The 55,209-nt window shown below is 72.4% G+C and carries 53 protein-coding genes and 2 pseudogenes (1 of these 55 only partly in view); 30 read left to right on the top strand and 25 right to left on the bottom strand.

Annotated features, from left to right (window positions below; translation table 11 throughout):
* The 5 genes and pseudogenes from RBJ77_RS54180 to RBJ77_RS54160 all read right to left on the bottom strand — a co-directional run.
* Positions 1–607, bottom strand: partial view of an NADP-dependent oxidoreductase gene (locus tag RBJ77_RS54180; RefSeq protein ID WP_372351776.1) — the 5' portion only. It extends 335 nt beyond the left edge of the window; 607 of the gene's 942 nt are visible here — the first part of the coding sequence; it begins with the start codon at positions 605–607; the stop codon falls past the left edge of the window.
* Positions 608–713: 106 nt separating this feature from the next.
* Positions 714–932 (bottom strand): annotated as a pseudogene (locus tag RBJ77_RS54175) (alpha-galactosidase); the annotation flags it as partial.
* A gap of 39 nt (positions 933–971) precedes the next feature.
* Positions 972–2,165: a lysophospholipid acyltransferase family protein gene (locus tag RBJ77_RS54170; RefSeq protein ID WP_372351775.1), complete on the bottom strand. Its 1,194-nt coding sequence runs from the start codon at positions 2,163–2,165 to the stop codon at positions 972–974.
* Positions 2,162–3,034 (bottom strand): phosphatidate cytidylyltransferase, encoded by an 873-nt coding sequence (locus tag RBJ77_RS54165; protein WP_372351774.1) that lies wholly within the window; start codon positions 3,032–3,034, stop codon positions 2,162–2,164. Before RBJ77_RS54165 ends, RBJ77_RS54170 begins: the two co-directional genes overlap by 4 nt.
* The gene (locus RBJ77_RS54160; RefSeq protein WP_372351773.1) at positions 3,031–3,639 is read right to left on the bottom strand and encodes a CDP-alcohol phosphatidyltransferase family protein; all 609 of its coding nucleotides are present in this window, start codon (positions 3,637–3,639) and stop codon (positions 3,031–3,033) included. The genes RBJ77_RS54165 and RBJ77_RS54160 overlap by 4 nt, the downstream gene beginning before the upstream one ends.
* A gap of 76 nt (positions 3,640–3,715) precedes the next feature.
* On the opposite strand from RBJ77_RS54160, the gene RBJ77_RS54155 reads away from it, so the two are divergent.
* Positions 3,716–4,258, top strand: coding sequence for a GNAT family N-acetyltransferase (locus RBJ77_RS54155; protein WP_372351772.1), 543 nt, complete (start codon positions 3,716–3,718; stop codon positions 4,256–4,258).
* 10 nt (positions 4,259–4,268) lie between these two features.
* Here RBJ77_RS54155 and RBJ77_RS54150 read toward each other — a convergent pair whose 3' ends face one another.
* On the bottom strand, positions 4,269–5,285 hold the full coding sequence (locus RBJ77_RS54150; RefSeq protein ID WP_372351771.1) for a zinc-binding dehydrogenase: 1,017 nt from the start codon (positions 5,283–5,285) through the stop codon (positions 4,269–4,271).
* A 101-nt stretch (positions 5,286–5,386) separates the two neighbouring features.
* Here RBJ77_RS54150 and RBJ77_RS54145 point away from each other — a divergent pair, with 101 nt between their 5' ends.
* Together RBJ77_RS54145 and RBJ77_RS54140 are read left to right on the top strand one after the other, a co-directional pair.
* On the top strand, positions 5,387–6,259 hold the full coding sequence (locus RBJ77_RS54145; protein ID WP_372351770.1) for a LysR family transcriptional regulator: 873 nt from the start codon (positions 5,387–5,389) through the stop codon (positions 6,257–6,259).
* Between the two features lie 233 nt (positions 6,260–6,492).
* Positions 6,493–6,636, top strand: coding sequence for a hypothetical protein (locus RBJ77_RS54140; protein WP_255972887.1), 144 nt, complete (start codon positions 6,493–6,495; stop codon positions 6,634–6,636).
* Positions 6,637–6,652: 16 nt separating this feature from the next.
* Here the strand turns inward: RBJ77_RS54140 and RBJ77_RS54135 are convergent, their stop codons facing one another.
* A complete protein-coding gene (locus RBJ77_RS54135) occupies positions 6,653–8,173 on the bottom strand; it encodes a purple acid phosphatase family protein (RefSeq protein WP_372351769.1) in 1,521 nt (506 codons plus the stop codon).
* Between the two features lie 232 nt (positions 8,174–8,405).
* Between RBJ77_RS54135 and RBJ77_RS54130 the strand changes: the two genes are divergently transcribed.
* Together RBJ77_RS54130 and RBJ77_RS54125 are read left to right on the top strand one after the other, a co-directional pair.
* On the top strand, positions 8,406–9,455 hold the full coding sequence (locus RBJ77_RS54130) for a 3-isopropylmalate dehydrogenase (protein WP_255972889.1): 1,050 nt from the start codon (positions 8,406–8,408) through the stop codon (positions 9,453–9,455).
* Positions 9,456–9,717: 262 nt separating this feature from the next.
* Complete coding sequence (locus tag RBJ77_RS54125; protein ID WP_255972891.1) at positions 9,718–10,806, top strand: branched-chain amino acid aminotransferase; 1,089 nt, start codon at positions 9,718–9,720, stop codon at positions 10,804–10,806.
* Between the two features lie 66 nt (positions 10,807–10,872).
* On the opposite strand, the gene RBJ77_RS54120 is transcribed toward RBJ77_RS54125, so the two are convergent.
* Positions 10,873–11,964 carry a S1 family peptidase gene (locus RBJ77_RS54120; RefSeq protein ID WP_372351768.1) on the bottom strand — a complete coding sequence of 364 codons (1,092 nt, stop codon included), beginning with the start codon at positions 11,962–11,964 and terminating at the stop codon, positions 10,873–10,875.
* Positions 11,965–12,106: 142 nt separating this feature from the next.
* Positions 12,107–12,772, bottom strand: coding sequence for a TetR family transcriptional regulator (locus RBJ77_RS54115; RefSeq protein WP_372351767.1), 666 nt, complete (start codon positions 12,770–12,772; stop codon positions 12,107–12,109).
* Positions 12,773–12,929: 157 nt separating this feature from the next.
* Here RBJ77_RS54115 and RBJ77_RS54110 point away from each other — a divergent pair, with 157 nt between their 5' ends.
* The 6 genes from RBJ77_RS54110 (at position 12,930) to RBJ77_RS54085 (ending at position 19,459) form a co-directional block, all read left to right on the top strand.
* Positions 12,930–13,865 carry a zinc-binding dehydrogenase gene (locus tag RBJ77_RS54110; protein WP_372351766.1) on the top strand — a complete coding sequence of 312 codons (936 nt, stop codon included), beginning with the start codon at positions 12,930–12,932 and terminating at the stop codon, positions 13,863–13,865.
* Between the two features lie 169 nt (positions 13,866–14,034).
* On the top strand, positions 14,035–14,730 hold the full coding sequence (gene ureA, locus RBJ77_RS54105; protein WP_372351765.1) for an urease subunit gamma: 696 nt from the start codon (positions 14,035–14,037) through the stop codon (positions 14,728–14,730).
* Positions 14,727–16,439, top strand: a complete 1,713-nt coding sequence (locus tag RBJ77_RS54100; protein WP_372351764.1) for an urease subunit alpha — start codon at positions 14,727–14,729, stop codon at positions 16,437–16,439. Before ureA ends, RBJ77_RS54100 begins: the two co-directional genes overlap by 4 nt.
* A gap of 10 nt (positions 16,440–16,449) precedes the next feature.
* A complete protein-coding gene (locus RBJ77_RS54095; RefSeq protein ID WP_372351763.1) occupies positions 16,450–17,481 on the top strand; it encodes an agmatine/peptidylarginine deiminase in 1,032 nt (343 codons plus the stop codon).
* Between the two features lie 49 nt (positions 17,482–17,530).
* Complete coding sequence (locus tag RBJ77_RS54090; RefSeq protein ID WP_372351839.1) at positions 17,531–18,079, top strand: TetR/AcrR family transcriptional regulator; 549 nt, start codon at positions 17,531–17,533, stop codon at positions 18,077–18,079.
* A gap of 114 nt (positions 18,080–18,193) precedes the next feature.
* The gene (locus tag RBJ77_RS54085) at positions 18,194–19,459 is read left to right on the top strand and encodes a hypothetical protein (protein ID WP_372351762.1); all 1,266 of its coding nucleotides are present in this window, start codon (positions 18,194–18,196) and stop codon (positions 19,457–19,459) included.
* Here RBJ77_RS54085 and RBJ77_RS54080 read toward each other — a convergent pair.
* The 3 genes from RBJ77_RS54080 to RBJ77_RS54070 are packed head-to-tail and all read right to left on the bottom strand — an operon-like array spanning position 19,446 to position 21,693.
* Positions 19,446–20,303: a biotin-dependent carboxyltransferase family protein gene (locus RBJ77_RS54080; protein WP_372351761.1), complete on the bottom strand. Its 858-nt coding sequence runs from the start codon at positions 20,301–20,303 to the stop codon at positions 19,446–19,448. The genes RBJ77_RS54085 and RBJ77_RS54080 overlap by 14 nt on opposite strands.
* Positions 20,300–20,944 carry an allophanate hydrolase subunit 1 gene (locus RBJ77_RS54075; protein ID WP_372351760.1) on the bottom strand — a complete coding sequence of 215 codons (645 nt, stop codon included), beginning with the start codon at positions 20,942–20,944 and terminating at the stop codon, positions 20,300–20,302. The genes RBJ77_RS54080 and RBJ77_RS54075 overlap by 4 nt, the downstream gene beginning before the upstream one ends.
* On the bottom strand, positions 20,941–21,693 hold the full coding sequence (locus tag RBJ77_RS54070) for a LamB/YcsF family protein (protein WP_372351838.1): 753 nt from the start codon (positions 21,691–21,693) through the stop codon (positions 20,941–20,943). The genes RBJ77_RS54075 and RBJ77_RS54070 overlap by 4 nt, the downstream gene beginning before the upstream one ends.
* 180 nt (positions 21,694–21,873) lie before the next feature.
* Here RBJ77_RS54070 and RBJ77_RS54065 point away from each other — a divergent pair, with 180 nt between their 5' ends.
* From RBJ77_RS54065 to cimA, 6 genes are all read left to right on the top strand, one after another.
* The gene (locus RBJ77_RS54065; protein ID WP_255972913.1) at positions 21,874–22,617 is read left to right on the top strand and encodes a DUF969 domain-containing protein; all 744 of its coding nucleotides are present in this window, start codon (positions 21,874–21,876) and stop codon (positions 22,615–22,617) included.
* Positions 22,614–23,576, top strand: coding sequence for a DUF979 domain-containing protein (locus RBJ77_RS54060; protein WP_372351759.1), 963 nt, complete (start codon positions 22,614–22,616; stop codon positions 23,574–23,576). The genes RBJ77_RS54065 and RBJ77_RS54060 overlap by 4 nt, the downstream gene beginning before the upstream one ends.
* Positions 23,577–23,585: 9 nt before the next feature.
* Positions 23,586–24,242 carry a pyroglutamyl-peptidase I gene (pcp, locus tag RBJ77_RS54055; protein WP_372351758.1) on the top strand — a complete coding sequence of 219 codons (657 nt, stop codon included), beginning with the start codon at positions 23,586–23,588 and terminating at the stop codon, positions 24,240–24,242.
* 356 nt (positions 24,243–24,598) lie between these two features.
* Entirely contained in the window at positions 24,599–25,567 is a 969-nt protein-coding gene (locus tag RBJ77_RS54050) for a DUF2891 domain-containing protein (protein WP_372351757.1), read from the top strand.
* Between the two features lie 81 nt (positions 25,568–25,648).
* The gene (locus tag RBJ77_RS54045; protein WP_372351756.1) at positions 25,649–26,962 is read left to right on the top strand and encodes an MFS transporter; all 1,314 of its coding nucleotides are present in this window, start codon (positions 25,649–25,651) and stop codon (positions 26,960–26,962) included.
* Positions 26,963–27,254: 292 nt separating this feature from the next.
* Positions 27,255–28,883: a citramalate synthase gene (gene cimA / locus RBJ77_RS54040; protein ID WP_372351755.1), complete on the top strand. Its 1,629-nt coding sequence runs from the start codon at positions 27,255–27,257 to the stop codon at positions 28,881–28,883.
* Between the two features lie 91 nt (positions 28,884–28,974).
* On the opposite strand, the gene RBJ77_RS54035 is transcribed toward cimA, so the two are convergent.
* Positions 28,975–30,876: a ricin-type beta-trefoil lectin domain protein gene (locus RBJ77_RS54035; protein ID WP_372351754.1), complete on the bottom strand. Its 1,902-nt coding sequence runs from the start codon at positions 30,874–30,876 to the stop codon at positions 28,975–28,977.
* 150 nt (positions 30,877–31,026) lie between these two features.
* Between RBJ77_RS54035 and RBJ77_RS54030 the strand changes: the two genes are divergently transcribed.
* Both RBJ77_RS54030 and RBJ77_RS54025 read left to right on the top strand, forming a co-directional pair.
* The gene (locus RBJ77_RS54030; protein WP_372351753.1) at positions 31,027–32,379 is read left to right on the top strand and encodes a hypothetical protein; all 1,353 of its coding nucleotides are present in this window, start codon (positions 31,027–31,029) and stop codon (positions 32,377–32,379) included.
* A gap of 216 nt (positions 32,380–32,595) precedes the next feature.
* The gene (locus tag RBJ77_RS54025) at positions 32,596–33,189 is read left to right on the top strand and encodes a hypothetical protein (RefSeq protein WP_372351752.1); all 594 of its coding nucleotides are present in this window, start codon (positions 32,596–32,598) and stop codon (positions 33,187–33,189) included.
* Between the two features lie 12 nt (positions 33,190–33,201).
* Here the strand turns inward: RBJ77_RS54025 and RBJ77_RS54020 are convergent, their stop codons facing one another.
* The 5 genes from RBJ77_RS54020 to RBJ77_RS54000 all read right to left on the bottom strand — a co-directional run bounded on the left by RBJ77_RS54020 (position 33,202) and on the right by RBJ77_RS54000 (position 37,102).
* The gene (locus RBJ77_RS54020) at positions 33,202–33,771 is read right to left on the bottom strand and encodes a shikimate kinase (protein WP_372351751.1); all 570 of its coding nucleotides are present in this window, start codon (positions 33,769–33,771) and stop codon (positions 33,202–33,204) included.
* Positions 33,768–34,040, bottom strand: coding sequence for a DUF397 domain-containing protein (locus RBJ77_RS54015; RefSeq protein WP_372351750.1), 273 nt, complete (start codon positions 34,038–34,040; stop codon positions 33,768–33,770). Before RBJ77_RS54015 ends, RBJ77_RS54020 begins: the two co-directional genes overlap by 4 nt.
* A complete protein-coding gene (locus RBJ77_RS54010) occupies positions 34,037–34,843 on the bottom strand; it encodes a helix-turn-helix domain-containing protein (RefSeq protein WP_372351749.1) in 807 nt (268 codons plus the stop codon). The genes RBJ77_RS54015 and RBJ77_RS54010 overlap by 4 nt, the downstream gene beginning before the upstream one ends.
* Before the next feature lie 68 nt (positions 34,844–34,911).
* Positions 34,912–36,525 (bottom strand): cytochrome bc complex cytochrome b subunit, encoded by a 1,614-nt coding sequence (locus tag RBJ77_RS54005; protein ID WP_372351748.1) that lies wholly within the window; start codon positions 36,523–36,525, stop codon positions 34,912–34,914.
* A 115-nt stretch (positions 36,526–36,640) separates the two neighbouring features.
* Positions 36,641–37,102, bottom strand: a complete 462-nt coding sequence (locus tag RBJ77_RS54000) for a nuclear transport factor 2 family protein (protein WP_372351747.1) — start codon at positions 37,100–37,102, stop codon at positions 36,641–36,643.
* Positions 37,103–37,216: 114 nt separating this feature from the next.
* On the opposite strand from RBJ77_RS54000, the gene RBJ77_RS53995 reads away from it, so the two are divergent.
* Positions 37,217–37,780, top strand: coding sequence for a TetR/AcrR family transcriptional regulator (locus tag RBJ77_RS53995; RefSeq protein ID WP_372351746.1), 564 nt, complete (start codon positions 37,217–37,219; stop codon positions 37,778–37,780).
* Between the two features lie 17 nt (positions 37,781–37,797).
* Here RBJ77_RS53995 and RBJ77_RS53990 read toward each other — a convergent pair whose 3' ends face one another.
* Positions 37,798–39,156: a pentapeptide repeat-containing protein gene (locus RBJ77_RS53990; protein WP_372351745.1), complete on the bottom strand. Its 1,359-nt coding sequence runs from the start codon at positions 39,154–39,156 to the stop codon at positions 37,798–37,800.
* Between the two features lie 403 nt (positions 39,157–39,559).
* On the opposite strand from RBJ77_RS53990, the gene RBJ77_RS53985 reads away from it, so the two are divergent.
* The 5 genes from RBJ77_RS53985 to RBJ77_RS53965 are packed head-to-tail and all read left to right on the top strand — an operon-like array spanning position 39,560 to position 44,032.
* Positions 39,560–39,694 carry a keywimysin-related RiPP gene (locus RBJ77_RS53985; RefSeq protein ID WP_255972941.1) on the top strand — a complete coding sequence of 45 codons (135 nt, stop codon included), beginning with the start codon at positions 39,560–39,562 and terminating at the stop codon, positions 39,692–39,694.
* Positions 39,695–39,740: 46 nt separating this feature from the next.
* Positions 39,741–41,615 carry an asparagine synthase-related protein gene (locus RBJ77_RS53980; RefSeq protein WP_372351744.1) on the top strand — a complete coding sequence of 625 codons (1,875 nt, stop codon included), beginning with the start codon at positions 39,741–39,743 and terminating at the stop codon, positions 41,613–41,615.
* The gene (locus tag RBJ77_RS53975; RefSeq protein ID WP_255972945.1) at positions 41,612–41,863 is read left to right on the top strand and encodes a lasso peptide biosynthesis PqqD family chaperone; all 252 of its coding nucleotides are present in this window, start codon (positions 41,612–41,614) and stop codon (positions 41,861–41,863) included. Before RBJ77_RS53980 ends, RBJ77_RS53975 begins: the two co-directional genes overlap by 4 nt.
* Positions 41,860–42,312: a lasso peptide biosynthesis B2 protein gene (locus RBJ77_RS53970; protein WP_372351743.1), complete on the top strand. Its 453-nt coding sequence runs from the start codon at positions 41,860–41,862 to the stop codon at positions 42,310–42,312. The genes RBJ77_RS53975 and RBJ77_RS53970 overlap by 4 nt, the downstream gene beginning before the upstream one ends.
* The gene (locus tag RBJ77_RS53965; protein WP_372351742.1) at positions 42,302–44,032 is read left to right on the top strand and encodes an ABC transporter ATP-binding protein; all 1,731 of its coding nucleotides are present in this window, start codon (positions 42,302–42,304) and stop codon (positions 44,030–44,032) included. Before RBJ77_RS53970 ends, RBJ77_RS53965 begins: the two co-directional genes overlap by 11 nt.
* A 47-nt stretch (positions 44,033–44,079) precedes the next feature.
* Here the strand turns inward: RBJ77_RS53965 and RBJ77_RS53960 are convergent, their stop codons facing one another.
* Complete coding sequence (locus tag RBJ77_RS53960; protein ID WP_372351741.1) at positions 44,080–44,682, bottom strand: YceI family protein; 603 nt, start codon at positions 44,680–44,682, stop codon at positions 44,080–44,082.
* A gap of 255 nt (positions 44,683–44,937) precedes the next feature.
* On the opposite strand from RBJ77_RS53960, the gene RBJ77_RS53955 reads away from it, so the two are divergent.
* From RBJ77_RS53955 to RBJ77_RS53940, 4 genes are all read left to right on the top strand, one after another.
* Positions 44,938–45,447 carry a hypothetical protein gene (locus RBJ77_RS53955; RefSeq protein ID WP_372351740.1) on the top strand — a complete coding sequence of 170 codons (510 nt, stop codon included), beginning with the start codon at positions 44,938–44,940 and terminating at the stop codon, positions 45,445–45,447.
* 136 nt (positions 45,448–45,583) lie between these two features.
* Positions 45,584–49,411 carry an endo-alpha-N-acetylgalactosaminidase family protein gene (locus RBJ77_RS53950; RefSeq protein ID WP_372351739.1) on the top strand — a complete coding sequence of 1,276 codons (3,828 nt, stop codon included), beginning with the start codon at positions 45,584–45,586 and terminating at the stop codon, positions 49,409–49,411.
* 170 nt (positions 49,412–49,581) lie between these two features.
* On the top strand, positions 49,582–51,177 hold the full coding sequence (locus RBJ77_RS53945; RefSeq protein ID WP_372351738.1) for an acyl-CoA carboxylase subunit beta: 1,596 nt from the start codon (positions 49,582–49,584) through the stop codon (positions 51,175–51,177).
* 27 nt (positions 51,178–51,204) lie between these two features.
* Positions 51,205–51,393 (top strand): acyl-CoA carboxylase subunit epsilon, encoded by a 189-nt coding sequence (locus tag RBJ77_RS53940; protein ID WP_372351737.1) that lies wholly within the window; start codon positions 51,205–51,207, stop codon positions 51,391–51,393.
* A gap of 87 nt (positions 51,394–51,480) precedes the next feature.
* On the opposite strand, the gene RBJ77_RS53935 is transcribed toward RBJ77_RS53940, so the two are convergent.
* Genes RBJ77_RS53935 through RBJ77_RS53925 form a run of 3 tightly spaced genes read right to left on the bottom strand, consistent with a single transcriptional unit; the run spans position 51,481 to position 52,828 of the window.
* A complete protein-coding gene (locus RBJ77_RS53935; protein ID WP_372351736.1) occupies positions 51,481–51,744 on the bottom strand; it encodes a DUF397 domain-containing protein in 264 nt (87 codons plus the stop codon).
* Positions 51,741–51,974 (bottom strand): DUF397 domain-containing protein, encoded by a 234-nt coding sequence (locus tag RBJ77_RS53930; protein WP_372351735.1) that lies wholly within the window; start codon positions 51,972–51,974, stop codon positions 51,741–51,743. The genes RBJ77_RS53935 and RBJ77_RS53930 overlap by 4 nt, the downstream gene beginning before the upstream one ends.
* The gene (locus RBJ77_RS53925; RefSeq protein ID WP_372351734.1) at positions 51,971–52,828 is read right to left on the bottom strand and encodes a helix-turn-helix domain-containing protein; all 858 of its coding nucleotides are present in this window, start codon (positions 52,826–52,828) and stop codon (positions 51,971–51,973) included. Before RBJ77_RS53925 ends, RBJ77_RS53930 begins: the two co-directional genes overlap by 4 nt.
* A gap of 203 nt (positions 52,829–53,031) precedes the next feature.
* Between RBJ77_RS53925 and RBJ77_RS53920 the strand changes: the two genes are divergently transcribed.
* Positions 53,032–53,457 (top strand): ATP-binding protein, encoded by a 426-nt coding sequence (locus RBJ77_RS53920; RefSeq protein ID WP_372351733.1) that lies wholly within the window; start codon positions 53,032–53,034, stop codon positions 53,455–53,457.
* 535 nt (positions 53,458–53,992) lie between these two features.
* On the opposite strand, the gene RBJ77_RS53915 is transcribed toward RBJ77_RS53920, so the two are convergent.
* Positions 53,993–54,565: an RNA polymerase sigma factor gene (locus RBJ77_RS53915; protein WP_372351732.1), complete on the bottom strand. Its 573-nt coding sequence runs from the start codon at positions 54,563–54,565 to the stop codon at positions 53,993–53,995.
* A 431-nt stretch (positions 54,566–54,996) separates the two neighbouring features.
* Positions 54,997–55,209: pseudogene (locus tag RBJ77_RS53910) on the bottom strand (ATP-binding protein); the annotation flags it as partial.

The raw sequence follows: 55,209 nt of genomic DNA, 5'->3' as shown, positions 1-55,209 counted from the left end.
CGGTCCGGGCGAAGTCGGTGGTCGTGTAGTCGACGGGTTCGTCGACGCCCAGGCCGCGCAGGAAGTCGTGGTGGTCGGCGCGGGCGGTGCCGATGACGTGCGCGCCCTCGGCCTTGGCGATCTGTACGGCGATGTGGCCGACGCCGCCGGCCGCCGCGTGCACGAGGACCCGGCGCCCCGGACCGACCTGGGCGAGGTCGACGAGGGCCTGCCAGGAGGTGAGCGCGGCGGCGGGGGTCGCGGCGGCGTGCGCGTGGTCGACCGTCGACGGCTTCGGGGCCAGGTGCTCGACGCGGACGATGACGTACTCGGCGTAGCCGCCGCCCCGGATCATGGCGAACACCTCGTCGCCCGGCCGGAACTCGTCCACGTCCTGGCCCGCCTCCTCGACCACCCCGGAGACGTCCCAGCCGAGCGTGAACGGCGGGTCGCCGAAGATCGGTGCCGCGCCGCTGCGGGCCAGCAGGTCGACCGGGTTGACGCCCGCCGCGTGCACCCGCACGAGCACCTCGCCCCCGCGCGGCTCGGGGCGCTCCGCTTCCGCCACTTCGAGTACCTCGGGGCCGCCGAGACGGCGCTGGCTGATGACACGCATGGTGGCGCTCATGGCGGGACCTCCCCAGGGTCCGGCCGGGCCACCGCGGCCCGGCCGGTTCTGGGTCCATCGTGCGGGGAGTGCGCGGTACGTCAACTCCCTTGAACGTAAAGGGATTTCATCGGTCACAGGTGGTGCGTGCGGGGCTCCACCGGCAGGCCAGTGCCGCGAAGCCGCCGTCGGCCTGCACCGGGACGGAGAGCGTGGCGTCGCCGCGGACGACGTGCGGGGTGCGCACGAGCCCGGACGGGCCGTCGGTGACCGTCTCCACCAGCCAGCGGCCGGCGCCGAGCCGCAGCGGTACGCCGACGGTGCGGGCCGGGCCCGCGAAGGTGCCGCGTGCCTCGGGACGGTGCGGGCCGTCACGCCCACCCCGTCACGCCCACCCGGTCACGATCATCGTGAGCCCCACCGCGAACCCGCCGCAGAGCAGCACCAGATACGTCCCGTACCGGCGGCGCATCCGGTGGGCCAGGAACCCGAACGCGCCGAACGCGAGGCCGACCGCGAGCGTCCTGGCGCCCCGGGCGCGGGCCGCCGCGGCGAGGAAGTCGCCGGCCGGGACGTCCGCGCGGCCCGCCTCCTGTGCGTACACCTTGAACGGGATGCCGTTCCACGGCTGGTGGCGGACGGCCGCGGCGGACTCGACGGCCAGCTCGTGGCGCACCTCGGCGCGCATCCGGTCCGTGGTGAGCGGCGCGGGCAACTGGACGCCCGACGCGGCGAGCTGGAGGGCGAGCAGGCCGCCCGCCAGACTGCCCGCGAGGGCGGCGAGGGACAGCTTCAGGGCGCGGCGCGGCACCGCCACGCAGGCCACCGCGAGGAGCAGCTCCGGCATCAGCGGCCAGCTCAGCGCCTCGGCGAGCGCCCAGGCGAAGGCGAGCGGCAGGCCCCAGCGGGAGCCGACCAGCCGGGCGACCGGCTTGCGGACGGGGGAGTCGGCGAGCGGTTCCGCGACCGTGCGGTCGTGCAGCGCGGCCACCGCGGCCCTGGCCTCGTCGGGCGAGGCGTCCGCCGGCAGGGGCGCGCCGATCCGGACCCGGACCAGCGCGGGGCGCAGGCGGCCGTGCTTGGGGAGCAGCCGGTCCGTGCCCGCGATGCCGACCGGCACGACGGGGACGCCCGCGCGCTCGGCGAGCACCAGGGCGCCCCGGTGGAACGAGCCGAGCGCACCGTCCCGCCCGCGCGTCCCCTCCGGGAACAGCACGACCGCGCCGCCCGCGCGCAGCGCCGGGACGTGCGCCAGCAGGTCGTCCAGGCCGCCGCCGGTGCGCCGCACCGGGAACCCGGCGGCCAGCCGGCGGCAGATCCGCGCCCGGTACCGCGACGCGAACCAGTAGTCCGCCGCCGCGCCGATCGCCGGGGCGTGCCGGGCGTCGAGGACGGCGAGCAGGGCGGCGGTGTCGGCGTGCGAGGAGTGGTTGGCCACCACCACGCAACCGCCGCGCGGCAGCCGCCCCTTGGTCTCCACGCCGCCGGTGAGCGTGAGGACGGTGCGCCAGAGCGCGCGCCGCAGCCGCGCCCCCGGCCCCTTCGCGCGGACCGACCGCGTCCCGAGGTCCGCCGTCATGCCGTCACCCCCAGGGCCGCCACCAGCGGCAGCGCCACGAGCAGCGAGTCGATCCGGTCCAGAAGACCGCCGAACCCCGGCAGCCAGCTCCCCGCGTCCTTCACGCCCGCCTCCCGCTTCACCATCGACTCGACCAGATCCCCGAGCACCCCGCCGGCCAGCACCGCGGCCCACAGCGCGAGGGAGAACGCCCCGACGGCGGCCAGCGCCCCGGCGGTCGCCGCCGCCGCGCCCGCCGCACCGGCCCACGTCTTGTTCGGCGACAGCGCCGACAACGGCCGGGCGAGCGGACCGCGCCGCCCCAGCGCCGTGCCGCCGCACCACGCCCCCACGTCCCCGAACGCGACGGCGATCCCGACGGCGAGCGCCGTGTCCGCGTCGAGCAGCACCAGACAGCTCAGCGCCACCGGGATCCACACGAGCCCGAACAGGGTCCGCGCCGCCCTGGTGAAACCGCCCGTCGCGTCGCCCCGGACGACGGCCACCGCCACGGCCGCCACCAGCAGCACCCCGGCCACCCGCAGCGCGTCCGCCCCCGGCGCGGCCCACGCCAGGCCCGGCGCCGCGACCGCCGCGCAGACCAGCACCCCGTGCTCGCCGCGGCCGAGCCCCGCCATCCGCGCGTACTCGCCCACGGCGACGACCCCGAGACCGGCCGCCAGCGCGAACGCGCCGACCGGCCCCGCCAGACACGCCCCGAGGAAGAGCGGCGCGGCCACGGCCCAGCTCCGCCACCGTCTGCGCAGCTCGGCCCGCATCCGCACCCGCGCGGGCAGCGCCACCACCGCGACACCCCCGGCCCCGAGCACCCCGCCGACGACGGGCAGCGCCCGCGCCGCCACCTCACCGGCCACGAACACGGCGCTCACCGGTCCGCCCCCGCCCCGGCCCCGTCCCCGGCCTCGTTCAGTGCCCGCCACACCCATCGCAGCCGTACCGCCGCCGTGACCGCGGACCCCGCGGCGATCACCGCGAGGACCGGCACGTACCAGCCGGACGCCGCCGCGAGCACGGCCAGCGTGCAGCGTTCCGTCTTGCCGACCGGGCCGCCGTTGCGGCGCGGTGCGCCCGCCGCCGCGCCCGCGAGCGCGACCCAGGAGGGGAGCGTGGCCGCGAGCGCCGCCGTCGCCACCAGCCAGAGCGGGGCCACCGTCAGGAAACCGGCGAGCAGTGCCAGATCGGCCGCCCGGTCGCCGAGTTCGTTGAGGACCGCGCCCCGGCGCGTCGTGCGGCCCGTGTCCCGGGCCAGGGCGCCGTCCAGGTTGGCGAAGGCGAGCCGCGCCGCCACCAGGACCGCGACCGGCAGCGCGGCGAGCGGCGCGGGCAGGAAGGCCAGGGCCGCGCCCGCCGCGCCGCCGCACACCACGCCCGCCCACGTCAGCGTGTCGGGCGAGACACCGCGCGCCGCGCACCCGGCGCGGACACCGGCGAGCCGGTTCGCGTACCAGGGCTTGAGGGAGTAGAGGCCGTTCATGGCGTCGACTCTGCCGCCGCGCCGGGACGGCCGTATCGGGGCACGTACTCAAGTGCGCCCTGAGTACCGTGTCCCGGTGACCACGCTGCGCACCGCCCACACCGCCGACCTCACGGGTGACGGTGAACTGACCGCCGTCCGCGCCCTGTTGGACGCCGCCTTCGACGGGGACTTCTCCGACGCCGACTGGGCGCACACCCTCGGCGGCGTCCACGCCCTCGTGCACGACGACGCGGGCGAACTCCTCGCCCACGGCTCCGTCGCCCAGCGCCACGCCGTCCACGAGGGCCGCACCCTGCGCGTCGGGTACGTGGAGGCCGTCGCCGTCCGGCAGGACGCACGGCGTGCCGGGCTCGGCGGGCGGGTCATGGGCGCCCTGGAGCGGGTGATCGGGGCCGCCTACGACCTCGGCGCGCTCTCCGCGTCCGAGGACGGCGCGCGGCTGTACGCGGCCCGGGGGTGGCTGCGCCGGGACGGCCCGTTCGCCGCCTACGGCCCGGACGGCGTCGTCCAACTCCCGGACGAGGACCCGCCGTTCCTCTTCCCGGCCGCGGCCGCCCGCGCCCTCGACCCGTCCCACCGGCTGCTCGTCGACTGGCGGGACGGCGACATCCTCTGAAAGCCAGGCCCTAGGCGGTCGCCCGCACGACGATCTTCCCCAGGTTCTCGCCGCGCAGCATCCCCAGGAACGCCTCCACGATCCGCCCGAACCCGTCCACCACGGTCTCGTCGAGACCGATCCGGCCGCTCTGCAGGTGCGGCACCGCGAACGCGTACAGCTCCTCCTGCACGTCCTGGTGGTGGGCGACCAGGAACCCCTCGATGCGCAGGCTCTTCTCCACCACGTCCGCGTGGTTGAAGAGGACCGGCGGCGCGTCCGTGCCGGTGTCGTACTGGCCGACCGTGCCGATCCGCACCACCCGGCCCCGCTCGCGCAGCGCCCCGATCGCCGCGCCCAGCTGCTCCCCGCCGACGTTGTCGACGAAGACGTCGATGCCGGTCGGCGCCGCCTTCGCCAGCTGGTCGGCGACCGGGCCGCCCGTACGGTAGTCGAAGACCTCGTCGTAGCCGACGTGCTCGGTCAGGTACGCCGCCTTCGCGGCCGAGCCCGCGCTGCCCACGATCCGCCCGGCCCCGAGCAGCCGCGCGATCCGCCCGGTCGCCGTGCCCACGCCCCCGGCCGCCGCCGACACGAACAGGTCCTGCCCCGGCCGCAGTTCGGCGATCCGGGTGAGCCCCACGTACGCCGTCAGGCCCGTGCCGCCGAGGATGCCCAGATGCGCCGAGAGCGGCACCCCGTCGAACGACGGGACGTGCCGGACCTCCTCCGGGCGCACCACGGAGTGGGTGCGCCAGCCCTGCCGGTGGAAGACGATCTCGCCCTCGGTGACCGCGGGGGTCCGCGAGGCGGTGACCCGGCCGAGCGTGCGGCCCTCAAGCGGCGCGTCCAGGGCGAAGGAGCCGTAGGGCGACTCGTCCATCAGCTCGCGGTGGTACGGGTCGACGGACCAGTAGAGGTTCTCCACCAGGGCCGTACCGGGGGCCGGTTCGGGGACCGGTGACTCGACGAAGCGGAAGTGGTCGGCGGTGGCCGGCCCGTTGGGGCGGGCGGTCTGCTGCACGGTGACGGCGAGGTCGTTGCTCATGTCCGTGACCGTAGGAAGGAATGCGCGCGCCGGGCAGAGGGTTGCGCTCATACACCGGCCGCGGCCATGAGCGGTCCTCATGGAAGCAGGTGGGACCGTACGTGACTCCGTCGAACGACCTCGCGCCGCACGAGCTGCGGATCCTCGTGGCGGTGGCGGACGAGGGCGGCTTCTCCGCCGCCGCGGCCGCCCTCGGCGTGACCCAGTCCGCCGTATCGCACTCCGTGCGCGGCAGCGAGCGCAAGCTCGGCGCCGTCCTCTTCGCGCGGGGCCGCTCCGGCGCCCGGCCCACCGACGCCGGTACGAAGGTCGTCGGCCACGCCCGCCGTGTCCTGCGGCTGCTCGCGCTCATGGCGGCGGAGGCCCGCGCCGAACCCGGCGCCGTCCGGGGCCCGCTGCGCATCGCCGCGTTCCGCAGTGCCGCGCTGCACCTGCTGCCGCCCGCCCTGGAGGCGCTCGCCGCACGGCACCCCGGCATCGAGCCCGAGGTGCGCGTGGTGCGGGACGTCGGCGCGGGCACCGCGGGTGAGGTCACGGCCGGGCGCGCGGACCTCGCGATCGCCACCTTCGGCAGCGGCCCGCTGTCGGCCGGACTCGTCGGCGACGTGCTCGTCGAGGAGGAGTACTCCCTCGTGCACCCGGCCGGCCATCCGGCGCCGCGCACGCTCCCGCTCGTCGACTGGACCGAGAACTGCGGCTCGTACACCCGCGACTGGTGGGCCGCCCAGGACTGGATCCCGCGCGCCACCGTCCGCGCCGAGGACGACGGCACCGTGCTGTCCATGGTCGGCACCGGACTCGGCATGGCGATCATGCCGGAGCTCGCGCTGCGCGGGGCGCCGGCCACCGTCGAGATCACCGACCTCGGGCCGGACCGGCCGGTCCGTTCCGTCGGGTACGTGACCACTCCCGAGCTGGCCGGAACCGCACCGGTCCGTGGCCTGATCCGCGAGCTCAGAGGTCTGAAGGCGTGAGAGCCGTCTCAGATAGTAGGAAGTCCGAGTAATTGTGGAGACAGAAGCAGAGACCTGTCCTAGCTTTGTAGGAGCCGAACGTCTCGCCCACCTGGCGAAGGGCGGCAGTGAGTCGGAGCACCGGGCAGGCAACCCCTGCAGCTCCCCGCTCCCCGCCCCTTCCGGCGCCTCGAAATCCCCGTAGGTGCGCGCACTTTCGCGCGTCCCGATGTGATCTCAAGGAGTCGATCACCATGGCCACTGCGACGCCCGTCCGCCGCCGAGTCCGTCACGTCTCCCCGTCGAGCGAAGCCGACCGGCAGACCGCGAAGATCGCCGCCGCCGCCCTCCAGCGCGCCCTGGACCGCAGGGACAACGGCGGCGAGACCGGTCACTGAGACCGGTCCCGGCGGCTCACGCTCCCCGTCGTACCTCGAAGTGGTCGATGCGCTCACCGCTCTCGGCCAGCGCGGAGACCTTCATCCTGCCCTTCTCCACCTCCACCGCGAGGAACGAGAAACCGGTGTACCGCACCCGGGACCACTCCACGGTGTCCGGGTCGGGCAGGCGTGACTTCGTCCAGTGGAAGGTGACGATCGAGTCCCGGTCGTGCACGTTGCCTTCGTAGCTGTCCTTCACGCCGAGCCCGAAGCCGTAGAGGTCCTTGCCGGCGCCGCCCGCGGTGACGTACACGATGCCGTCGCGCGTCGGATCGGTCGACGCGCCGACCGGCACCGGCTTGCCGACCTCGCCGCCCTTGACGGCGTCCGTGCGCTCGTACACGTGGTTGTGCCCGTTGATCACCAGGTCCACCTGGTGCTTGGTGAAGAGCGGCAGCCAGGCGTCGCGCACTCCGCCGTCGGACGCGTGCGTGGACGTCGAGTACATGCAGTGGTGGAAGAAGACCACGACGAACTCGATGTCGTCGCGCGCCCGCAGCTCCCCGAGCCGCTTGTCCAGCCACGCCGTCTGCTTGCCGTCCGTGCAGCCCTTGTTGGCGGGGATCTCGTACGAGACGTCGTTCGCGTCGAGCGCGACCACGCCCACGTTCCCGTAGGTGAAGGAGTAGACGCCCGGCGCGTTCCGCGGGTCGGGGCCGTTGTCCGGCAGCGACCAGCGCGCGCTCTGCCCGCCGTAGCCGTTCGGCGAGTACCAGGCCTCCATGTCGTGGTTGCCGGTCGTCACCATCCACGGCACCGACTTCGCGACCGTCTCCGTCTGCGCGAGGAACTGGTCCCACACGCGCGCGTCGTACGTGTCCGACTCCTTGCCGTGGCCCGTGGAGTCGGCGTAGCAGATGTCGCCCGCGTGCAGGTGGAACGACGGGTTCTGGCCCAGGATCACCTGGTCGTTGGCGAGCGCGTCGTAGCTGACGCCCTGGTCGCCGAAGGCGGTGAACACGAACGTCTCCGGCGCGGTCGGGGCCGTGCGGAACGTGCCGAGGGTGCCCAGGCGCTCCGCGTCCGCCGGGTCGAAGCCGTCGTGGCCGACGCCGTAGTAGTACGTCGTGCCCGGCTTCAGGCCGTCCAGGGCGACGTGCAGATAGTGCTGCTCGACCGCCGGCAGCTTCTTCGACAGCGACGGCGTGTGCAGCGCGCGCACCTCCGCCTCGACCTTCCGGCTCAGCTCCCACGGCTTCAGCCCGACCCGTAGGTAAGGGCGGTCGACCGCGAACGGCACCTGCCACGAGACCCGCATCTGCGTCTTCGGGTCGGCGCCGAAGGCGAGGTGCCGCCCGAAGGGCGCGACCAGCGAGCCGTCGACCCGCACGGCGGCCCGGCGGATCTGCACGGGCGCGGCGTACACCGGCGACGCCGCGGCCGCCCCGCCGCCACCGAGCAGCGCCGCCCCGCCGACCGTGGCCGCCGCCCCGGTCAGGGCGCGCCGCCTGCTGAACTTCGTCCTGAGGTACTCGTGCTGCTCGGGCATGCTCATCCGGCGGGCGAGCTGTGGGGGGATGCCGACGTTCGGAGTGGGGGGTCCGGGGGGTGTCCCCCTCGAAGGCGCAGTCATGGCAGGAAACTTCCCAGTAACTTCCAACTCCCGCCATACGTACGGGTGAACAACTTCTGGCGGTCAGGAGGCCGGTGCCGCCCGTCGCTCCGGACGCTGTCCGCATGGTGGACATCGTGTGTCATCCCATGGGACACGGAGTACGGTGCTGTGCATGTCGGCAAGTACTCGCATCCTCAATCTCGCAGTGATCCCCGGTGACGGCATCGGCCAGGAGGTCGTGGCCCAGGGTCTCAAGGTCCTCTCCGCCGTCCTTCCGCAGGACGTGAAGCTGGAGACCGAGGAGTTCGACTTCGGCGCCAAGCGCTACCACGCGACCGGTGAGACCCTCACCGACGCCGACCTCGACGCCCTCAAGAAGCACGACGCCATCCTGCTCGGCGCCATCGGCGACCCCTCGGTCCCGTCCGGCGTCCTGGAGCGCGGCTTCCTCCTCAAGCTCCGCTTCGCCTTCGACCACCACGTGAACCTGCGTCCGTCGAAGCTCCTCCCCGGCGTCTCCACCCCGCTCGCCGGCCAGCCGGAGATCGACTTCGTCGTCGTCCGCGAGGGCACCGAGGGCCCGTACACCGGCAACGGCGGCACGATCCGCAAGGGCACCGAGCACGAGGTCGCCACCGAGGTCTCCGTCAACACGGCCTTCGGTGTCGAGCGCGTGGTCCGGGACGCCTTCGCCCGCGCCCAGGCCCGCCCCCGCAAGAAGCTCACGCTGGTCCACAAGAACAACGTGCTGACCTTCGCGGGCCACCTGTGGACGAACGTCTTCAACAAGGTGGCGCAGGAGTTCCCCGAGGTCACCACCGACTACATCCATGTCGACGCCGCGACCATCTACCTGGTCACCGACCCGGCCCGCTTCGACGTGATCGTCACCGACAACCTCTTCGGCGACATCATCACCGACCTCGCCGCGGCCGTCTCCGGCGGCATCGGCGTCGCGGCCTCCGGGAACATCAACCCGGGCCGCGAGTTCCCCTCGATGTTCGAGCCCGTGCACGGCTCGGCCCCGGACATCGCGGGCCAGGGCAAGGCCGACCCGACCGCCACGGTCCTCTCGGTCGCCCTCCTCCTGCGTCACCTCGGCTACGAGTCGGAGGCCGAGCGCATCGAGACCGCCGTCTCCGCCGACCTCGGTGAGCGCGGCGACTCCGTCCGCTCGACCGAGGAGATCGGCGACGCGCTCGCCGCGCGAGTAGCCGGCTGACCCGGCGCTCACCACAGCACGGCAGCAGCCGCCGGGGTCGCACACCGCGCCCGGCGGCTTCTCGTATGCGGCCTCCGGGTGCCACCATCAACACCTGGGCCGCATCACACCACGGCACTCACCTGGTCCGTTTCGAGCACACCTCGCCACGCGCGATAATCGAACGCGGGGCCGCGATGTACGTGGAAGCTCGGACGTCCTAGTACAAGGAGTGCAGGCGTGAGCGCGGTCCGTCACAACCAACGGTGAAGGACACGCAACCATGACGACGCCCACGATCGAGCTCAAGCCCTCCTCGACCCCGCTGTCCGCGGCGGAGCGCGAGGCGATCCTGGAGAGCCCCGGATTCGGCCGCCACTTCACCGACCACATGGTCACCGTCAAGTGGACCGAGGGCCGCGGCTGGCACGACGGGCAGCTCGTGCCCTACGGGCCGCTCTCCCTCGACCCGGCCACGAACGTCCTGCACTACGCGCAGGAGATCTTCGAGGGCCTCAAGGCGTACCGCCAGCCCGACGGCACCGTCGCCACCTTCCGCCCCGACATGAACGCCAAGCGCTTCCAGCACTCGGCCTGGCGCCTGGGCATGCCCGAGCTGCCGGTCGAGACGTTCATCGAGGCCTGTGACCTGCTCGTCCAGCAGGACAAGGACTGGGTCCCGGCGCACGGCGGCGAGGAGTCCCTCTACCTGCGCCCGTTCATGATCGCGACCGAGGTCGGCCTCGGCGTGAAGCCCGCCAGCGAGTACCTGTTCATCGTCATCGCCTCCCCGGCCGGCGCGTACTTCTCCGGCGGCGTGAAGCCCGTCTCCATCTGGCTCTCCGAGGACCGCGTGCGCGCCGTCCCCGGCGGCGTCGGCGACGCCAAGACCGGCGGCAACTACGCGGCGTCCCTGCTCGCGCAGGCCGAGGCCGCGGCCAAGGGCTGCGACCAGGTCGCCTACCTCGACGCCGTCGAGCACAAGTGGGTCGAGGAACTCGGCGGCATGAACCTGTACTTCGTGTACGGCGACAAGATCGTCACGCCGACGCTGACCGGTTCGCTGCTCGCGGGCGTCACCCGTGACTCGCTCCTCCAGGTCGCCCGCGACCTCGGCTACGAGTCCGAGGAGGCCCGCGTCTCCATCGACCAGTGGCAGGCCGACTCCGAGTCCGGCGCCCTCACCGAGGTCTTCGCCTGCGGCACCGCCGCGGTCATCACCCCCGTCGGCACGGTCAAGCGCGCGAGCGGCGAGTGGCAGCAGTCCGGCGGCGCGGCCGGCGAGGTCACCATGAAGCTGCGCGACGCGCTGCTCGACATCCAGCGCGGCAAGACCGCGGACACGCACGGCTGGATGCACCCGCTGGGCTGATCCGACCCGCGTACCGAAGGGCCGCACCCCCGGCGGGGCGCGGCCCTTCGGCGTACCGTACGGCGGTCAGTAGACGTTGACCCCGTACGCGCTCAGCGCCTCCCGCACCGGCTGGAACAGCGCGGAGCCCACCCCGTTCGTGCAGGTGCCGCCGGAGCCCGAGTGGATGCCGAGCGCCGTGGTGCCGGAGAAGTGGGCGCCGCCGCTGTCGCCGCTGCTGGAGCAGACGTTCGTGCGCGCCATGCCGTAGACGGTGTTGCCGTCGGAGTAGTTCACGGTGACGTTCGTGGCCGTCACCGATCCGGACGTCAGATGGGTCGTGGAGCCGCTCTTGCTGTCGGCCTGGCCGACGACCGGGTCCGCGGCGGACGTGATGTCCTGGTAGCTGCCGTTCCAGAGGTTGACGTTGCCGGCCGGGGCGGAGCCGTCGGTGTACTTCACGATGCCGTAGTCGTTCGTCGGGAAGCTGGTGCCGGTGCGCTGGCCGATGACCGCGCCGCCGGAGACGGCCCGCCAGTCCGTGGCCGCGTTCGTGCAGTGCCCGGCGGTCACGAAGTAGCGGGTCGACCCGGACGACACGTTGAAGGCGGCCGAGCAGCGGTACCCGCCGCCGTAGATCGCGTCGCCGCCCGCGACCTCCTGGGTGAACGCGCCGCCCACGGACCGCACCTGGACGGCTCCGTCCTGCGCGGCGGCCACCTTCTTCAGCCGGGCGAGCTCGGCCGCCGACACGGTCGAGTCGACGTCGACGACGACCTGGTTGCGTCTCGGGTCGACGCCCCACGTCGTGCCCGGTATCTTCGCGCCCTTCTCCAGCGCTCCGATGGAGGACGCCAGCCGGGCGCCCGAGCGCGCGACGACCTCGGCCCGCGCCCCGGCCGCCCGGACGGTCGCCGCGTCGGCGGCGCTGGTCACCGTGACGACCAGCTCGCCCGTCTCCTGGTCGAGGTAGCTCCCGGCGTCCCGCGCGCCCAGCTCGCGCTCGACGGCCGCACGGGTGCGCAGCAGATCGGCGTCCGCCCGGACCCCGCCCGCCGCGAGGGGGGTCCCGGCCACCGGGGCGGGCGTCGGCGCGGCCCCGGCGGTGCCGAGGGGGAGCAGGGCGAGTGCGGCGCCGAGCGCCAGGGACGCGTACCGCTTGCGGGGCAGAGCGGGCATGGGGGTGCCTCCTGATGGTGGGGGTGGTGGCTGGTGAGCCGTCAGGAGTCAACCGGGGCAGGGGAGTTGGCGCGAGAGCGCAAGTCCAGACCTTTCGGATCTGTACCCGGCCCTCTTGTGTGGACTTCGTGAAGCGAGGCGGTCAGGCGTGCGGCGTCGCCGTCAGGGCGAGGCTCTCCGGCACGGCCGCGAACGCGACCTCGACCGTCGCGGCGAGACCGGCCGCCGTGGGGTGCGAGCCGCTCTCGGTCCACCGCTCCAGGGCCCGGTGGAAGGCGGCGACGAGCAGGTCGACGGCGAGCCGGGGCCGCAGCTCGTCCGCCGGGTCGGCCAGGTCGAACCGGCGTCGGGCGATCTCCACGGCGGCGCGGCTGGTGCGGTCGCAGAACTGGAGGCCGTGCGCGTCCATCGACGGGGTCCGCGCGGCGAGGCGGCGGCTGGCCAGGGCGCGGTCGGCCCAGCCGTCGTCGGGCATCCGGCGGATCGCCCGCAGCAGCGCGTCGTGCAGGAGCTGGACGAGCGGCCGGGCCGGGCCGTCCTCCGTGCGGTCGAGCTCGTCGAGGAAGGCCGCCCAGAGATCCTGCGTGGGGGCCATCGCGACGTCCTCCTTGCTGCTGAACGTCCGGAAGAAGGTGCGCTTGGAGACCTCGACGCTGTCGCAGAGCTCGTCGAGGGTGACGGCGCCGAAGCCCCGCTCCGTGAACAGGTCGAGGGCCGCGTCGATCAGCGCCTGGCGGGTGCGCTGCTTCTTCCGCTCGCGCAGTGAGGGGGCGGGTGCGGATGCGGACGGCGGTGCGGTCTCGGCCATGGCGGGAGTGTATCCGGGTGGCCAGTGCCCCTTGAGAGCGAATGCCACTCAGTGGCAGAATCTCGGTCGTGCGGTCGGCACCCGTCGTGCGGTCGGCCGTCGCGCTGCCCGTCGCTGTCTGCTGAAGCCTGCTGAAGCCTGTCGAAAGGTGCTGCTCGTGCGTGCCCTCCTCGTCGACCCCGACGCCCCCGGAAAGCTTCGTCTCGGCACCGCCCCGGAGCCCGAGCCCACCGCCCACCAGGCCCTGGTCCGGGTCACCGCGACCTCCCTCAACTACGGCGAGGTCCGGTTCGGCCCCGAGTTCGCCGGGCCCGGCGCCGTACTCGGCTGGGACGCGGCGGGCGTCGTGGAGCGCCCCGCCGCCGACGGATCGGGGCCCGCCGCCGGCACCCCCGTGGTCACGCTCGGCGAGGCGGGCGGCTGGGCAGAGCTCCGCGCCGTGGACACCGACTGGCTCGGCGTCGTGCCCGAAGGTGCCGACCAGGGCGCCGTCGCCACCGTTCCGGTCGCCGGGGCCAGTGCGGCGCGTGCCCTGGACCGGATCGGCCCGCTGCTCGGCCGCCGTGTCCTGATCACCGGCGCCACGGGCGGCGTCGGCCGGTACGCGGTCCAGCTCGCCCGGCTCGGCGGTGCCCGCGTCGTGGCGAGCACCGGCGACCCCGGCCGGCACGGCGCGGCCCTGCGCGACCTCGGGGCGCACGAAGTGGTGGCGGACCCTGCCGAGGTCGAGGGCCTGCTCGACGGTGTCGTCGACGTGATCGGCGGGCGCCAGCTCGTCGCCGCGTACGGCCGATTGGCGGGCGGCGGCACGCTCGTTGCCGTCGGGCACTCGGGCGGCGACGGCGAGAGCTTCCCGTACGGCGCGCTCTACGGGGACGCGGGGCGGCACGACCGGTCGATCGTGACCTTCCACCTTCTGGAGTGCGGCGGGGTCGCCCGGGATCTGGAGCGGCTCGCCGCCATGGTCGCCCGTGGCGAGCTCGACGCCGGGATCTCCTGGCGCGGCCCCTGGGGGAAGGCGGCCGACGCCGTCGAGCTGCTGCTGAACCGGCGGCTGCAGGGCAAGGCGGTCCTGGACATCGGCACCGACTAGCGGGCCCCGGCGCACTCCGGCGCGCCGCGCCCCCCGACATGCCCCGACACGCCCCGTCACGCATTAGAGCGATGCTCAATAACACGAATCCGCAGGTGGGGCGGTGCTGCTTTCGGCCTCCGAAGGATGGGTTTAGAGTGGCGTTCTAAACCTGAGGAGGTGTGACGGCGTGCGACTGACCCCCACCGAGCGCGACCGCCTGCTGCTGTTCGGCGCGGCCGAGCTGGCCCGGGCCCGCAAGGCCCGCGGCCTGCGGCTCAACGTGCCGGAGGCGACCGCGCTGATCGCGGACACCGTCTGCGAGGCGGCCCGCGACGGGCGGCGGCTCGCCGAGGCCGTCGAGGCGGCCCGGTCCGTGCTCGGGCCCGACGACGTGCTGCCGGGCGTCGCCGACGTCGTCACCGAGGTGCACGTCGAGGCGGTCTTCGACGACGGCTCACGGCTCGCGGTCGTCAGCGACCCGATCGGCGCGACCCAGGGGGAGCGGGCGCCGGGCGCACTGCTGCCCGGGCCGGAACACACGGACCCCGCACCGGAGTTGACGCTGACCGTCACCAACACCGCGACCGTCCCCGTCTCCGTCACCTCGCACTTCCACTTCTTCGAGGCCAACCCGCGGCTCGACTTCGCCCGCGGCGCCGCGTACGGCATGCGGCTCGCGGTGCCCGCCGGGTCCTCGGTGCGGTTCGGGCCGGGGGAGAGCGCCGAGGTCGGGCTCCTGCCGATCGGCGGCGCACGCATCGCCATCGGATTCGCCGGGCTCGTCGACGGACCCCTCGACGCCCCGGGCGCCCGCGAGGAGGCCCTGCGCCGCGCCGCCGCCTGCGGCTACCTCGGAGTCGACCAGAAGGAGGACGGGCGATGAGCCGCCCCGGAGGCCACCCCGCCGAAGCCCGCCGGCTGACCCCGCACGAGTACGCGGCGACCCACGGCCCGCGGGCCGGCGACCGCGTCCGCCTCGGCGACTCCGGCCTCACGATCAAGATCGAGTCGGACTCCCAGGCGTACGGGGACGAGTTCCTCGCCGGGTTCGGCAAGACGGCCCGTGACGGACTGCACCTGAAGGCCGCCGCCGTCCGGGACACCTGCGACGTCGTCATCAGCAACGTCGTCGTGATCGACGCCGCGCTCGGCATCCGCAAGGTCTCCATCGGCATCCGCGAGGGCCGCATCCACGCGATCGGACGGGCCGGGAACCCGGACACCCTCGACGGAGTGGACGTCGTCGTCGGCACGGGCACCTCCATCGTCTCCGGCGAGGGTCTGATCGCCACCGCCGGAGCCGTCGACACGCACGTCCACCTCCTCTCCCCGCGCATCATGGAGGCCTCGCTCGCCTCCGGCGTGACGACGATCATCGGGCAGGAGTTCGGCCCGGTGTGGGGCGTCGGGGTCAACTCGCCGTGGGCGCTGAAGCACGCCTTCTCCGCGTTCGACGCCTGGCCCGTGAACATCGGCTTCCTCGGCCGGGGCTCTTCCTCGCACGGAGCGCCGCTCGTCGAGGCCCTCGCCGAGGGCGGTGCCTGCGGCTTCAAGGTGCACGAGGACATGGGCGCGCACACCCGCGCCCTGGACACGGCGCTGCGGGTCGCGGAGGAGCATGACGTCCAAGTCGCCCTGCACAGCGACGGGTTGAACGAGTGCCTGTCGGTCGAGGACACCCTCAAGGTGCTCGAAGGCCGCACGATCCACGCCTTCCACATCGAGGGCTGCGGCGGCGGACACGTACCCAACGTCCTCAAGATGGCGGGCGTCCCGAACGTCATCGGGTCCTCCACCAACCCCACCCTCCCCTTCGGCCGGGACGCCGTCGCCGAGCACTACGGCATGATCGTCTCCGTCCACGACCTCAAGCCCGACCTGCCCGGCGACGCCGCCATGGCCCGCGACCGGATCCGCGCCGGGACGATGGGCGCCGAGGACGTGCTGCACGACCTGGGCGCCATCGGCATCACCTCGTCCGACGCCCAGGGCATGGGCCGCGCGGGCGAGACCGTGCGGCGCACCTTCGCGATGGCCGGGAAGATGAAGGCCGAGCTCGGCGACCCGGGCGTCGGCCACGACAACGAGCGCGTCCTGCGCTACATGGCCAAGCTGACCGTCAACCCGGCCATCGCCCACGGCCTCGCGCACGAGATCGGCTCGCTGGAAGTCGGCAAGATGGCCGACATCGTGCTGTGGCGCCCCGAGTTCTTCGGTGCGAAGCCGCAGCTCGTGCTGAAGTCCGGCTTCCCCGCCTACGGCGTCGTCGGTGACCCGAACGCGGCCACCGACACCTGCGAACCCCTCGTCCTGGGACCGCAGTTCGGTGCCCACGGCGCGACCCCCGCCGAACTGTCCGTCGCCTTCGTCGCCCAGGCCGCCGTCGACCAGGGCCACGACGGGATGCCGACCCGCAGGCGCCGCGTCGCCGTGCGCGGCACCCGCGGCATCGGACCGGCCGACCTGCGCCTCAACTCCCGCACGGGAGCGGTCGACGTCGACCAGCGCACCGGACTCGTCACCCTCGACGGCGAACCGCTCCGCTCCGAGCCGGCCGACTCCGTCTCCCTCAACCGCCTGTACTTCCTGTGAGGTCTCCCCGATGACGTACTTCATGCCGCCCGAGTGGGCACCGCACGAGCGCACCTGGATGGCCTGGCCGGGCCCCAACCCGACCTTCACCGACGGCCAGGAGCTGGCCGGCGCGCGCGCCGCCTGGGCCTCGGTCGCGAACACCGTGCGCGGCTTCGAGCCGGTCACGATGGTCGTCGGCACCGGACAGCTCGACTCGGCCCGCGAACTGCTCGACCCCGCCGTCGAGCTGGTCGAGCGCGACCTGGACGACGCGTGGATGCGCGACATCGGACCGACCTTCGTGAAGGAGGCCGGCACCGGGCAACTGGCCGCCGTCGACTGGACGTTCAACGGCTGGGGTGCCCAGGACTGGGCGCGCTGGGAGCACGACTCCAAGATCGCCCGGCACGTCGCCGACCTCTCCGGCGTGCCCGTGCACGCCTCGCCCCTGGTGAACGAGGGCGGCGGCATCCACGTCGACGGCGAGGGCACCGTCCTGCTGACCGAGACGGTCCAGCTCGACCCGGACCGCAACCAGGGCTGGTCCAAGGAGCACGTCGAGGCCGAGGTCCACGCCCGGATCGGCACGTCCAGGGCGATCTGGCTGCCGCGCGGACTCACCGGCGACTACGGCGAGTTCGGCACGCGCGGGCACGTCGACATCGTCGCCGCGTTCGCCGCGCCCGGCGTCGTCCTCGTCCACTCCCAGGAGGACCCCGCCCACCCCGACTTCGAGGTCAGCCGCGAGATCATCGGCGTGCTGTCCGGGCAGACCGACGCCCAGGGCCGCCCCCTGGAGATCGTCGAGGTGCCGGCCCCCACCGTCCTCACGGACCCCGACGACGGCTCCTGGGTCGACTACTCGTACATCAACCACTACCTCTGCAACGACGGCGTCGTCCTGTGCGGCTTCGACGACCCGAACGACGAGCGGGCCGCGGCGGTCTTCCGCCGGCTCTTCCCGTCCCGCACCGTCACCCTCGTCGACGCCCGCACGATCTTCGCGGCCGGCGGCGGCATCCACTGCATCACCCAGCAGCAGCCCGTGGCCGGGGCGTGAGGTGAGCCGCCGACCCGCCCCGCCCCTGGACACCGTCCTCGCCCGGGCCATGGAGATGATCGCCGAGAGCGGACTCGACGGGCTCACCATGGCCGCGCTCGGCCGCGAGGTCGGCATGAGCAGCGGGCACCTCGCGTACCACTTCGGCTCCAAGGACGAGCTGCTGCTGCGCACGCTGGAGTGGAGCGAGGGGCGGCTCGGCGACGAGCGGCGGCAGCTGCTCGCGGGTACGGGCACCGCACGGAAGCGCCTCGACGCGTACGTCGACCTGTACGTGCCCGACGGCCACCGCGACCCGCACTGGACGCTCTGGCTGGAGGTGTGGAACCGCTCGCGCGGCGCCGACGACCGGGCACGCGAGCGGCAGGCCGCCATCGAGCGCGCCTGGCACCGCGACCTCGTGGCGCTGCTCGCCGAGGGCACCTCGCGCGGCGAGTTCGCGGCCGTCGACCCGGACCGGTTCGCGGCCCGGCTGCGGGCGCTGCTCGACGGGTTCTCGATCCACGTGGCGATCGGGCTCCGGGGGACCGACCGGGGCCAAGTCCTGGCCCACGTCAGGGAGTTCGTCGAGGAGGGGCTTGTGGTACGGGACGCCTGACGGGGCGTCCAGGTTGTACGTCATCCGAGGGATTGCCCGTTTCTCCCCGGTGCGGTTGTATCGCCGTGAGCCCTCGGCGCAGGGCCGGGGGACGTGCGTCTTACGGGGGATGCGATGAACAGAAGGATGTGTGCCGCCGTCGTGGCGGCCGGGGTCGCCGTGGTCATGGGGGCTTCCGGCCCGGTGTTCGGGGCGCAGGACCGGGGCGGCGCGACCGAGCGGGTCAGCGTCGCCGCGGACGGTACGCAGGGCGACGGGCCGTCGGGCGGCGCCTCGATCAGCGGCGACGGGCGGTACGTCGTCTTCTCGTCCGAGGCGCGGAACCTGGTGCCGGGCGACACGGACGGGGACACCGACGTCTTCCTGCGCGACACCCGGCGCGGCACGGTCCAGCGGATCGGTGACGGCGGCTACGCCCCCTCGATCAGCGGCAACGGACGGTACGTCTCCTACCGGGGCCACACCGGGAGCGCCGAGGGCCACGACTACTACTCGGGCTACTTCCTCCACGACCGCAGGACCGGCCGCACCGAGGTGATCAGCCTCTCCGACGACGACACGCCGGTGAGCGGGGGCTTCGGCACCGCCGCCGTGATGAGCGCCGACGGGCGGTACGTGGTCTTCGACTCGCCGCTCGGCGAGAACGGCGACACGAGCGACAGGACCTCGTACGGCATCTATCTGCGGGACCGCGAGAAGGGCACGACGCGCCTCGTCAGCCCGACGGTGTTCACGTCCGGCTACTGGACCCTGGGCAGCGCCACGATCAGTGCCGACGGCAGCCGGATCGGATTCTCCGCGGGGCAGGTCAAACCGGGATTCGAGAGCCGGATCTACGTCCACGACCGGCGCGCGGCGACGACCGGGGTCTTCGCCGTGAACAACGCGGGACAGCCGTACACCCAGACCACCGTGCCCACGTTCAGCGGGGACGGCCGGTACGCCGCGTTCACCTCCAGCGACCCGGCCCTGGTGCCGGACGACACGAACGGCACGTACGACGCGTTCGTGCGCGACCTGCGCACCGGGGACACCCGACGCGTGTCGCTGAACGCGAACGGCGGCCAGTCGGAAGGCAGTTGGGGCGGAGCGCGCATCAGCGCCGACGGCCGGTTCGTGGCCTTCACCTCGGCCGCGACGGACCTCGTCGCGGGGGACACGGCCCGCGGCCCGCTGTTCCTCCGGGACCTGAGGACCGGGGTGAACGTCCGGGTGAGCGCAGGCCAGGGCGGTGCCGAGAGCGACAACCAGGCCCTGCCGAGCGCCGCGCTCAGCCGGGACGGTTCGGCCGTGGTGTTCGGCTCGGACGCCACGAACCTCGTCCCGGGCGACACGAACGGGACGGCGGACGTGTTCGTCCGCCGCCTCAGCCGACGGTGAACCGCACCGGGGTACCGGGCACCGCCTGCGCAGCCGCGGCCAGGGCGGGTTCCGGGACGACGGCGATCACCGGGTAGCCGCCGGTCGTCGGGTGGTCGTGCAGGAAGACCACCGGGCGGCCGTCCGGCGGCACCTGGACCGCGCCGAGCACCATGCCCTCGCTGGGCAGCTCGCCCGCCGACTCCCGCTCCAGGGACGGCCCTTCGGTGCGCAGGCCGATCCGGTTGCTGTGCGCCGAGACGGTGAACGTGGCGGTCAGGAAGGTGCGCACGGCCGCCGGCGTGAACCAGTCAGCGCGGGGGCCGAGCAGCACCGGCAGGACGAGCTCGGCCGGGGGAGCCGGCCACGGCGCCGCCACCGGGAGCGCGGGGAGCGGGCGGGCGCGGCCGACCGGGAGCACGGTCCCGGCGGCCAGCGGCGCCGGGCCGAGGCCCGACAGCAGGTCGGCGGACCGGCTGCCGAGCACCGGGTCGACGGCGAGGCCGCCGGCGACCGCCAAGTAGGAACGGACGCCGCTCGTGGCCGGGCCCGCGTCGAGCGTGGCGCCGGCCGGGACGTGCACCGGGCTGCCCCACGCCGCCGGCCGGCCGCCCACCGTGACCGGGCACGGGGCGCCGCCGACCAGGACGGTCACCGGGCGGTCGGCGCGCAGGGCGCAGCCGGTGAGGGTGGTCTCCAGGACGGCGGCGTCGTCGGGGTTGCCGAGGAGCCGGTTGGCCAGCCGCATCGCCGGCGCGTCGAGCGCGCCGGAGCGGGGAACTCCCAGGTGGGCGTGGCCCGTTCGGCCCGCGTCCTGCACCGTGGTGAGGGCGCCGGGGCGGACCACGGTCAGTTTCGCCGTCATCGGCCGTCCGCCTCCGTGGGCCGGAACCGGACCTGCGTCCCGGGGGACAGCAGCGCCGCCCGCTCCCGCGACGGATCCCACAGCGGCGTCGGGTCCGGCATCGTGCCGATGATCCGCCAGCCGCCCGGCGTCGCCCGCGGATAGACCGCCGAGTACGGGCCGGCCAGGGCCACCGCGCCCGCCGGGACACGGGTGCGCGGGGTCGCGTGCCGGGGCACGTGCAGCTCCTCCGGCAGGCCGGTCAGATATCCGAAGCCGGGGGCGAAACCGCAGAAGGCGACGCGGTACGTGTACGCGGCGTGCCGCGCGGCCACCTCGTCCTCGGCGACGCCCCACAGCTCGGCGACTCCGGCCAGGTCGGGGCCGTCGTACACCACGGGGATCTCCACGACGTCGCCGTCCGCGGGCGGCGCCGACGGGACGTCCAGGTCCGCGAGCCGGCGCGCCAGCGCGGCCGGGTCCTGGACGCCGTCGAGCAGGACGGTGCGGGCGCCGGGCACGATCTCGGCCACCGGCGGCAGCGTGCCCGCGGCCCGGCGGCGCAGCAGCTCCGCGTGGAAGGCGCCGGTGCGCCGCGCGTCGGGCAGCTCGACCAGGAGCGCATGGCGCCCGGCGGGCCGCACGGTGAGGCCCGCGCTCACGCGAACGCACCCACCCGCACGCCGGCGTCCTCCAGGGCCACCCGCACCCGGGCCGCGATCCGGGCTGCGCCCGGGGTGTCGCCGTGCACGCACAGCGAACGGGCCGCGACCGCGACGTGCGAGCCGTCGGAGGCCGTGACCCCGCCGTCCACCGCGAACCCGACGGAGCGGCGCACCACCGCGTCGGCGTCCTCGACCACGGCACCCGGTTCGCGGCGCGGCACCAGCGTGCCTTCGGGGGTGTACGCGCGGTCGGCGAACGCCTCCCGCACGGGCCGCAGACCCGCCTCCTGAGCGGCGTCGAGGAGCCGCGAACCGGGCAGGCCGAGCACCGGCAGCGCGCCGCCCGCGAGCGTCACGCCCGCGATCACGGCACGGGCCTGCGTCTCGTCGCGCACGGTCCGGTTGTAGAGCGCGCCGTGCGGTTTGACGTACGCCACCGTGGCGCCTGCCGCCTCGGCGAACACCCGCAACGCGCCGATCTGGTAGGCGACTTCGGCCGCCAGCTCGTCCGCGGGCACGTCCATGGCGCGGCGCCCGAACCCGGCGAGGTCCCGGTACGAGACCTGCGCCCCGATGCGCACCCCGCGCTCGGCGGCCAGGTCGCAGACCCGGCGCATCACGGACGGGTCGCCGGCGTGGAAGCCGCAGGCGACGTTGGCACTGGTCACGACGGAGAGCAGGGCCTCGTCGTCGGTGAGGGTCCAGCGGCCGAAGCCTTCGCCGAGGTCCGCGTTGAGGTCGAGCACTTCCTGGATCACGTCTTCAACGTAAGGGATTGTTGAACGATTCGACAAGAGTCTCATTGCGGCATCGGCCGCCCCCCGGCTCTTGTTCGATCGTTCAACGATCACCTAGGGTCCGTGCATCCCCCACGGAAGCGGCGTGTCCGGTTCCGTGTCCCCTCGTGCCCTGAAGAAGGCCGCCGCATGATCGTTCTTCTCGGCGTGCTCGTGGTGATCCTCGGATTCGTCACGCGCCGCAACCCCGTCCTCGTGGTCGGTGTCGCCGGTATCGCCACCGGACTCCTCGGCAAGATGAACCCGCAGGAGATCCTCGCCGCCTTCGGCAAGGCGTTCGCCGACAGCCGCTCCGTCACCGTGTTCGCCATCGTGCTCCCGGTGATCGGGCTACTGGAGCGCTACGGCCTGCGCGAACAGGCCCGCACCCTGATCGGGAAGCTCGGCAGGCTGAGCGCCGGCCGCTTCCTCACCGTCTACCTCCTGGTCCGCCAGGTCACCGCGGCCTTCGGGCTCAACAACCTCGGCGGCCCCGCGCAGACCGTGCGCCCGCTCGTCGCCCCCATGGCCGAGGCCGCCGCCGAACGCACCGCGGGCGCGAAGCTCCCCGAGAAGCTGCGCGAGAAGGTCCGCTCCTACTCCGCGTCCGCCGACACCGTCGGCCTCTTCTTCGGCGAGGACTGCTTCATCGCGATCGGCTCGATCCTGCTCATCACCGGCTTCGTGAACTCCACCTACCACCAGGAGCTCGAACCCACCCAACTCGCCCTGTGGGCCGTGCCGTTGGCGGTCTGCGCCTTCGTCATCCACGGCGCCCGGCTGCTCCTGCTCGACAAGAAGCTGGAGCGCGAGATGGCGCTCGCCGCCGCCGAGAACGACCTGCCGCTGCCGCAGCAGCCGTCGGGCCAGTCCCGTGAGGAGTCCGCCAAGTGATCAAGGTCGAATGGCTCTACTGGCTGATAGGCCTCGTCTTCGTCGTCATGGCGGTCCAGATGGCGATGGACCGCACCAACCCCAAGCGCTGGACCTCCGCGGCCTTCTGGGGACTGCTCGGCCTCACCTTCCCGTACGGCACCGGGGTGGCCACCGGCGCGACCTGGACGCTGCCCGCCGAACCCCTCGGCGTCGCCGTCCTCGCGCTCATCGTGCTCGCCGGGTTCAACTTCATCGGCAAGGGCGTGCCCGTCACGACGACGGAGGAGCAGCGGGAGGCGTCGGCCGCCCGCCTCGGGAACAAGCTCTTCGTCCCGGCCCTGACGATCCCGCTCGTCGCCATCGTCTGCGCCTCCTTCCTCGACGAGTCCGGCCTGTTCGAGACCGGCAAGGCCACGCTCATCGGCCTCGGACTCGGCTGCATCGCGGCACTGGTCGTCGGCATGCTGGTGACGGGCGAGCGCAAGGTGTCCGTCCCGGTCCACTCCGGCCGCTCGATGCTGGAGGCGATGGGCTCGGCGCTGCTGCTGCCCCAGCTCCTCTCCGTCCTCGGCTCGATCTTCGCGGTCGCCGGCGTCGGCACCCAGGTCGGCAAGATCGTCAACGGCGTGCTGCCCGACAACTCCAAGTACCTGGCCGTGATCGCGTACTGCGTCGGCATGTTCCTGTTCACCGTGATCATGGGCAACGCGTTCGCGGCGTTCCCCGTGATGACCGCGGCGATCGGCTGGCCGGTCCTCATCCAGCAGATGCACGGCAACGAGCCGGCGATCCTCGCGATCGGCATGCTGGCCGGCTTCAGCGGCACGCTCTGCACGCCCATGGCGGCCAACTTCAACATCGTCCCGGCCTCGCTCCTGGAGCTGAAGGACCAGTACGGGCCGATCAAGGCGCAGGCGCCGACGGCGCTCGCGCTGCTCGGCTGCAGCACCGTGATCATGGCGCTCTTCGCCTTCTAGGAGGTTCACATGTCCGGGTCGACCACCCGCGTTCTGCTCACCGGTTTCGAGCCCTTCGGCGGGGAGGCCGTGAACCCGTCGTGGCAGGCGGCGTCCCTCGTCGCCGCGGAGCCGCCGGACGGGGTGAGCGTGACGGCCGTCCAGCTGCCGTGCGTCTTCGGGGAGTCGGTGGCGGCGCTGCGGCGTGCGGTCGCCGAGGCCCGGCCCGACCTGGTCGTCTGCCTCGGCCAGGCGGGTGGGCGGCCCGGCGTCACCGTGGAACGGGTGGCGTTGAACGTGGACGACGCGCGGATCCCCGACAACGCCGGGGCCCAGCCGATCGACGAGCCGGTGGTGGCGGGTGGCCCGGCGGCGTACTTCTCGTCGCTGCCGGTGAAGGCGTGTGTGGCGGCGATGCGGGACGCCGGGGTGCCGGCCGCGTTGTCCCACACGGCCGGCACGTTCGTCTGCAACCACGTCGCGTACGGGCTCGCCCACCTCCTGGCCACGGAGCTTCCCGGCGTCCGGGGCGGTTTCGTGCACGTCCCCTGGGCCCCGGTCCAGGTCCCGGACGGCACGGCCCCCGCGCTTCCTCCGGAGGTGGTGGCGGTGGGTGTGCGGGCGCTGTTGCAGACCGCGGCATCAACGAGCACCGACCTCCGAGTGACCGAGGGCACCACCCACTAGGCACGGTTGGCGCCGCCTGGGTGTGGGCGGGTGCGGCTCCGGTGGGGGTTGCTCGCGCAGTTCCCCGCGCCCCTGAAGGCGCCGTAACTCCGCCGGCCCGGTGGGCGGCCGCGGCTCTCGCCGTGGCTGCTCGCGCAGTTCCCCGCGCCCCTGAAAGCCTGCGGCTTCGCCGCGCTTTCCCCTGGGAAGGCCTGCGGCCTTCCCGATGGAGGTAGCGCACGAAGTGCGCACCTCCAGGGGCGCGGGGAACTGCGCGACCAGCCCCCACCGGACCCGCGCCCGAAGGGATCAGCCCCCACCGGACCCGCGCCCGAAGAACGACCACCGAAACGTCCGCGACCACCGGAAGGACCCCCATGCTCACCCCGGAGGACACCGCTCAGCTGGCAGCAGCCAACCTCACCCGCGAGTTCCCCAACTTCACCGCCCACCTGACCGTCTCCCCGGACGACCGCCCACGCCCCCGCGACCTCCACCCCGCCTTCTACGGCGCCTACGACTGGCACTCGGCCGTGCACATGCACTGGCTGCTGCTGCGGACCCGCCCCGAGGCCCACGCCGACGTGCTCGACCGGCACCTGACCCGGGAGAACCTCGCCACGGAGGCCGCGTACCTGCTCGCCCACCCGGGCTTCGAGCGCCCCTACGGATGGGCGTGGACCGTCGCGCTGGCGGCCGAGTGCCGCGGCACCCGGTGGGCCGGCGCCCTCGAACCCGCCGTCGCCGCCGTCGAGGACCTGCTCACGCGGTGGCTGCCGAAGGCCACGTATCCCGTCCGCCACGGCATCCACACCAACAGCGCCTTCTCCCTCGGCCTGATCCTGGACACGGGGGAGCGGGCCGGACTCCGGGCCGCGACCCTGGAGGCCGTACGGGACCGGCTGCGCGACTGGTTCGCCGACGACCACGACGCCCCCGCCCACTGGGAACCCTCCGGCCAGGACTTCCTCTCGCCCGCCCTCACCGAGGCGGACGCGATGCGCCGGGTGCTGGACGCCGCCGAGTTCGAGCAGTGGCTGGACCGGTTCCTGCCCGCCCTGAACACCGGCGCCCCGTGCGCGATCCTCGACGTACCGGTCGTCTCCGACCACGCCGACCCGCACATCGGCCACCTCCTCGGTCTCGCCCTGTCCCGCGCCGCCGCCCTGCGCCACCTCGCGGACGCCCTCCCCGACGGCCCGGCCCGCACCCGGCTGACGGACGCCGCCGAGGCCCACCTCGCCGCGGGCCTCCCGGCCGTGGACCGCGGCGACTTCACCACCGACCACTGGCTCGCCACGTTCGCCGAACTGGCGCTCACCGCCCCGCGTTCCGGAACGCAATGAACACAATGAACGCAAGTACGCGTGATCGTTGCGCAGTACACCCTTGTCATCGGGCGGAGCGTTCCCCCATCGTGGCCGGTCATGGGACGAGAGCAATGGAAGAAGATCCTGGTCGGCTCGGCCGGGAACATGGTCGAGTGGTTCGACTGGTTCGTGTACGCGAGCTTTGCGACGTACTTCGCGGGAGCCTTCTTCCCCGACGGCAACCCGACCGCACAACTCATGAACACCGCCGGCATCTTCGCCGTCGGCTTCTTCATGCGACCGGTGGGCGGCTGGCTGCTCGGGCGGGTCGGTGACCGCAAGGGCCGCAAGGCGGCGCTGACCCTCACGGTCACCCTGATGTCGGCGTCCGCCGTGCTCATCGCGGTCGCGCCCACCTACGAGGTCGCGGGCTACGGCGGCGCCGTCGTCCTGCTCGTCGCCCGCCTCCTGCAAGGCCTCTCGGTCGGCGGCGAGTACGCGGCCAGCGCCACCTACCTGACCGAGGCGTCCGACCCGAAGCGGCGCGGCTTCGCCTCCAGCTTCCAGTACGTGTCGATGACGGCGGGCCAGATCGTCGGCCTCGGCCTGCTGATCGTCCTGCAGCGCACCCTGTCCGACGACGCCCTGCACGGCTGGGGCTGGCGCATCCCGTTCATCGTCGGCGCCCTCGGCGCGGCGATCATCTTCTACCTGCGCCGCAACATGCTGGAGACCGAGGTCTACGAGGAGTCCGCCGACGCCGACGCAGCCGTGGGCGGCGACGACAAGGGCACCATGAAGGCCCTGTGGGCGCACAAGCGCGAGGCGTTCCTCGTCATCGCGCTCACCATGGGCGGCACCGTGGCGTACTACACGTACACGACGTACCTCACCAAGTACCTGTCCAACTCCGCGGGCCTGAGCAAGCAGACGGCGACGCTCGTCTCCTTCTGCGCGCTCATCGTCTTCGCCTGCCTCCAGCCGCTGGCCGGCGCGCTCTCCGACCGGATCGGACGGCGCCCGCTGCTGATCACCTTCGCCGTCGGCTCGACCTTCCTGACGGTGCCGATCATGACGCTGCTCCAGCACGCGGGGTCCTTCTGGCCGGCCCTCGGCCTGTCCCTGCTCGCGCTCGTCGTCGTCACCGGCTACACCTCCATCAACGCCTGCGTGAAGGCCGAGCTCTTCCCGACCGGCATCCGCGCCCTCGGCGTCGCCCTGCCGTACGCCATCGCCAACGCGCTCTTCGGCGGCACCGCCGAGTACGTCGCGCTGTGGTTCAAGGACGGCGGCATGGAGGCCGGCTTCTACTGGTACGTGGCCGGCTGCGCCGCCGTGTCGCTGATCGTCTACCTGACCATGCGCGAGACCCGTGACATCGACCTGAACCGGGTCAAGACGTCCGACGCCGCGCTGGAGCCGGTGGCCTGACCGCATCGTGAGACCACAGTCCGGGCCCGGCCCGGGCTGTGGCAGACTGCGGGCGTGCTCTCGTTCGCCATGATTATTGGCAGCAGGCGCGCCGGTCCGCAGTGACCACCTCGTACGACCCGGTACAGGTGGACACCGTCGTCCTCGACCCGCGCGCAGACCTCTCGCACCCGCGAGAGGTTTTTCTGTTTCTGGCCCACACTCAGCCAGGCGGACCGCGCGAGGGATCATAGATGGACGGTGGAGCCGGTCATTCCGGTAGACCGAGATCCCATACAGGAGCCAGATCAGCATGAGCAGCAGCACGAGCGAACGCACCGGCGAACTCGACGATTCCCACGACGCCTTCCATGTCTTCGACACGACGCTGCGCGACGGCGCGCAGCGCGAGGGCATCAACCTCACCGTCGCGGACAAGCTGACCATCGCGCGGCACCTGGACGACTTCGGCGTGGGCTTCATCGAGGGCGGCTGGCCCGGCGCCAACCCCCGCGACACCGAGTTCTTCGCCCGCGCGCAGGACGAGATCGACTTCAAGCACGCACAGCTCGTCGCCTTCGGCGCCACCCGGCGCGCGGGCGCGAAGGCGAGCGAGGACCCGCAGGTACGGGCGCTGCTCGAATCCGGCGCCCCGGTGATCACCCTGGTCGCCAAGTCCCACGACCGGCACGTGGAACTGGCGCTGCGCACGACCCTGGAGGAGAACCTGGAGATGGTGCGCGACACCGTCTCCCACCTCGTCGCCCAGGGCCGCCGCGTCTTCGTCGACTGCGAGCACTTCTTCGACGGCTACCGCGCCAACCCCGAGTACGCGAAGTCCGTGGTCCGGGTCGCGCACGAGGCCGGTGCCTCCGTGGTCGTGCTGTGCGACACCAACGGCGGCATGCTCCCCGCCCAGGTCCAGGCGATCACCCACACCGTCCTCGACGACACCGGCGCCCGGCTCGGCATCCACGCCCAGGACGACACGGGCTGCGCCGTCGCGAACACCCTGGCCGCCGTCGACGCGGGCGCCACGCACGTCCAGTGCACGGCCAACGGGTACGGCGAGCGGGTCGGCAACTCCAACCTCTTCCCGGTCGTCGCCGCCCTGGAGCTCAAGTACGGCAAGAAGGTCCTCCCCGAGGGCGCGCTGCGCGAGATGACCCGGATCTCGCACGCCATCGCCGAGGTCGTCAACCTCACCCCGTCCACGCACCAGCCGTACGTGGGCGTCTCCGCCTTCGCGCACAAGGCGGGCCTGCACGCCTCCGCGATCAAGGTCGACCCCGACCTGTACCAGCACATCGACCCCGAGCTCGTCGGCAACCGCATCCGCATGCTGGTCTCCGACATGGCGGGCCGTGCCTCCATCGAGCTCAAGGGCAAGGAGCTCGGCGTCGACCTGGGCGGCGACCGCGAGCTGGTCGGCCGGGTCGTCGAGCGCGTCAAGGAGCGCGAGCTCAAGGGCTACACGTACGAGGCCGCCGACGCCTCCTTCGAGCTGCTGCTGCGCGAGGAGGCCGAGGGGCGGGCGCGGCGCTACTTCCGCGTCGAGTCGTGGCGGGCCATCGTCGAGGACCGCCCCGACGGCACCCACGCCAACGAGGCGACCGTGAAGCTGTGGGCCAAGGGCGAGCGCATCGTCGCCACCGCCGAGGGCAACGGACCGGTCAACGCCCTCGACCGCGCCCTGCGCGTCGGCCTGGAGCGCATCTACCCGCAGCTCGCCAAGCTGGAACTGGTCGACTACAAGGTCCGCATCCTGGAGGGCAAGCACGGTACGTCGTCGACGACGCGGGTGCTGATCTCCACCACCGACGGCTCCGGCGAGTGGTCGACGGTGGGCGTCGCCGAGAACGTCATCGCGGCGTCGTGGGGTGCGCTGGAGGACGCCTACACGTACGGGCTGCTGCGGGCCGGGATCGAACCGGTCGAGTAGCGCCCACCCGGGGCACGGTCCCGGGGCTCCGCCCCGGGCCCCGCTCCTCGATCGCCGGAGGGGCTGGATGTCCAGCCCCTCCGGCGCCTGCCTACTGCAGCGTCCACTTCTGGTTCGCGGCCCCCGTGCACGACCAGATCTGCGTCGCCGTCCCGTCGGCGCTCGAATTCCCGGTCACATCAAGGCACTTGTCGGCCGCGGTGTTCACCAGATCTCCGGCCGACGCCTCGTACCGCCACTGCTGGGCACCCGTCCCGTTGCAGTCGTAGAGCTGCACCTTCGCGCCGTTGGCCGTCGAACCGCCGGACACGTCGAGGCACTTGCCCAGCGCCCGCACCGTGCCGTCCGCCTTCACGGTCCAGGTCTGGTTCTGCGAACCGGAGACGCAGGACCAGATCTGCGCGGTCGTCCCGTTGGCCGTGGAGCCGTCCTTCACGTCGAGGCACTTGCCGCCGAGACCGTGGAAGGCGCCGGCCCTGTCCGTGCCGCCGGCCTGTGTGCCGCTCCAGGTGAACGTCGCCGACGTCTTGCCCGGCAGCGAGTAAGTGACGTGCTGGCCGCCCCAGTTGACGGTCACGTCCTTGGCGGACGAGGCGTCGTTGTAGGCGATCAGCGCCTTCGAGCCGTCGGTGTTGCGCCAGGCGACGTTCGGCACGGCGGAGGAACCCGTGGACGCGATGCGCGAGGCGCCCGGCCGGACGAACTTCGTCAGGTGGCCCATCGTGTAGTACTCGATGTTGTAGTCGACCTGGCCGCTGCTGCCGTCACCGTTGTGCACGGTGATGAGGCCGTCGCAGGTGCCGCAACCGCCGTTGTGGGGACCGCGGTTCTGGTCCACGGCGAGGGACCACTTCGTCACCGACTTCGCCCAGTTGCGGGTGTAGTCGATGATGTTCGTCATGTCCTCGCGCTGCTGGTTGGCGATCCAGGTGCCGCCGGAGTGCTCGGTCTGGAAGGCGTCCAGGGACGGGTACTTGTTGTGGATCTCGGTCTGCTTGGCGACGTCGCCGCCGTAGCCGTGCCAGGCGATGCCGCCGAAGTTGGGGTGCGAGCGGACGGCCGCGTCGTCGACGGTCTGCGCCGCGTACGCGTCGTAGGTGTCCCAGTTCCAGTCGTGGGCGAGGACCTTGGTCCTCAGCCCGGCGCTCGCGAGCTTCGGCAGCAGCTCGCTCTTGGTGAAGTAGGCGAGCCCCGAAGCGTTCCAGCTCATCGACGGATAGCCGGAGCAGCACGTCGGCTCGTTCTGCGCGGTGACGTAGTCGATGGGGACGCCGGCCGCCTGGTACCCCTGGATGTACTTCACGAAGTAGTCCGCGTAGGCGCCGTAGTCCTCGGCCTTCAGCCAGCCTCCGTTGAGCTGCCCGCTGTCCTTCATCCAGGCGGGGGCCGTCCACGGGGACGCCACGGTCGTCAGCGCCGGATTGAGCTGCTTGGCCTGCTTGGTCAGCGGCAGCACGTCGGCCTGGTCGTGGGCGAGGGAGAACTTGGCGAGCGTCGGGTCGGTCTGGCCGGCGGGCACGTCGTCGTACGTGTAGCCGAAGCGCGCGAGGTCCGAGCCGCCCATCGGATTGCGGACGAAGGAGAGGCCGATGCCGTCGGTCGGCGAGAACAGCTTCTTCATGGTGGCGTCGCGGGTGGCCTGGGAGAGGGCGCCGCTGCTGTTCATCAGCCAGGCCGCGGTGTCCGTGAAGGAGGCGCCGCCGCCGGTGAACGTCTGGTACCGGGTGTTCTCGTCCACGTTCAGGACGGTGCCGCTGCCGCCGCTGCCCGCCTGGAACGACACCGGGGCCTGCTGCTGCAGCCCGCGCGTGACGTGCCGGCCGCCGGCGTCGTCCGTGGTGGTGAGCCACACGGTGACCTGCTCGCCGGCGGCCTGCGCGGGGGCGGCGCCGGCTCCGGCGAGGCCCGCGGTCGTCAGGGCGCCCGCGAGCAGCAGCCGGGCCAGACGGCGGGTCCGTGAGCGAGGTGTGGGGGGTCTTGTGGGGGTGCGCATGATGCCTCCTGGGTCACAAACAGCCCAACAGTTAACTCTCATGGCTTAGTTCAAGACGTGAGTTAAAGGGTGTTCCTTGCGCGCGTCAAGACTTCACACCGCGAACACCCCGACCCGGCATTCACACCCCGGCTGCGTTAGCGTCGAGGTATGAGGCCCTCTATCGCGGCCCTCGCCGCCACGCTCCTCGCCCTCGGCGCGACACTCACCGTGACGCCCACCGCCGTCGCCGCCACGGACGTCTCCACCGTGGCCGACGCCCTCGAGAAGAGTCCCGTCTACGTCGATCCGGCCGTGTCCGGCGAGCTGACCTCGGCGGACGCGGAAGCGCTCGCGAAGAAGATCAAGGAAGCGGACAAGCCGGTGATGGTGGCGGTGCTGCCCGCGGACTTCCCGAAGCAGGACCTGTTCACCGACCTGAGGACGAAGACGGGGGTCGTCGGCGTCTACGGAATCCGGCTCGGCGACGCCTTCGACGCGCGGGCGGATCGTTCCGTCATGTCGTCCGACGCCGTTCACAACCTGACGACGAGCGTCCGGGGCGAGCCGGTCGGACAGCAGCTCGACGAGTTCGTCGACACGGCGGTCCGCACGGCCAAGGGCTCGGCGCCCTCCTCCTGGGACGCGGGCGGCGGTGACGACGGGGTGCCGGTCGGCGCGCTGGTCGGCGTCGGCGCGGTGGTCGTGGTGGGCGGCGCGGGCGCGTACGCCCTGGTCCGCCGCAACCGGCGGCGCCGCGAGGAGGAGCAGCGGGCGGCCCTGGACAAGCTGCGGGTCGTCGTCGACGAGGACATCACCGCGTTCGGCGAGGAGCTGGACCGGCTCGACTTCCACCCCGCGGAGGCGGGCGCGGACGACGCGATGCGGGCGGACTACGAGCGGGCGCTCGACGCGTACGAGAAGGCGAAGCAGTACATGGCCGCCGCCCAGCGCCCCGAGGAGGTGCGCGGCGTCACGCAGGCCCTGGAGGACGGCCGCTTCTCCCTCGCGCTGCTGGCCGCGCGCCGCGAGGGCCGCCCGCTGCCGGAACGCCGCGCGCCCTGCTTCTTCGACCCGCGGCACGGCCCCTCGGTGGAGGACGCCGAGTGGACACCGCCCGGCGGCGCCACGCGCCGGGTCCCGGTGTGCGCGGCCGACGCGACGCGGCTGCGGGACGGCGGCGAGCCGATGGTGCGCACCGTCGACACGGGCGCGGGCGAGCGCCGCCCCTACTACGACGCGGGCCCGGCCTACGGGCCCTGGGCGGGCGGCTACTTCGGCGGCGGGATCCTGCCGGGGCTGCTGGTCGGCACGGTGCTCGGCTCGATGATGGCCAGTCCCGCGTACGCGGCGGACTACGGCTCCGGATACGGGGACTTCGGCGCCGGTTACGAGGGCGGCGACTACTCGGGCGCCGACTTCGACTCCTCCGACTTCGGTGACTTCGGGGGCGGCGGTGACTTCGGAGGCGGTGGCGACTTCGGCGGGGGCGGCGGCGGTGACTTCGGCGGCGGCGGTTTCTGAAAACCGTGGATTCCGCATCGAATATCCGCACCCCGTGAATCGGAACAGAGTTTCGACCGCATCGATCGCACATAAAGATGGCCATTCGGCCCCTGGCCGGGCGAATTCGGCACTGCTTTAATTCCCCCACGGCCACGGGGGGAGGACGTAGTGAGTGGTGGTGCGGACGGGAACAACGGATCGGGTGGGGCGGGATTCTTCAGCCGCTCGATCGGCGTGTGGACCATTGTCGGAAGCGCGTGCGCGGTCCTCAGCGTCGTCATCGCGCTGATCGCCATCAAATTGGGCACGGCGGGTACGGCCGACGGATCCGGAATGGTGTCGGGCGGCCTGGAACCGACGCACTCCACGTCGGCGCCGCCCACCACGGAGGAGCCGACCGGGGACCCGACGACCGAGGAGCCGACCGAGGACCCGACGACGGAGGAGCCCACGGAGGATCCGACGACCGAGGAACCCACGGAGGAACCCAGTCCCACGCCGACCCGGATCCCGCTGCTCTACCGCAGCAGCGGAACCTCCTTCTTCGACTGCGACAGCGAAGGGGAGATCGCCTCGACGCTCGGCGGATCGGTGATCCAATGGCGGATCACCAATGATTCCCGCGTCCGGCTGCACGTCTACTACTTGGGCACGGACGGGCTCCGCCGGGACGAACGGACACTGGACCCGGGCGACCACATCAATTTCACGACCATGCACACGGGTCACATTTATCTGTTCGCCCGGACCAATGCGAGCTGTTCCAAAATCATCCGGGTCGACGACGACTCGGTGCGGGCGACCACGACCATCATGGACGACGACTGACGCGGCATCCGGTCATCGATGCGCGGCCCCGCCGAGCCGCGCCGCGGTCTCGGCGGGGGTCTCCCGCTCGGTGAACACGGTCCGCGTGGCGAGCAGTTCCGTGCCCGGGTCGTCCAGCCAGTGGGCCAGGAAGTCGTGGCCGTCGACGATCCAGGACCGGCCCTTGTCCGCCGCGCAGCGCTCCCGCAGCACGGCGAGCGCGGTGTCGCGGTCGGCGGACGGCAGGACGCGGACCACCTCGCGGCAGCCGTTCAGCGCGGTGCGGGCCGTGGCCAGGTGCGCCGGGTCCGTGTAGCTGGTGTGGCCCGCGCCCAGCGCGAGCACGGCGTCCCCGTGCTCGGCGACGGCACGCGCCACGGCGTGCGCCCGGGCCGGCTCCCACTCCGCCTCCGCCGCGAGCCGCCCCACGACGGCGATGCGCTCCCGGAGCCGGTCGAGGCTCCAGCCCACCTGGGCGTAGTACGGGTCGGCGACCGCGTCCAGGTCGACGAACCGCCGCCCCGTCCGCGCGGCGACCGCCCGCCCGAGCACGCTCTTCCCGGCCCCGGCGGGGCCGACGAGAACCATCCAGGGACCGCTCACGTGGCCGTGCGCAGGAACGCGGCCCAGGTGCCGGGCGAGACGGTCAGCACGGCGCCGGTCGCCGGATCGTTCTTGGAGTCGCGGATGTGGACGGCGGTGGGGTGCGTGGCCACCTCCAGGCAGTCGCCGCCCTGGTCGGTGCTGTACGTGGACTTCCGCCAGCGGTAGGCGATCTCGAGGCAGTCGCCGCCCTGGCTGCCGCTGTGGCTCGACTTGAACCAGGCGAGCCCGACGGTCGGTTGATCGTGCGGTCGTGCTGCGGTGTTCATGAGACTCCTAGCAGTCCGTCCAGCAGGCGGGCACTCCGGTCGGGAGACAGCGCCTGTGACCGCAGCATTCCATACTTCAGATGCAGGTTGCTGACGTCTTCGGGGGCATCCAGGACGGTGCTGACGCGGTGCCCTTCGATGAAGGCCACGAAGTCGTGCTCGGGGTCTTCCAGCAGGACCATCGGGCCGTCGAGTCCGGCGTGCGGCCACTGCTCCGTCGGCATGATCTGGACGCCCATGCAGTGCAGTCGGCCGAGTTCGAGGATGCGGCGGTACTGCCCGCGCATCACGTCCGGGCCGCCGACCGGCTTGTGCAGCACCGCCTCCTCGATGATGAAGTGCGCCGCGGGAGGGTGCTTCCGCTCCCAGATCCGCTGCCGGTCGATGCGTGCACCGACCCAGTCCTCCGTCGTCTCGGCGGCGAGCGGTGGATAGCTGGAGTCGAAGACGGCCCGCATGTATTCAGGAGTCTGCAACAGCCCGGGCACCACCTGCGTCTGGTACGACAGGATCGTCACCGCGTCCTCCTCGTACTCCACCAGGTCCGCCAGGATCTGCGGATGCTTCTCCTTCGCCGGGACCTTGGACACGGCGACCTCCAACGACCGCCGGGTGTCGAGGAGTTCGTCGATCCGCACGGCCAGCGCCATGCCCACCGGCCGCCGCCCCTGCTCTATCGACGCCATCTTGTCCGGGCTCACGTTGAGCCGCTCGGCCAGCTCGGTCTGCGTTAGTCCCGCGTACTTACGGAAGTTGGCGATCTGCGCCCCGATCGCATGCCACGAAGTCACCCGCTTCTTCATACGCACACCGTGCCCGCCGTGATCCCGCGGCGACCGGATCGGACCCGTACAGAACCAGATGTACGAGTTCACGGGTGCGGCGTGGGCGTCTTCTCGCGCTCGACCTCGGGGCGGGCCTTGGGGATCTGGGACCCAGGGCCGAACATCCAGCGCGAAAGGGCGGCCCGGGCCCGGCCCAGGACCCGGTCGGGTGCGTCCTCCACCGGCACCGGCTGCTCGTGCTGCGTCAGCCGGTACAACTCGCCCTGCGCCAGCGGCTCGTGGACCTCCACGTACTCACCGTGCGGCAGCCGCCTGATCCGGCCCGTCTCCCGCCCGTGCAGCACCTTGTCCCGGTCCCGCCGCTGGAGCCCGAGACAGATCCGCCTGGTCACGACGAATGCCAGGACCGGACCGGCGAACAGGGCGATGCGCGCGAACCATGTGATGGCGTTGACGGAGAGGTGGAAGTGGGTGGCCCAGATGTCGTTGCCGCCGGCCGCCATCGCCACGAGGAACCCGGTCAGCCAGCCCACGCCGAGCCCGGTGCGCACCGGCCGGTTCCGGGGCCGGTCGAGGAGGTGGTGCTCACGCCGGTCGCCGGTGACCCACGCCTCCACGAACGGATACACGCCGATCAGCACCAGCCACAGCGGGAACGCCAGGAACGGGATGAAGACGCCGAGGGCGAGGGTGTGCCCGCCGAGCACGATCTCCCAGCCGGGCATCACGCGCACCAGCCCTTCGGCGAACCCCAGGTACCAGTCGGGCTGGGCGCCGGTGGAGACCTGGTCGGGGCGGTAGGGCCCGTACACCCAGACCGGGTTGACGGTCGCGATGGCCGCGATCAGCGTCACGACGCCGAACACCAGGAAGAAGAAGCCGCCCGCCTTGGCGACGTAGACGGGGAAGAACGGCTGGCCCACGACGTTGCGTTCGGTCTTTCCCGGGCCGGGGAACTGGGTGTGCTTGTGGTAGAAGACCAGGATCAGGTGGGTGACGACGAGCGCGGCCATGATGCCCGGCAGCAGCAGCACGTGCAGGGAGTAGAAGCGCGCCACGATGTCGTGGCCGGGGAACTCGCCGCCGAACAGGAAGAAGGAGAGGTACGTTCCGACGACCGGGACGGCGAGCGTCATCCCCTCGATCAGCCGCATGCCCGCGCCGGAGAGCAGGTCGTCGGGGAGCGAGTACCCCAGCAGGCCCTCGAACAGGGCGATGAAGAGCAGCAGCCAGCCGAACAGCCAGTTCAGCTCGCGGGGCTTGCGGAACGAGCCCGTGAAGAAGTGCCGCATCATGTGGACGAACATCGCCGCGATGAAGATCAGCGCCGCCCAGTGGTGGATCTGCCGGATGAGCAGTCCGCCGCGCACGTCGAAGCTGATGTCGAGCGTCGACGAGTACGCCTCCGACATCCGCACACCGCTCAGCGGCACGTAACTGCCGTTGTACGTCACCTCGTTCATCGACGGATGGAAGAACAGCGTGAGGTAGACGCCGGTGAGGATCAGGACGATGAAGGTGTAGAGGCAGATCTCGCCCAGCATGAACGACCAGTGGTCGGGAAAGACCTTGCGCAGGTACTGGCGGCCGAGGCCGTAGATCCCGAGCCGGCCGTCGGTCCAGTCGGCCAGTCGCTCGCCTCGGGCCGGCCGGTCCCGGCCCGCCGGCCGGTCGGCTGTCGGATGAGTGGTCTCGGACATGGCGATCCTCCCCGGGTGCTCATGAACGAGACGGGGCAGGGTCCGGATCTGTGACATCCACGGCCCGCCTGTGGCTCACGTCACAGGCTCGTGGCGCACAGGCGTGGCCGCGTGGTCACGCGAGCGGGATGTCCGCCCCGGCCTCGGCCGCCGGCCGGGGGCCGTGGATCCGGCGCTCGCTCGCGTCGATCGCCACGTCGTTGATGCTCGCCTCGCGCCGCCGCATGAGCCCGCGCTCGTCGAACTCCCACAGCTCGTTGCCGTACGAGCGCCACCACTGCCCGTCCGCGTCGTGCCACTCGTACTGGAACCGCACGGCGATCCGGTTCCCGTCGAAGGACCACAGGCTCTTGCGCAGCGCGTACTCCTGCTCGCGCTCCCACTTGGCGGTCAGGAACGCGACGATCTCCTCGCGGCCGGTCAGGAACGTGTCCCGGTTGCGCCACCGGGAATCCGGTGTGTAGGCGAGCGCCACGCGGTGCGGGTCGCGGGTGTTCCAGGCGTCCTCGGCGGCCTGGACCTTCTTGCGGGCCGTCTCCAGCGTGAACGGGGGGTGGGGCGGGCGGTCTTCCGGCACGGGGGCCTCCTCGTGAGCGGGTACCTGATGGTGGAGAACGCGCGTTCTCCACCTGGTCCGCATAAGATAGAGAACGGCCGTTCTCAACGTCAAGAAGCCCAGGAGGAGCGTCGGATGCCCGCCCCCATCACCGCGGAACAGGCGCGCGCGGACCGCGACACGCTGCTCGACACCGCGGAGCGCCTCTTCTACGAGCGAGGCATCCAGGCGGTCGGCATGGACGCGGTGCGGGCCGGGTCCGGTCTGCCGCTGAAGCGGATCTACCGCTGCTTCGCCACCAAGGAGGACCTGGTCGTCGCGATGCTGCGCCGTCGCGACCTGCGCTGGCGCGGCAGTCTTGCCGCCCACGTGGAGCAGGTCGCGGATCCGCGCGAGCGGGTCCTCGCCGTCTTCGACTGGCTCGCGGCGTGGTTCGCCGAGCCCGGCTTCCGGGGCTGCGCCTGGATCAACGCCCACGGTGAGCTCGGCGCCACCTCCGAGCCGGTCCGCGCCGAAGTCCGGTCCCACAAGCGGGAGTTCCACGACCAGCTCGCCGGATGGGTGCGCGCGGCCGGGTCCCCGGCGACCGAACCGGTCTACCTCCTCGCCGAAGGAGCCATGGTGACCGCCGGCATCACCGGGGACCCGGCCCCGGCCCGGCACGCCCGCGACGCCGTGGCCGCGCTGATCCCGCGCTGATCCCGCGCTGCGCCGCGTCAGCCGCGGCTCAGCGTGCGCGTCACGCCCGCCACGACCGTCGTCGTCAGGATCCAGCCGACCGCGATCAGCCCGTACGCCAGGGCCTGGACACCCGGCTCGGCCCAGTGCCAGCCGTCGCGCTGGCCGAGCCCGCCGATCGGCACCATCAGGTCGAGGGCGTAGGGCACGGCGTGGAACGGCGGGCCCTCGCCCTTCTTGTTCGCCACCGGGTGGTGGGCGGCGAACACCGCGCTGCCGAGCAGCGTGAGCAGGGCGAGCCAGATCCCGGCGAGCCACGGGCGGTAGCCGTACCCCACGGTCGCGTCCAGCAGCCGGCCCCAGGCGCGCCCCGCGGGACCGAGCGTCGCCCGGCGCGTCCGCTCCCTGACCAGCAGGACCCGGCGGGCCTCGGCCTCCTGGCCCGACCGCCGGTAGTGCGCGGCGAGCTGCTCGTAGGGCTGCGGTGCGTAGTGGGGCTGGTGGCGCAGCCAGGCGAGCCGGTTCGTGACGTCCTCGCGGCGGTCGGTCGCGGTATCGCCGAGCCAGTCGTACGTCAGGCCGTCCAGGCCCAGGTTCGCCGGCCAGGTGCCGGGGTCGTCCTGGATCCGGCTCGCGTGCGCGTTGCGCAGGTTCACGCCGCCCGCGGGGGTCCGTGCGAAGCGCAGGTCGAGGGCCTCGGTCCGCATGCCGACGCACATCACCGACGAGCCCGCGCCGCCGAGTTCGGCGCCCTCCAGCGAGACCAGGTCGTCCACCTGCGCGCCGCGCAGCCGTATCCGGCCGTCGGTCCGCAGCCCCTGGAGCCGTACGTTCGACGTCCGCACCGCGTCGCCGTGGAACGCGTACGCCTGCGCCGAGCCGACCGTGATCCGCGCCCCGCGCAGCCACAGGCCGCCCGGCAACTCGGCCCCGGGGAAGCCGACTTCGCCCTCCGCGACGAAGCCGCCCTCGCAGAAGACGCCGCCGCGCGCGACGAGTCCGCCGCCCTCGATCGCGGCCCGGCCCGGCGCGACGAGGTGCGCTCCGTCGAGCCGGAGGCCGCCCGCGACGTCGGCGTGCACGAGGTCGACGGCGGGGTCGGCCCCGTCGCGCTCGCCGATCGTCGATCCGCGCAGGTCGAGCCGGCCGCCGAAGCGGGTCGTCGGTGCGAGGAGGCCCGGGAGGGTGCAGCGGACGATGGCGACGCCGAGGGTGGTCGCGCCCTCCAGGCGTACGGGTTCCTCGAACCGGCACGCCTCGAAGCGTACGGCTCTGTGGATCTCGGCTCCGTCGAGCGTGAGCGCTCCGCTGATCCTGGCGTCCCGCAGCACGTACGGATCCGGGGCGGTGTCCTCGTCGAGGATCTCGCGGCGGATGCGCGCGGCGTCGACGTCCATGGCGGCAGCATTCCATGGGGCCGGTGGGTGCGTGCGGCTTTCGCCGTGGCTGGTCGCGCAGTTCCCCGCGCCCCTGAGAGGCGCACTCCGTGCGCCGTCTCACGGGGCGCCGATGGGGCTGCGGCGAAGCCGCATGCTCCAGGGGCGCGGGGAACTGCGCGAGAAGCCCCACCGGCCCGCACTCACCCACAAGGGCCCCACCCACGGCGAGTTGGCCCGAACGCATGCCCTGCTCATGGGTACTCCCGCCGATTTGTCCGCAGTGATCAGGTCATCTCTCGGAAACGGTCGCGTTCCGTGCATGGACGCTCACCAAGTGGCAATGATCGCCGTGGTGTTCACAAGTTGCACACCAAGCACGCCAATCACATCCGTTACACACACGTGAGATGGAGAGATGGTCATGAAGAAGCAGACGCAGGAGAAGAAGAAGAGCTACGCCAAGCCGGCGATGGTGAAGCAGGGCGACTTCACCAAGACGACGGCCGGGTACTTCTACGGCGCCTACTCGGAGTGGATCACCCGCCGCTTCACCTGATCCGACGCAGCGCACCGACGCCGACGCAGACCGAGGAATGGTGAAGATGCCCGGCCGCCCCACGCCGCCGCCCCACGCACGCGACTCCTTCGTCGTCCTGCCGGACACCCCGGCGGGCCGGACGGCGGCCGGGCGTCTTCCCCACCCCGACCAGGTGTTCCGGTACCCGTCCGGCCGTCCGTGGCTGGTCGTCCGGACCTCGCTGCGCCGCATCAGCGCCGCTGCGCACGGCGGCGACGCGGTCGTCGTCATCGGCCCCTGCGCGGTCCCCGGCCTCGACGCCGATCTCCGCGCGGCCCGCGGCAACGCGGACCTGCACGCCCGGCTGGCCCGCCGGCTGCCCGGTGTCCACCACGTCATCTCTCGCACAGGGGGCGAGAGCTGGGTGCGCGGCACCGCGTCGGGCCTGCGCCGGGTGTACGCCACGACCGGCCCGGGCCCGCACCTCGCGTCGGACCGGCCCGCCGTACTCGCCCACCTCGGCGGCGGCGGGCTGGACGAGGCCGCGCTCGCCCTGCGCCTGCTGGACTTCCTGCCGCACCCGCTCGGCGGACGCCCCGTGTGGCAGGGCGTGGCCGAGACCGATCCGGCGTACGCGCTCGTCCTGCCCGGCGCCGGCGGCCCGCCCGTCACCCGCCGCTGGTGGCATGCGCCGGAGGCCGAACTGCCGCTGGCGGACGGGGCGTCGGCGCTCGGCGACGCCCTCGACCGCGCCGTCCGCGCCCACCTGGCCGACCGCACCCGCATCAGCTGCGAACTCTCCGGCGGCCTCGACTCGACCTCGCTCGCCTTCCTCGCCCGCCGCGCGGGACCGGACCGCCTCGACCTGCTGACCGTGGCGTCCAGGGAGCGCCACGCGGAGGACGAGACGTGGGCGCGCCGCGCCGTGGCGCTGGCCGGGGACGACGACGGCCTCCGGCACGACGTCGTCCCCGCCGACGAGGCGCCGCTCTTCTACGCGGGCGTGGCCGACCCGCCAGGACCCGACGACGTGCCGACCGACGAACCGCTGCCCGTCGCGCCCGCCCGGGCCCGCGCCCGGATGCTGCTCGCCCGGGCCGCCGCCGCCGGATCCGAGTGCCACCTCACCGGCTACGGCGGCGACGAACTGTTCATGGGCCTCCCGGCCGCCTCCGGCGACCTGTTCCCCGGCCGGCCCTTCGCCGCCTGGAACCGGATCGGCGCCGTGCGGCACCAGCTGGGCTGGCCACTGGGCGCGACCGTACGGGCCCTGCTCACCCGGCCCCCGTTCCGCGCCTGGCTCGCGGACGCCGTCACCGACGCGCCGCCGCCCACCTCCCGCACCCCGCAGCTGTCCTGGGGGGTGCGGCAGACGCTGCCGCCCTGGCTGACCCCCGACGCCCGCGACCTCGTGCGCGACGCGTTCCGCGCGGCCGCCGAGCACGCCCGGCCGCTCGCCCCGCGCCCGGGCCGCCACCTCGACCTCGACACCGTCCGGATCGGCGCCCGCCACTTCCAGGCGATGGAGGAGTACGGGCTCGGCATCGGACTGCCGGTGGCCGCCCCGATGTACGCCGACCACGTCATCGAGGCGACCCTCGCCGTGCGCCTCGCGGACCGCATCGACCCCGGCCGCTACAAACCGCTGCTCGCCGAGGCCGTCCGCGACACCGTGCCCGCGCCGCTGCTCGCCCGCACCACCAAGGACCACATGAACGGCGACCACACCCAGGGCCTCGTCCGGCACGCCGACGACCTCCGGCGGCTGTGGGAACCGGGTGCCTCGCGGCTCGCCGCCCTCGGCCTCGTCGACGTGACCCAGCTCGACGCCCTCGCCGCCGACCCGTACGCCCCCCTGCACGCCCGGCACTCCATCGACGCCGCGGTCGCCACCGAGATGTGGCTGCGCGCCACCCACCCCGCCACCGGACCAGTCCACAGAGAGGCCCTCATCCCGTGAAGCTCAGAGACGGTGTCGCGGTCACCAGCACCGACTTCGGCGGTGTGCTCCTCGACCAACGGGCCGGTACCTACTGGCAGTTGAACGAGTCCGGCACCCTCGTGATCAGCACCCTCGCCGAGGGCCACGGCCCGGACACGGCGGTGGAGCGGCTCATCACCGCGTTCGACGTCGACCGCGCCCGGGCGGAGGCCGACGTCGCCGAACTCACCCGGCAGCTCGTCGACGCGAAGATGGCCACACCGTGAGCACCGAGATGACGATGCCGGGGCCCGGCGCCCGGCGCGGCCCGCGGGTCAGGGCCGCCGTCGGCGTGGCCCTCGTCGTCGCCCGGCTCCGCCCCGACCGGCTGCGCCGCCTGCTCACGCTCCTCAGCCGCGGCGCCGCCCCCGCCCCGCACGCCACCGCGCTCGCCGCGTACGAGTCGGTCGTCGCCACCAGCCGCCGCTGCGCCGGCTGGTACGGCTGTCTGCCGCGCTCGGTCGCCGTCGCGCTGCTCTGCCGGCTCTCCGGCACCTGGCCCGACTGGCACGCGGGCGTCCGCGCCGCGCCGCCGTTCGCCCCGCACGCCTGGGTGCAGGCCGAGGGGCGCCTGGTGGGGGAGCGGGCGGCGGCCGCGGAGTACCGGCCGCTGATCACCGTGACGGCCGCACCGGACGAGGCGGTCGCCGTTCCCGAGGGCACGGATGCCCGCTGACCTGCGCCGTCTCCTCGCCCACGCCCGTCCGCACGCACGCACCCTGGCCGTCGGCGGCGTCCTCACGCTCGCCGGGTCGGGCGCCGGGCTCGCGATGCCGGTCATGGCGAAGTACGCGGTGCAGGCCTTCGCCGAGAACCGCTCGCCCGCCCCGGCCCTGCTCCTGCTCACCGCCGTCGTGGTCGCCGGGGCGGCGCTCACCGCGGGCGGCACCTATCTGATGTCCCGTACCGGCGAGGCGGTCGTGCTCGGCGCCAGGGAGCGGCTCGTCGGCCGCATGCTCCGGCTGACCGTCGCCGCCGTGGACCGGCTCACCCCCGGCGATCTGCTCACCCGCGCCACGAGCGACACGACGCTGCTGCGCACGGTCCTCTCCCGCAGCCTCGTCGAATCGGCGAGCGGCGCGCTCACCCTCGTCGGCACCGTCGTCCTGATGGGCGTCATGGACCTGGTCCTGCTCGGCGTGACGCTCCTGGTCCTCGCCCTGATCGCGGCCGCCCTCGCCCTCCTCATGCCACGCATCCGGCGCGCCCAGACCCAGGCGCAGGAGGCGGTCGGCGCGATGGGCTCGGCGCTCGACCGGGCCCTGCAGTCGTTCCGCACCGTCAAGGCGAACGGCGCCGAGGGCCGCGAGCGGTCCGCCGTCACCGCCGCCGCCCGGCGCGCCCACGACAGGGGCCTCACGGTCGCCCGCTGGACGTCCGCGTCCGACGTGGCGATGCTCGTCTCGGTACAGGTGGCGTTCCTGTGCGTGCTCGGCGTGGGCGGCGCGCGCGTCGCCTCGGGCGCGCTCGACCTCTCCTCGCTGATCGCGTTCCTGCTCTACCTGTTCTACCTCGTCGCGCCGCTCGGGCAGCTGACGGAGGGCTGGGTGGGCCTCAACAGCGGCCTGGCCGCGGTGGCCCGCCTCGCGGAGATCGAGGACCTGCCCGGCGAGCAGCCCCGACAGGGCGCGGGCGCAAGGGAATCGGCGGGGCCCGTCCCGGTCGCCTTCACGGACGTCGTCTTCCGCTACGCCGACGAACGCGCCCCCGCCCACGACGGCGTCACCTTCGACGCCCCGGCCGGCGGGCTCACGGCGCTCGTCGGCCCGTCCGGCGCGGGCAAGTCCACGGTCTTCGCGCTCCTGGAACGCTTCTACGACCACGACGCGGGCACCGTCACGGTCGGTGGCCGCGACATCCGCGACTGGCCGCTCGCACAGCTGCGCGCGACCCTCGGCTACGTGGAGCAGGACGCGCCCGTCCTCGCCGGCACCCTGCGCGACAACCTGCTGTACGCGGCCCCGGACGCGACGGACGACGACATGCGCGACGTCGTCGCGCGGACCCGCCTCGACGACCTGGTGGCCCGGCTGCCCGAGGGCCTCGACACCCCGGTCGGCCACCGCGGCGTGCTGCTCTCCGGCGGCGAACGCCAACGCGTCGCCATCGCCCGGGCGTTGCTGCGCCGCCCGGCCCTGCTGCTCCTGGACGAGGTGACGGCGAACCTGGACGCGGTCAACGAACAGCACCTGCGCGCGGTCGTCCGCGAGCTGGCGACCCGTACGACGGTCCTGGTGATCGCGCACCGTCTGTCGACGGTCGTCGACGCGGACCGCATCGTGGTCCTGGAGGACGGGCGGGTGCGCGCCCAGGGCAGCCACGCCGAACTCCTCGAACAGGACCCGCTGTACGCCGAGTTGGCGGCCACGCAGTTCGTGGCCGCCTCAACTCATTGACGGTGTCGGTCGCTCCGGTGACCCCGGTGGCTCCGGGGAGCCGGTGCTCAGGCGCTCTTGATCGCCGAGATGTCGAAGTTCAGCTTGATCTTGTCGGAGACCAGCACGCCGCCCGTCTCCAGCGCGGCGTTCCAGGTCAGGCCCCACTCGGAGCGCAGGATCTCGGACTTGCCCTCGAAGCCCACGCGCTCGTTGCCGAACGGGTCCTTCGCCGAGCCGTTGAACTCCAGGTCGATGGTGAGCGGCCGGGTCGTGCCCAGGATGGTGAGGTCGCCGGTGATGCGGTAGTCCTCGCCGCCCAGGGACTCGGCGGACGTCGAGCGGAACGTCATCGTCGGGAACTCGTCGATCTTGAAGAAGTCGGCGCTCTTGAGGTGACCGTCACGGTCGGCGTTGCCGGTGTCGATGCTCTCCATCTGGACGTCGAAGGAGGCCGTCGACTTGGCCGGGTCCGAACCGTCCAGGTGCAGCGAGCCGGTGAAGTCGGTGAAGCTGCCCTTCACGTTCGTGACCATGGCGTGCCGGGCGACGAAGCCCAGGGTCGTGTGCGCCGGGTCGACGGTGTACTCGCCGGTGAGCGAGCCCAGGTCGGGGCCGGCCTGCGCGGCGGTGGTGGCGGTCTCGTCGTTCTTGCGGCCGAAGATGCCCATGACGTGCTCCTTGGGGACGGGCGGCACGGGGGTGCCGACGTGATGTTTGAAAGTTGAACCATCAACTGAGAGCGACTGTAGCGCGATGATGTTCAACTTTCAACATCCAACGGTGTGTGTCTCTCCGATTACACCCGGTGGATCTTGTTCGCGCTCTACCGGACGCGCGTAGAACCGGGCACGATCTCCTTGCTCCACCTGCACCACAGCCGTCTCACAGCCAGCACGGTCAACAGCAGGAAGGGAACCCCCACCATGCGCATCCGCTCGGCGCTCACCGCGCTCGCGCTCACCACCGGCGCCCTCGTCGCACCCGGTTTCGGTGTCCTCACCACCGCGACCGACGCCTTCGCCGTCACCAAGATCAGCCACGCCACCGCCACCTCGATGTTCAGCTCGGTCGGTATCACCTGGTCGTCGTCCGGCGGCTGCTCCAACCGGAACAACGCCACCTGCACGTCCTTCGACCAGCTCAACCTCGCCACCGCCCAGGGCGCCCAGACCCTCAAGCGCGCCACCGGCTGCGCCCTGAACATCACCGGCGGCACCGAGACCGGCCACGCGAGCGGCACCTACTCGCACTGGAACGGCTACAAGCTCGACTACGGCAAGAACACCTGCGTCACCAACTACATCAAGAACACGTTCACGTACATCGGCCTGCGCGGCGACGGCGCCCCCCAGTACCAGTCGGGCTCCGGCAACATCTACGCCGACGAGGGCAACCACTGGGACGTCCTCTACTACAACTGCGGCGGCTGCTGAGCGGCTGTCGGGGCCGGGGCGCCGCGCGCGCCCCGGCCCGGGCACTTGGACTTCCGGACGGCAATGGTTGGACTGCCAACGCCCTTACCGGGTCACTCCGTTGACCCGGGCCGTGCCGCGCCGATACCCAGACCCCATGTCCCGAAGATCCCGCGCAACGCGCGCCCTGGTCCTGGCGGCGGCCACCGCAGTCGTGGCCGCCCTCGCGGCACCCGTCTCCGCGGCCGCGCCGGACGAGCCCGCCCCCGGCCTCGTCCTCGCGTCCCCGCAGCTGAAGGTCACCGTCGCCGACGACTTCCCCCGCGTCCTGTCCTACGCGGACGCGAGCGGCGCCCGCCTCCTCGGCAGCACGCACACCGTCACCGAGGTCACCCTCAACGGCACGGCGTACGCCACCCGCCTCAAGGCCGCACCCCAGGTCACCGGGGCCACGGCCGCGTACACCCTCACCTTCCCCGACCTGCCGGACGTGGAGCTCGACGCCACCCTCGGCGTCGCCGGGCGCACGACCACCTTCAAGGTGACGGCCGTGCGGGACACGGCGGCCTTCCGGGTGGGGACGATCGACATCCCGGGGCACGACCTGGTCTCCGTGGGCAGCGCGGACGGCGGTGCGCAGACCGCGTTCACCAAGCTCGACCCGGACTCCACCAAGACCGCGGACGTCTTCGGCAAGGTCACCGCCGACACCCCGGCCGAGCAGTCCGCGACCGGCGCCGCGTACGCCATCGTCAACACCGGGCAGCTCGCCGCGGCCGTGGAGTCCAACTCGGCGTACGACAAGCCGAGCGGCGCCACGAACGGCGACGACGCCCGCTTCTGGCACCAGGCCCGCAAGGACGCCGACGGCGGCACGCGAGTGGGCGTCTGGTCCGGGCAGTGGACCTACCGCGGCGCCGGTGCCCCGGCCCCCGCCACCGGCAAGGACCTGCCGTGGGCGAAGGTCGTCGTCACCCCCGACGCCAACGGCGACGGGACGGTCGACTGGCAGGACGGCGCCGTCGCCTTCCGCTCGATCGGCGTCACCGCGAAGGGCAGCGAGGCGACCGCCGACCGGGTCGTCACCCACATCCCGTTCAACTTCGCCAGCCAGGCCCAGCACCCCTTCCTGCGCACCCTCGACGACGTCAAGCGCATCGGGCTCGCCACCGACGACCTCGGCCAGTTCGCGCTGCTCAAGGGCTACGCGTCCGAGGGCCACGACTCCGCGCACCCCGACTACGGCGGCAACACCAACAAGCGGGCGGGCGGCCTCAAGGACCTCAACAGACTGCTCAGGGCAGGGAAGAAGTACGGCGCCGAGTTCGGCGTCCACGTCAACGCCACCGAGGCGTACCCGGTCGCCGAGCACTTCAAGGACGACCTGGTGAACCCGAAGTCGCCCGGCTGGAACTGGCTCGACCAGAGCTACTACATCGACCAGCGCCGCGACATCACCAGCGGCGACCTCGCCGCCCGCTTCAAGCAGCTGCGCGACGAGACCGACAAGAACCTCACCACCGTCTACGTCGACGTCTACTACACGCACGGCTGGATCGCCGAGAAGACGGCCGACGCCATCAACGGCCAGGGCTGGAACCTCGCCACCGAGTGGGCCGACAAGTTCGAGCGGCAGTCCCTCTGGTCGCACTGGGCCAACGACCTCGACTACGGCGGCGCCACGAACAAGGGCCTCAACTCGAAGATCATCCGGTTCATCCGCAACGGCGAGAAGGACGTCTGGAACAACGACCCGGTCCTCGGCCAGTCCGCCCTCGTCGACTTCGAGGGCTGGACCGGTGAGAACGACTGGAACGACTTCTACGCCAACATCTGGCAGCGCGACCTGCCCGCCAAGTACCTCCAGCACCAGAAGATCACCCGCTGGGACGGCAACGACATCACCTTCACCGGCGGCCTGCACGGCACCGTCGAGAACGGCACCCGCACCTTCTACGACCACGGCCGCAAGGTCCTCGACGGCGACCGCTACCTGCTGCCCTGGGACCAGGGCAAGAAGCTCTACCACTACAACAAGTCGGGCGGCACGACCAGTTGGGCCGCGCCCGGCGGCTCGTACACGGTCTACCGGCTCACCGACAACGGCCGCGTGAAGACCGGCACCGTGCGCACCGACTCCACCGGAAAGCTCACGCTCAAGGCCGAGGCCGGACAGCCGTACGTTCTCTACCCGGCCGACGGCACGCCCCGCGCGAGCGACCCCGCCTGGGGCGAGGGCACCGGCCTGAAGGACCCCGGCTTCAACGACGCGCGGCTGACCGGCTGGGGCAAGGACGGCCAGGTCGCCCGCGACACCGACGGCAACGGACGCAACAGCGCCCGCCTGTCCGGCACCGGCGCGGCCTCGGTCGGCCAGCGCGTCGCGGGACTCGAACCCGGCAAGCGGTACACCGCCTCCGCCTGGGTCGAGATCGAGCCGGGCAAGACCCGCCGCACGACGCTGAGCGTGGGCAGTGGGTCCGCCGCGCTCGACCGGTCCACGCTGCTCAACACCATGGCGGCCAGCGACTGGCACGGCACGCACATGCAGCGCATGAAGGTGAACTTCACCGCGCCCGCCAACGGCGCCACGACCCTGCGGGTGGCGGCCGCGAAGGACGCGGCGGGCGCCGCGGTCCGCGTCGACGACGTACGTCTCGTGCGCAACGCCCCGACGACCGAGCCCGGCGCCGTCGTGCACGAGGACTTCGAGGACGTCGACCAGGGCTGGGGCCCGTTCGACAAGGGCGACGCGGGCGGCGTCACCGACCCGCGCACCCACATCGCGCAGCGGCACGCCCCGTACACGCAGGCCGGCTGGAACGGCAAGCTCGTCGACGACGTCATCGGCGGCGGCGAGTCCCTCAAGTCGCACGAGGAGAACGACGGCGTCGTCTACCGCACCTCGCCCGCGACCGTGCCGATGAAGGACGGGCACGCCTACCAGGTCGACTTCGCCTACCAGTCCAGCCACGCGGGCGCCTACCAGTGGATCAGCGGCTACGACCGCGGCGACGACGCCGTGGAGACCGCCGCCGTGCCGGTGGGACAGCAGCGCACCACCGGCCGCTTCCGCACCACCGTCACCGCGGGCTGCGGCGACACCTGGACCGGCCTGCGCAAGCTGACCGGCGCCCCCGACGGCGCCGACTTCGTCCTCGACGACTTCACCGTGACCGACCTCGGCCCGGCGGAGGACGAGGCGGCCTGCGGCACGCTCGCCCTCACGGCGGGGGAGACCCTCGAACCGGGCCGGCCGAACAAGGTCGAGGCCACCTTCACCAACTACGAGACGGCCGAGATCAAGGACGCGACCGTCACCCTCGCCCTGCCCGACGGCTGGCGGGCCGAGCCCGCGGCCCCCACCGCCCTCGACCCGGTCGCCCCCGGCGCGAAGGCCACCGCCACCTGGCAGGTCACCCCGCCCGCCGACGCGAAGTACCAGCCCTACCAGCTGGACGCGAAGGCGACGTACACGGTCGCCGGCACGTCCCGCACCCTCACCGCGGCCGCCCCGGTCCGCACGCTCCCGCCGCCGCCCACCACGGACACGTACGCGAGCGACCTGGACTGGACGTCGTCCGACAACGGCTGGGGCCCCGTCGAGAAGGACCTCTCCAACGGGGAACAGGGCCAGGGCGACGGCACCCCGCTCAAGATCGGCGGAGTCTCCTACGCGAAGGGCCTCGGCACCCACGCGCCCGCCGAGGTCCGCTACTACCTCGGCGGACAGTGCACCTCCTTCACCGCGGAGGTCGGCGTCGACGACATCCAGACCAGTCGCGGTAGCGTGCAGTTCTCGGTGACGGCCGACGGCACCGAGAAGGTGAAGTCCCCGGTCCTCAAGGCCACAGACACGGCCTGGCAGCTGTCGGCCGACGTCAGCGGCGCCACGTACGTCGACCTGATCGTCGGGGACGGCGGCGACGGCAACGGGAACGACCACGCGGACTGGGGGAACGCCCGCTTCCACTGCGGAGTGTGAGCGGCATCTCACCGGACCCCTTTGTGTGACCCCTACAAGCCGACGGGGCCCTGAGCAGTAACTTCGGCTGCACGTCGCCGGGGTTCTGTTCGGGGCTACCAGGAAAACGGGCCGGAGACTGTACGGAGTCAACGGCCCGTTTTCCTTGGTCGGCTTCGTAAGGTCACTACATGACCGTTTTGGACGACACCGCCTCGCACCCCGGGGACGAGCCCACCGACGCCCGCGGGCGTACGGCAGAGCTGCACGCGATCCGTGCCCAGGCGCTGGCCGGGCCCAGTGAGAAGGCGACCGAGGCCCAGCACGCGAAGGGCAAGCTGACGGCGCGCGAGCGTATCGAGCTGCTCCTGGACGAGGGGTCGTTCAACGAGGTCGAGCAGTTGCGCCGGCACCGGGCGGTCGGCTTCGGCCTGGAGGCCAAGAAGCCGTACACGGACGGTGTGATCACCGGCTGGGGCACGGTCGAGGGCCGTACGGTCTTCGTGTACGCGCACGACTTCCGGATCTTCGGGGGTGCGCTGGGCGAGGCCCACGCGACGAAGATCCACAAGATCATGGACATGGCCATCGCGGCCGGTGCCCCGCTGGTGTCGCTGAACGACGGTGCGGGCGCGCGGATCCAGGAGGGCGTCTCGGCGCTCGCCGGCTATGGCGGGATCTTCCAGCGCAACACCAAGGCGTCGGGTGTCATCCCGCAGATCAGCGTGATGCTGGGCCCGTGTGCGGGCGGCGCGGCCTACAGTCCGGCGCTGACCGACTTCGTGTTCATGGTCCGTGAGACCTCGCAGATGTTCATCACCGGTCCTGACGTGGTCAAGGCGGTCACGGGCGAGGAGATCACCCAGAACGGGCTCGGCGGCGCCGACGTCCACGCGGAGACCTCCGGCGTGTGTCACTTCGCCTACGACGACGAAGAGACCTGCATCGCCGAGGTCCGCTACCTGATCTCGCTGCTCCCGCAGAACAACCGGGAGAACCCGCCGACCGTCGAGTCCGACGACCCGGCGGACCGCCGCTCGGACGTCCTCCTCGACCTGGTCCCCGCGGACGGCAACCGCCCGTACGACATGAGCAAGGTCATCGAGGAGCTCGTCGACGACGGCGACTACCTGGAGGTCCACGAGCGCTGGGCGCGCAACATCATCTGCGCCCTGGCCCGCCTCGACGGCCAGGTCGTCGGCATCGTCGCCAACCAGCCGCAGTCCCTCGCGGGCGTCCTGGACATCGAGGCCAGCGAAAAGGCTGCACGGTTTGTCCAGATGTGCGACGCTTTCAATATCCCCATCGTGACCCTCCTCGACGTGCCCGGCTTCCTGCCCGGCGTCGACCAGGAGCACGGCGGGATCATCCGGCACGGTGCGAAGCTGCTGTACGCCTACTGCAACGCCACGGTGCCGCGGATCTCGCTGATCCTGCGCAAGGCGTACGGAGGTGCGTACATCGTCATGGACTCGCAGTCCATCGGCGCCGACCTCACCTACGCCTGGCCGACGAACGAGATCGCCGTGATGGGCGCCGAGGGCGCCGCCAACGTGATCTTCCGCCGGCAGATCGCCGGGGCCGAGGACCCCGAGGCCATGCGCGCCCGCATGGTCAAGGAGTACAAGTCCGAACTCATGCACCCGTACTACGCGGCCGAGCGCGGCCTCGTCGACGACGTCATCGACCCCGCGGAGACCCGTGAGGTGCTGATCAAGTCCCTGGCGATGCTGCGCACGAAGCACGCCGACCTGCCGTCCCGCAAGCACGGCAACCCGCCGCAGTAGCGGCACTAGTCGTAGGAGACCTGCCACATGTCCAACGCCGACATCCGCGTCGAGAAGGGCCACGCCGAGCCCGAGGAGGTCGCGGCCATCACCGCGATCCTGCTGGCCCGTGCGGCCACCACGCCGACCGCGCCCGACCGGGGCCGCGACAAGGCCGGATGGCGCCGTCTCGAGCGCCAGCACGGCTTCCGCGCGCCGCACTCCTGGCAGGGCTGACCGGCCCGCGCTGCCGCGCACCCGACACAGGCGTGAGCCCCGTCCATCAGGACGGGGCTCACGCCTGTGTGCGTCAGGTGCGGGGGCTCAGTCGAACTCCCCGTGCAGCGCGCCGAGTTTGAACGCCTCCCACTCGTGGGCGGTGAAGCGCAGCACGAGGCCTCGTGGGTCCGCCGGATTGCGCATCGCCACCCCGCCGCCGCTGAGCGGAGCCACCTCCACGGCGCCGTGGGAGCCGTTCCCCGGAGCGCTCAGCCACTGGGCGTCCGCGAGGTCGAGGGCGTAGAGCCGCGCCTTCTCCCGGTCAAGACCGGTACGGATGGAACCGCTGTGCTGGGTGCTCATACTCATAGCGGCAGGATCCCGGAGTTGACGCTGGAGACGAACGCGCGCCAGTCGGCGGAGTCGAAGACGATCGCGCCGAACCCGCGGTTCCTGGTGTCCCGGACCGCGCGTCGGTGGCCGGTCAGTTTCGCGTGCTCGACGCAGCCGTTCGACGCGCCGCTGAACGTGCTCTTGTGCCAGCTCGCCGAGCCGATTTCGTGGAGCGAGGCGGTGGGTGCGGAAGTGGGGGGCATCATGATCCGCTCTCTTGCTTGATTCGGTCACTGAGGTACCGGCGGGACTGTGCCGGCGAAAGCGCGGCAGCGGTCAGGTCGTCCCAAGCCTTGGTGTAAGTGTCGACCTCGGGGCGCTGCTCGAGGAGCGTGCCGCCGGTCATGTGCTCCAGCCACGCCACCTGCACGGGGGGTTCGCCGCGCATGGTGAAGAGCGTATAGGGAGCGTACTGCGCGAGGGGCAGAGTGATGTCCAGGGGCAGAACCTGAATGGTGACATTGGGCAACTCGCCTGTCTCCATGAGGTGTTCGAACTGCTCACGGATCAGAGTCCGCGGCCCCGGCATTCGGTGCAGCGCGGGTGTGTCTATGACCACTCTCAGGCGGAATTCGGTGGTTCCGCCCAGCAGATCCTTGCGCCTCATGCGGGTCTTCACAAGAGGTTCGACGTGATCCGCATCTGCCCCTGCGGTGAATATCGCGCGCATGTACGCCTCGGTCTGCAGCAGTCCGGGAAGTACTGAAGGCTCGAACGAACGAACCAGCGAGGAGTCAGCCTCCAGGGTGAGGTAGTCGCGCAGGTCGTCGCTGAGCAGGGGGCCCTGGCCGGACCACCAGTCGACCTTGTGGACGTCCCGGGCCAGCCGCTTGAGGTTGGCCCGCTGCTTGTCGTCCGTGACGCCGTACAGATTGAGCAGGGTCGTCAGGTCGAGCTGGCGGATTCCGCGCTTCCCCGTCTCGATCTGACTGATCTTCGGTTGTCCGCACTCGAGTGCCAGGGCGGCGTCGTTGACCTTCATGCCGGCTTCATTGCGCAGTCGCCGCAGCTCGGCGCCGAGGCGGCGGCTGCGCATCGTGGGCATCTCGCTCTGGGACATGGCCACATGATGTCCCGCCCCTTCAGGCCACACAACTGTCATCTGCAGTCCCATCGCGTTGGCACAGTACTCGCACGTAATACTTGCCTAAGTAATACTTTCGGCAGCATGATGTCGGAGCAACGCCCTTTGCCCACAAGCGAGTTGACCGCCAAGGGACCCCCGGAGGGGTAATGCCGGACCAGCCAACGGATGAGGCCGTCGTGATCGATGTGATCGATGTGATCGACCGACCGTGCGCGATCCGTATGGAGTACAGCCCGCACCGCCTGGAGCAGATCCGCCGCATCGTGGGCGCCCGCCTGCGCTGCTGGGGCCTGCACAAGCTGGTGCACGACACGTCGCTCGTGGCGACGGAGCTGTGCAGCAATGTGCGGCACTGCGACGACAGTCGTTTCGAGTTCGTCATCAGCAGGACGGCGGACGGAGTCCGCCTCGAGGTGGCGGACACGTCCCCGGTGCTCGTGACCGTCCCCACGGAGCCGCCGGACTTCTTCGAGCCCGGCGGACGGGGACTGTTCCTGGTCGCCGCCTACGCCTCGGCCCTCGGGATGACGCCGACCCCCACCGGAAAGGTGGTCTGGGCCGAGCTGGCCCTGGGGGACGTGGACGCGGGAGGCTGCGACTGACGGAGCAGCCGGCCCGCAGGGGCCCCGCGAGGGTCCGGGTGCCGCCCTGGTCGCCGTCCTGACGGACGGCGGTGAGGGCGGCACCTTTCTGCGTCTGTGCGTGTTCATCCGAATCCTCTGTGTGTTCGTGCCCGGGCGTGCGTGTGTGCCGCCTCCGGCGCGGCCGGCCGCGGGGCGGCCGACAGGACGGGCGGTCCGGCGTACGGGACGGGAACGGTGCACATGAGGCCCGCAGAGCGGGCGGCGCGAGGCCACGGGCCCGTCCCGCACGTCCGGCCGCTGTCGTCCGGGAGCGCTGGGAGGCGGCTGCCGTCGAACGGGCCCGCATCCGTGCTGAGTTCACGGAGCCGGGTGTCGGCGACTGCCTGCGCGCCGGGGGCCTGGGCGCAGGGTCCGCGAGAGGCGGACCGCGGTGACGGGGGCCCGGCTGCCGGATGGGCGGCCGGAGGGCCCCGGGGGACGGTCGGCGCGTCGCCGGGTCGGGGCGGCGGGACCGTCGTGCGCGGGCGGGGGGTCGGACCCGGCCGCGCGGGGTCTAGGTGTGCGCGCTCTCCGCCACGAGGCCGGAGAGCTTGCGGATGCCGCGGTGGGCGGCCGTACGGACGGCGCCCACGCGTTTGCCGAGGATGCCGGCGGCCCGCTTGGCGTCGAGACCGACGACGGCCAGCAGGATCACCGCCTCGGCCTGCTGCTGGGGGAGCTGCGCCACGAGGGCCATGGCGCGCTCGGTACCGAGGGTGTCCAGGGCCTGTTCGGACGTGTCGTCGGGCGCGGGCCGTTCCAGGATCGCGCTCAGGTCGTCCGGGGCTTCGGGACGGCGCTTGTGCCAGCGGATGTGGTCCAGCGCCCGATTGCGCACGATCCGGCTGCACCAGCCGTGGAAGCCGGCCCCGTCACCCCGGAACTTGTGCAGGTCCCGGGCGATCTGCAGCCAGCTGTCGGAGAGGACGTCCTCGGCCTCCGTCGCGCCCACCAGCGCTCTGGCGTAGGCCAGGAGTCGCGGATGCAGCGTCTGGTAGACCGTGCGGAACGCCCGCTCGTCCCCCTGTTGTGCCTGTTCGACCGCGTCATGCAGGAGACGGCATTCCGCCTCGCGAGCGGTCTGCACTGCCCCCTGCCCGGTACTCGGAGGCCGTTCGGATCGCGCGACGGCGGCACCGAATCTGGTGACTCTGGTGCCCGAGTAGGACAAGCTCATCGGATGGCTCCGCTTCCTGCTCATTTCGCCTTGAGATAGGCGGGCACCGCTCATGGTCCCGCCCCCATGAGGTGAGCGCGAGGGTGCGCGAAAACATCACAGCGGCAGGTATGTGGATTCGGTCAGATGTGCGGAGGGGACATCTGTGCCGAACTCGACCTATAACCAAGGGTATTACTGCGCGTACGCCCCGTGGCCACGGCTCGTGGGGTGCGCGCAGCATGGCCGAGAGCAGTGCCCGGCCCGGAATTCGTCCGTCATGACCGGCCGCGGAGCGGGAACGACGACGCCCCGCTGGTATGCACCAGCGGGGCGAAGGTACCGGTACGAGCGCGCGGCGGCTAGCGCAGGCGGGCCATCAGCGCGTGCTCGACGAGCGTGATCAGCGTCGACTTCGCGTCCGCGCGGTGGCGGGCGTCCGTCGTGATGATCGGGGTGTCGGGGCCGATCTGCAGGGCCTCGCGGACCTCGTCGGGACCGTAGGGCTGGCTGCCGTCGAAGCCGTTGAGGGCGACGACGAAGGGCAGGCCCGAGTTCTCGAAGTAGTCGACGGC

The sequence above is a fragment of the Streptomyces sp. KL116D genome, from assembly GCF_030766975.1.
Lineage (GTDB): Bacteria > Actinomycetota > Actinomycetes > Streptomycetales > Streptomycetaceae > Streptomyces > Streptomyces longispororuber_A.
Note: the sequence above shows the minus strand (reverse complement) of the source record. Positions and strands in the feature narration are given on the sequence as shown.

What these genes read in the sequence shown, in the direction of transcription:
- RBJ77_RS54125 (WP_255972891.1), top strand. Translation starts at nt 9,718, where the DNA reads ATGACGACGCCCACGATCGAGCTCAAGCCCTCCTCGACCCCGCTGTCC.
- RBJ77_RS53950 (WP_372351739.1), top strand. Translation starts at nt 45,584, where the DNA reads ATGTCCCGAAGATCCCGCGCAACGCGCGCCCTGGTCCTGGCGGCGGCC.
- RBJ77_RS53990 (WP_372351745.1), bottom strand. Translation starts at nt 39,156, where the DNA reads ATGGACGTCGACGCCGCGCGCATCCGCCGCGAGATCCTCGACGAGGAC.
- RBJ77_RS54150 (WP_372351771.1), bottom strand. Translation starts at nt 5,285, where the DNA reads ATGAGCAACGACCTCGCCGTCACCGTGCAGCAGACCGCCCGCCCCAAC.
- RBJ77_RS53995 (WP_372351746.1), top strand. Translation starts at nt 37,217, where the DNA reads ATGCCCGCCCCCATCACCGCGGAACAGGCGCGCGCGGACCGCGACACG.
- RBJ77_RS54045 (WP_372351756.1), top strand. Translation starts at nt 25,649, where the DNA reads ATGGGACGAGAGCAATGGAAGAAGATCCTGGTCGGCTCGGCCGGGAAC.
- RBJ77_RS54170 (WP_372351775.1), bottom strand. Translation starts at nt 2,165, where the DNA reads ATGACGGCGGACCTCGGGACGCGGTCGGTCCGCGCGAAGGGGCCGGGG.
- RBJ77_RS54130 (WP_255972889.1), top strand. Translation starts at nt 8,406, where the DNA reads ATGTCGGCAAGTACTCGCATCCTCAATCTCGCAGTGATCCCCGGTGAC.
- RBJ77_RS54035 (WP_372351754.1), bottom strand. Translation starts at nt 30,876, where the DNA reads ATGCGCACCCCCACAAGACCCCCCACACCTCGCTCACGGACCCGCCGT.
- RBJ77_RS54010 (WP_372351749.1), bottom strand. Translation starts at nt 34,843, where the DNA reads ATGAAGAAGCGGGTGACTTCGTGGCATGCGATCGGGGCGCAGATCGCC.
- RBJ77_RS54085 (WP_372351762.1), top strand. Translation starts at nt 18,194, where the DNA reads ATGAACAGAAGGATGTGTGCCGCCGTCGTGGCGGCCGGGGTCGCCGTG.
- RBJ77_RS54065 (WP_255972913.1), top strand. Translation starts at nt 21,874, where the DNA reads ATGATCGTTCTTCTCGGCGTGCTCGTGGTGATCCTCGGATTCGTCACG.
- RBJ77_RS54135 (WP_372351769.1), bottom strand. Translation starts at nt 8,173, where the DNA reads ATGAGCATGCCCGAGCAGCACGAGTACCTCAGGACGAAGTTCAGCAGG.
- RBJ77_RS54080 (WP_372351761.1), bottom strand. Translation starts at nt 20,303, where the DNA reads ATGACGGCGAAACTGACCGTGGTCCGCCCCGGCGCCCTCACCACGGTG.
- RBJ77_RS53930 (WP_372351735.1), bottom strand. Translation starts at nt 51,974, where the DNA reads ATGATGCCCCCCACTTCCGCACCCACCGCCTCGCTCCACGAAATCGGC.
- RBJ77_RS53940 (WP_372351737.1), top strand. Translation starts at nt 51,205, where the DNA reads ATGTCCAACGCCGACATCCGCGTCGAGAAGGGCCACGCCGAGCCCGAG.
- pcp (WP_372351758.1), top strand. Translation starts at nt 23,586, where the DNA reads ATGTCCGGGTCGACCACCCGCGTTCTGCTCACCGGTTTCGAGCCCTTC.
- RBJ77_RS53985 (WP_255972941.1), top strand. Translation starts at nt 39,560, where the DNA reads ATGAAGAAGCAGACGCAGGAGAAGAAGAAGAGCTACGCCAAGCCGGCG.
- RBJ77_RS54030 (WP_372351753.1), top strand. Translation starts at nt 31,027, where the DNA reads ATGAGGCCCTCTATCGCGGCCCTCGCCGCCACGCTCCTCGCCCTCGGC.
- RBJ77_RS54050 (WP_372351757.1), top strand. Translation starts at nt 24,599, where the DNA reads ATGCTCACCCCGGAGGACACCGCTCAGCTGGCAGCAGCCAACCTCACC.
- RBJ77_RS53955 (WP_372351740.1), top strand. Translation starts at nt 44,938, where the DNA reads ATGCGCATCCGCTCGGCGCTCACCGCGCTCGCGCTCACCACCGGCGCC.
- RBJ77_RS53980 (WP_372351744.1), top strand. Translation starts at nt 39,741, where the DNA reads ATGCCCGGCCGCCCCACGCCGCCGCCCCACGCACGCGACTCCTTCGTC.
- RBJ77_RS54090 (WP_372351839.1), top strand. Translation starts at nt 17,531, where the DNA reads ATGGAGATGATCGCCGAGAGCGGACTCGACGGGCTCACCATGGCCGCG.
- RBJ77_RS53925 (WP_372351734.1), bottom strand. Translation starts at nt 52,828, where the DNA reads ATGTCCCAGAGCGAGATGCCCACGATGCGCAGCCGCCGCCTCGGCGCC.
- RBJ77_RS54140 (WP_255972887.1), top strand. Translation starts at nt 6,493, where the DNA reads ATGGCCACTGCGACGCCCGTCCGCCGCCGAGTCCGTCACGTCTCCCCG.
- RBJ77_RS54015 (WP_372351750.1), bottom strand. Translation starts at nt 34,040, where the DNA reads ATGAACACCGCAGCACGACCGCACGATCAACCGACCGTCGGGCTCGCC.
- RBJ77_RS54160 (WP_372351773.1), bottom strand. Translation starts at nt 3,639, where the DNA reads ATGAACGGCCTCTACTCCCTCAAGCCCTGGTACGCGAACCGGCTCGCC.
- cimA (WP_372351755.1), top strand. Translation starts at nt 27,255, where the DNA reads ATGAGCAGCAGCACGAGCGAACGCACCGGCGAACTCGACGATTCCCAC.
- RBJ77_RS54120 (WP_372351768.1), bottom strand. Translation starts at nt 11,964, where the DNA reads ATGCCCGCTCTGCCCCGCAAGCGGTACGCGTCCCTGGCGCTCGGCGCC.
- RBJ77_RS53945 (WP_372351738.1), top strand. Translation starts at nt 49,582, where the DNA reads ATGACCGTTTTGGACGACACCGCCTCGCACCCCGGGGACGAGCCCACC.
- RBJ77_RS54095 (WP_372351763.1), top strand. Translation starts at nt 16,450, where the DNA reads ATGACGTACTTCATGCCGCCCGAGTGGGCACCGCACGAGCGCACCTGG.
- RBJ77_RS54005 (WP_372351748.1), bottom strand. Translation starts at nt 36,525, where the DNA reads ATGTCCGAGACCACTCATCCGACAGCCGACCGGCCGGCGGGCCGGGAC.
- RBJ77_RS53935 (WP_372351736.1), bottom strand. Translation starts at nt 51,744, where the DNA reads ATGAGTATGAGCACCCAGCACAGCGGTTCCATCCGTACCGGTCTTGAC.
- RBJ77_RS53960 (WP_372351741.1), bottom strand. Translation starts at nt 44,682, where the DNA reads ATGGGCATCTTCGGCCGCAAGAACGACGAGACCGCCACCACCGCCGCG.
- RBJ77_RS54115 (WP_372351767.1), bottom strand. Translation starts at nt 12,772, where the DNA reads ATGGCCGAGACCGCACCGCCGTCCGCATCCGCACCCGCCCCCTCACTG.
- RBJ77_RS53965 (WP_372351742.1), top strand. Translation starts at nt 42,302, where the DNA reads ATGCCCGCTGACCTGCGCCGTCTCCTCGCCCACGCCCGTCCGCACGCA.
- RBJ77_RS54100 (WP_372351764.1), top strand. Translation starts at nt 14,727, where the DNA reads ATGAGCCGCCCCGGAGGCCACCCCGCCGAAGCCCGCCGGCTGACCCCG.